The sequence below is a fragment of the Kitasatospora sp. NPDC004531 genome (assembly GCF_053602195.1).
In genome coordinates this window covers 1-48,305 of the sequence record NZ_JBSGDD010000058.1, presented here as the reverse complement: position 1 = coordinate 48,305, position 48,305 = coordinate 1, and the positions used below count along the sequence as shown (strand labels likewise).

Genomic DNA, 48,305 nt, shown 5'->3' with positions numbered 1-48,305 from the left:
CCCGCTCCACGCCGACTTCGGCTTCAACGAACTCAAGGGCTTCGCCCGCGCCCACCCCGAAGTCACCCGCCGCCACCACAGCACCCTCCTCCTCCGGGCCTGACCGCGGCACCGGGGTCATGGACCGGCGGGTGAGGCCGGTGTCACACTGCTGGTGTCACAGTGGTGCTGGTACGAGGGCTGGGGTGCGATGGGTGGCGGGGAGCTGCGGTTCACGGTGGACGAGCTGGCTGCCCGGGCCGGGGTGACAGTCAGGACGTTGCGGTTCTACGGGGCGAAGGGGTTGCTGCCGCCGCCGGAGTTGGGGCCCCGGCGGGTGGGGCTGTACGGGGCCGAGCACCTGGGGCGGCTGGAGTTGATCGAGGAGTTGCAGCGACAGGGGCTGACGCTGGCCGCGATCGAGCGCTACCTTGCGCAACTGCCTTCAGACATCGGCGAGTTGGACCTGGCGATCCACCGGGCGCTGGTCGCGTCGTGGACGCCGGAGTCGGCGGAGGAGGCCGGGCGGGCGCAGTTGGAGCGGCGGACGGGGCGGGCGCTGTCGGACGCGGACCTGGACCGGCTGGCGGCGATGGGGGCGCTGCACCGCACGGCGGACCCGGACGTGTTCAAGGTGGAGCCGGGCCTGCTGCCGCTGGGGGTGCGGGTGTTGGACGTGCCGATTCCGCTGGAGACGCTGGTGGCGGCGCGGGCGGTGGTGCGGCTGCACAGCCAGGCGACGGCGCACGACCTGCACCGGCTGTTCCGGGACACCGTCTGGCGGCCGTACCGGGAGAGCGGTCCGGGGCCCGAGGAGCTGGAGCGGATGCGGGAGTTGACCGACCGGATCCAGCCGATGGTGGTGCAGGCGCTGGTGACGGCGTTCCAGCGCTCGCTCGCGGAGGAGCTGGCCCGCCCGGCGGAGCGGACGGGCCAGCAGGAGGAGCCGGGTCAGTCGCGGTAGCGGCCGCCGCTCTCCGCGAGGGCGACCAGCGAGGCGGGCGGGGTGAAGCGCTCGCCGTACGCGGCGGCGAGTTCGCGGGCGCGGGCGGTGAAGCCGGCGGGGCCGCCCGGGTAGCCGTTGATGTACTGCAGGACGCCGCCGGTCCAGGCGGGGAAGCCGATGCCGAGGATGGAGCCGATGTTGGCGTCGGCGACCGAGGTGAGCACGTTCTCGTCCAGGCAGCGGACCGAGTCGATGGCCTCGGAGAAGAGCATCCGCTCCTTCATGTCCTCGAACGGGATCTCCGCGCCCGGGCGGGCGAAGTGCTCGCGCAGGCCGGGCCACAGCCGGGTGCGCTTGCCGTCGACGTACTCGTAGAAGCCGGCGCCGCCGCTGCGGCCGGGGCGGTCGAACTCGTCGAGCATCCGGTCCATGACGATCTCGCCGGGGTGCTCGGTCCAGCTGCCGCCGGCCTCCTCGACGGCGCGGCGGGACTCGTTGCGGATCTTGCGCGGCAGGGTGAGGGTGAGCTCGTCCAGCAGCGACAGCACCTTGGCGGGGTAGCCGGCCTGCGCGGCGGCCTGCTCGACGGAGGACGGGTCGAGGCCCTCGCCGATCATCGCGACGCCCTCGTTGAGGAACTGGCCGATGACGCGGGAGGTGAAGAAGCCGCGCGAGTCGTTGACCACGACCGGGGTCTTGCGGATCTGCCGGACCAGGTCGAAGGCGCGGCCGAGGGCCTCGTCGCCGGTCTGCGGCCCGCGGATGATCTCCACCAGCGGCATCTTGTCGACCGGGGAGAAGAAGTGCAGGCCGATGAAGTCGGCGCTCCGCTCGACGCCTTCGGCCAGCAGGCCGATCGGCAGGGTGGAGGTGTTGGAGCACAGCAGCGCGTCGGGGGCGACCACGTGCTGGATCTCCTGGAACACCTTGTGCTTGAGCTCGGGGTTCTCGAAGACCGCCTCGATGACGGTGTCGCAGCCGGCCAGGTCGGCGGCGTCGGCGGTGGGGGTGATCCGGGCCAGGAACTCCTCGCGCTCCTCGGCGGTCAGCCGCCCGCGCTGCACCTGCTTGTCCAGCAGGCCCGCCGAGTAGGCCTTTCCGCGCTCGGCGGCCTCCGGGGTGACGTCCTTGAGCAGCACCGTCAGCCCGGCCTGCGCGCAGGAGTACGCGATGCCCGCGCCCATCATGCCGGCGCCCAGCACGGCGACCTTCGAGGCCTTCCACGCGGGAACCGAACTCGGCCGGGAGGCACCGGAGTTGACGGCCTGCATGTCGAAGAAGAAGGCCTGGATCATGTTCTTGGAGGTGGCGCCGCAGGCCAGCTCGGTGAAGTACCGGGCCTCGATGACGAACGCGGTCTCCACGTCCACCTGGGTGGACTCCACGGCGGCCGCCAGGATGTTGCGCGGCGCGGGGTAGGGCGCGCCGTTGAGCTGCTTGCGCAGGTTGGCGGGGAAGGCCGGCAGGTTGGCGGCGAGCGCGGGGGTGGCGGGGGTGCCGCCGGGGATCTTGTAGCCCTTGGCGTCCCAGGGCTGCGCGCTGACCGGGTTGTCGGCGATGAAGGCGCGGGCCTGCCCGAGCATCTCCTCGGCGCTGGAGGCGAGTTCGTGCACCAGGCCGTGCTGGAGGGCCTGCGCGGGGCGGTACTGGCGGCCCTGCAGCAGGACCTTCAGCAGGGCGTCGGCGATGCCGAGCATCCGCACGGTGCGGACCACGCCGCCGCCGCCGGGCAGCAGGCCGAGGGTGACCTCGGGCAGGCCGATCCTGCTGCCGGGGGCGTCCAGCGCGATCCGGTGGTGGCAGGCGAGGGCGATCTCCAGGCCGCCGCCGAGCGCGGCGCCGTTGATCGCGGCGACCACCGGCTTGCCGAGGGTCTCCAGCCTGCGCAGCGCGCGCTTGATCCGCATCGAGTTGGCGAACACCTGCTCGGCGTCGTCGGGGCCGACCGCGGACAGCAGCTTGAGGTCGCCGCCGGCGAAGAAGGTCTTCTTCGCGGAGGTGACGATGACGCCGGTCAACTCCTCGGTGGCGGCGAGTCGTTCGACGGTGGCTTCGAGCGCGTCGGTGAACGCGGCGTTCATGGTGTTGGCGGACTGCGCGGGGTCGTCGAGGACGAGGGTGACCACGCCGTCCTGGTCCTGCTCCCAGCGGATGGGGCTCACGTCGGTCATTGTGTCGAAGTCCTTGTTCGGATACGTGAGTTGACGGGTGGTCAGATGCGCTCGATGACGGTGGCGATGCCCATGCCGCCGCCCACGCACAGGGTGGCCAGGCCGTAGCGCAGGTCGCGGCGCTCCAGCTCGTCGATCAGGGTGCCGATCAGCATCGCGCCGGTCGCGCCGAGCGGGTGGCCGAGCGCGATCGCGCCGCCGTTGACGTTCACCTGGTCGTGGCGGAAGCCGAGTTCGCGCATGAAGCGGAGCGCGACGGCGGCGAACGCCTCGTTGATCTCGACCAGGTCGATGTCGGCGGCGGTCAGCCCGGCCTTGGCGAGGGCCTTGTGGGTGGCGGGCGCGGGGCCGGTCAGCATGATGGTGGGCTCGGAGCCGGAGACGGCGGCGGAGACGATCCGGGCGCGCGGGGTGAGGCCGTAGCGCTCGCCGACCGCCTTCGAGCCGATCGCGACCAGCGCCGCGCCGTCCACGATGCCGGAGGAGTTGCCGGCGTGGTGGACGTGGTCGATGGACTCCACCCAGTGGTACTTCTGCAGCGCGACGGCGTCGAAACCGCCCAGGTCGCCGATGTCGGCGAAGGACGGCTTCAGTGAGGACAGCGTCTCCACGGTGGTGCCGGGGCGGATGAACTCGTCGCGGCCGAGCACCACCAGGCCGTTGCGGTCGCGCACCGGCACCACCGAGCGGTCGAACAGGCCGTCGGCCTGCGCCTTCGCGGCGCGGGCCTGCGACTCGGCGGCGAACGCGTCCACGTCGGTGCGGGACAGGCCCTCGATGGTGGCGATCAGGTCCGCACCGATGCCCTGCGGGATGAAGCCCGTCTCGTAGGCGGTCATCGGGTCGGCGAACCAGGCGCCGCCGTCGGAGCCCATCCGCACCCGGGACATCGACTCCACGCCGCCGGCCAGGATCAGGTCCTCCCAGCCCGAACGGACCTTCGCCGCGGCCAGGTTGACGGCTTCCAGGCCGGACGCGCAGAAGCGGTTCTCCTGCACGCCGGCCACCGTGTCGGGCAGGCCGGCGGCGATCGCCGCGACCCGGGCGATGTCGGAGCCCTGGTCGCCGATCGGGCTGACCACGCCCAGCACGATGTCGTCGATCGCGGCTGGGTCCAGGGTCGGGAAACGGCGCCGCAGCTCGTGGATCAGGCCGACCACCAGGTCGATCGGCTTGGTGCCGTGCAGGGAGCCGGTCTGCTTGCCGCGTCCGCGCGGGGTGCGGATCGCGTCGTAGACGTACGCTTCGGTGGTCACGGTGTCAGTGCCTTTCAGACGTGTCGGTCAGCCGAGCAGGGAGCGGCCGACGATCTCTTTCATGATCTCGGTGGTGCCGCCGTAGATGGTCTGGACGCGCCCGTCGGTGAACGCCCGGGCCACCGCGCTGTCGCTCATGTAGCCGGAGCCGCCGTGCAGTTGCAGGCAGCGGTCGGCGACCCGCTTCTGCAGTTCGGTCGTCCACCACTTGGCCATCGAGGCGTCGGCCGGCGTCAGGTTGTACGCGTTGTGCTCCCGCACGCAGCGGTCCACGAAGGTCCGGGTGACGGCGCACTCGGTGGCCATCTCGGCGATCTCGAACCGCACGTGCTGCAGCTTCGCCAGCGGACGCCCGAACGCGGTGCGCTGCTTCACGTACGCCGTGGTCTCCTCCAGCACGAACTCCGCGCCGGCGATCGCCGCGACCGCGATCGCCAGCCGCTCCTGGGCGAGGTTGCGCATCAGATACAGGAAGCCCTGGTTCTCCTCGCCGAGCAGGTTCGCCTTCGGCACCCGCACGTCCTGGAAGAACAACTCGGCGGTGTCCTGGGCCTTCTGGCCGATCTTGTCCAGGTTGCGGCCGCGCTCGAAGCCCGGCATGCCGCGCTCCACCACCAGCAGGCTCAGCCCGTGCGCGCCGCCCTCGGCGGTGGTCTTCGCCACCACCACGACCAGGTCCGCCAGGATGCCGTTGGAGATGAACGTCTTCGCGCCGTTCAGCACGTAGTGGTCGCCGGCGTCCACCGCCGTAGTGCGGATCGCCTGCAGGTCGGAGCCGGTGTCGGGCTCGGTCATCGCGATCGCGCTGATCAGCTCGCCCGAGCAGAACCCGGGCAGCCAGCGCTGCTTCTGCTCGTCGTTCGCCAGCCCCGTCAGGTACGGGCCGATGATGTCGTTGTGCAGGCCGATCGCCAGGCCGCTGGCCCCGACCCGGGTGAACTCCTCGGCCAGCACCGCGGCGAACCGGAAGTCCGCGCTGCCCCCGCCGCCGTACCGCTCGTCGACCGCGATGCCCAGCAGGCCCGCCCGGCCGGCCGCCAGCCAGGCGTCGCGGTCGACGATGCCCTGCTGCTCCCAGCGGGCGTGGTGCGGAGTGACCTCCTTGGCGAGGAACGCCCGGACGCTCTCCCGGAAGTCCTCGTGTTCCTCGGTGTAGAGCTCGCGCTGCACGGTGTCTCCTTCAGGAGGCTGTCGGGTCGAGGGACGGTACGGCCCAGTCGCGGGCGACCTCGGCGGTGTGCGCGCCCGGGCGGGCGGGCGCGGTGCGCAGCGCGGCCGGGGTAGCGGAGAACCGCGGGGCGACGCCGGGCTGCACGGCGCCGTGCTGCTCGGTGTACGTGCCGCGCTCCGCCAGATGCGGGTGAGCGACGGCTTGACGGAGCGTCAACACCGGTGCCACGCAGGCGTCGTGGCCCTCGAAGCGCTCCGTCCACGCGGCCCGGGTGCGGGTGGCGAAGCGCTGCGCGATCCGCTCCCGCAGCTCGGGCCAGCGGGCCAGGTCGTACTGGGCGGGGGCGTCGTCGCCGAGCTCCAGCAGGCGGGCGAACTCGGCGTAGAACTGCGGCTCCAGCGGGCCGACGGCCATCCACTCGCCGTCGGCGGTGGCGAAGGTCCCGTACCAGGGCGCGCCACCGTCCAGCAGGTTGACGCCCCGCCGGTCCTGCCACAGGCCCGCGCCGAGCAGGCCCCACAGCATGGTGGACAGGTGCGCCGCACCGTCCACGATCGCCGCGTCGACGACCTGTCCGGTGCCGGTCGCCCGGGCGTGGTGCAGGGCGGCCAGCAGGCCGACCACCAGGTACAGCGAGCCGCCCGCGTAGTCGCCCAGCAGGTTGGCGGGGATCGCCGGCGGGCCGTCCGCCGGCCCGATCAGGCCGAGGACGCCGGAGGTCGCCAGGTAGGTGATGTCGTGGCCGGCGCGGTCGGCCAGCGGGCCCGACTGGCCCCAGCCGGTCATCCGCCCGTACACCAGCGCCGGGTTGCGGGCCAGGCACGGCTCGGGGCCGACGCCCAGCCGCTCGGCGACGCCGGGACGGTAGCCCTCGATCAACAGGTCGGCGCGGGCGGCCAGTTCGAGCACCTGGGCGACGCCGGCCGGGTCCTTCAGGTCGACCACGACGGAGCGCTTGTTGCGGTTGGTGAGGTCCTGCTCCGGGGGCGGCCCGAGCACCTGCCCGCCCGGGCGGTCCACCCGCACCACGTCGGCCCCCAGGTCGGCGAGCAGCATCGCGGCGAACGGGCCGGGCCCGATGCCCGCCAGCTCCAGGACCCGGACGCCCGCGAGCGGCCCGGCGGCCGCGGCGGGGGGTGTTGCGGGGGTCATCGGCGACCGCCTCCCAGGTTTGACAGTAAAGCTGTCACAGTGGCGATGATAGGGATGCGACTCGTCAGTAACAAGAGTCCGCGGACCGGCGTGCGCCACCATGGAACGGCACCCCACCGACCGGAGGGAAACCACCATGCCCGACCGCGACACCGCCGCCCTCGACGACCCCGTCGCCGCGGCCCTGTCCGGCCCGCACGCCCACCTGGCCCGCCGCCACGGCCGTGCGGCCAGCTACCAGGCCGACGTCGCCGGCATCTCCACCTTCACCGCCCACCCCGACGCCGACGCCTGGGACGAACTCGGCCACCTCCTCGGCGCCGACGCGTTCGTCCTCCTCTTCGACTGCCCCGCCCTGCCGCCCTCCCACTGGGTGCCCGAATTCGCCATGGGCGGCTACCGGATGATCCACACCGGCCCCCGGCTCCCGCTCCCCCGCCAGGCCCCCGACATCGTCGAACTCGGCCCCGCGGACGTCCCCGAGATGCTCGCCCTCGTCGAACGCACCCGCCCCGGGCCGTTCCACACCCGCACCATCGAACTCGGCACCTACCTGGGCATCCGGGAGAACGGGGCGCTCGTCGCGATGGCCGGCGAGAGGCTCAAGCCGCCGGGCTGGACCGAGGTCAGCGCCGTCTGCACCGCCCCCGAGGCCCGCGGCCGGGGCCACGCCGCGACGCTCATCACCGCCCTGCTCCACCGGATCACCGACCGCGGCGAACGCCCCTTCCTCCACGTCACCGCCGAGAATCCCGCCCTCGCCCTCTACGAACGCCTCGGCTTCACCATCCGCACCGACGTCACCTTCCGCGGCCTCCGGGTGCGAAACCGGGGGCGCGGGGAACTGCGCGAAGGGGAACGCACCACGTCCTGAGGATCGCGACGCAGGACAATGACCTGCACTTGATCGCGACCTTGCGGACGTGAGCTCCCATCCCGCGCAGTTCCCCGCGCCCCCGGTTGTGCTCTCCCTGGCCTCGTCACCGTTGCCAGTGGCGGATCTCCAGCGCCGCCGCCACCTCCAGCGGATTCTCGGCGAGCGGCCTCGGCAGCAGCGCCTCCGCGTGGGCGAGCCGCCGTAGCAGCGTGTTGCGGTGGGTGAACAGTCGCGCCGCCGCCCGCGTCGCGTTGCACTGTTCGGCGAGGTAGGCGCGGACGGCCTCCGCCGCGGGGCCGTCGAGCGCGCCGAGGACCCGGCGGGCGAAGCGGTCCGCGCCGTCGAGGTCCTGGGTGAGCAGGGCGACGAGTTCGACGTCCTGGTGCGAGGCGAGGCGCTGCGCGGAGGCAAGGCGGGCGAGCATCCGCTGGGTGGTGAGCGCGTCGAGGTGGCTGCGGCGGAAGCCGTTGACGCCGGCCGCGGCGGGGCCGAGGGCGACCCGGACGGCGGGGAGCCGTTCCAGGCCGGCCCGCAGCGCGGCGGGGTCGGGTCGGGCCGAGGCCCAGAGCCAGCGCGTCGCGGCGCTCGCGGTGACGTCCAGCACCGGGGGCCGTCCCGCCGAGGACGCCAACAGGTCGGCGGCGCGGTCGAGTTGGGCGAAGTCCTGGTCGAGGTCGTCCACCCACAGGACGGCCGCCGTGTGCGTCGCGGTGAGCGGGTAGCCCAGCCGGGCCTCCGCGCGGGCCCGCGCGATGGGCGCGCCGTCCAGCAGCAGCGTGACGGCGTGCAGCCGCTCCGCGTGGTTGGAGCCGCTGAGCGCGGCGCGTTCGGCGCGCAGCAGGGCGGACATCTCGCCGACGCAGGCGTCCACGAAGGCGGAGATGGAGCGCAGCGAGACGTCCAGCAGGTCGCGCAGTTCGTCCGGGTCGGTGGTGAGCGTGCAGGCGATCCTGGTCCACAGGCGGACGGCGACGCTCTCGCCGGCCCGGTAGGAGTCGAGCGCGGATTCGTCCAGGCCGCGGCGGACGATGTCGCGGGCGACGATCCGCTGCTCCTCGTCCTCCGGGCCGGCGGCGGGGACGGGCGCGCCGGGGGCGGTGACGTTGGCGGCGGCCCAGCGCAGCAGGTTGGAGCGGTTGACGCGGCGCAGTCCGGCGGACAGTACGGGGTCGTCGGCGATGGGGCGCCGGGTCTCGCCGGCGAGGGTGGCGGCGTCGAGTTCGGCCAGCCACTCGGGCGGCGGGTTGAGGGCGGTCTCGGCGCCCTGGCGGATCAGCCGGCGGATCCGGGGCGGGGGCAGCGGCGGCATGCCCGTCACGCTAGTGGTGCACAGTGCACCGGGGAAGGGGCGGTACGGTGCAGGTTGAACCTGGGCAACTGCCGTGCACGCTGGGGACGATGACGGGGTTCCGCCCACCGTCCTGCCACCCTCGGGAGCCGCCCGTGTCCACCGCAGCCGCCGCGCACCACGACCGGACCGCCGCGCCGGTCGAGCACCTGGACGTGCTGATCGTCGGCGCCGGGATCTCCGGCATCGGCGCGGGCCGCTACCTGACGGCCGAGCTGCCGGGGAAGTCGTTCGCGATCCTGGAGGCCCGGGCCGACCTCGGCGGCACCTGGGACCTGTTCCGCTACCCGGGCATACGGTCCGACTCGGACCTGCACACCTTCGGCTACGCGTTCAAGCCGTGGCGGGAGAAGGAGTCGATCGCCGACGCCCCGCAGATCCTGTCCTACCTGCGCGAAACCGTCCGGGAGAACGGTCTGCAGGACCGCATCCGCTACCACCACCGGGTGCTGGAGGCGTCCTGGTCGACGCCGGAGGCCCGCTGGACGGTCCGGGTGGAGCGGGCCGACACCGGCGAGCAGCTCACCCTGACCTGCGACTGGCTGTTCTGCGCGATGGGCTACTACCGCTACGACCGGGGCTTCACGCCGGAGTTCGAGGGGCTGGAGCGCTACACCGGCACCGTCGTCCACCCGCAGCACTGGCCCGACGACCTCGACCACGGCGGCAAGCGGGTCCTGGTGATCGGCAGCGGCGCGACGGCCGTCACCCTGGTGCCGGCGATGGCCCGGCGGGCCCGGCGGGTGACCATGCTGCAGCGCACGCCGACGTACATCATGCCGGTGCCGCGCCGCGACCCGGTCGCGAACCTGCTGCGCCGCGTCCTGGGCGACGAACGGGGCTACGCGCTGGCCCGGCGCAAGAACATCGCGCAGCAGTACGCGATCTGGTCGTTCTGCCAGCGGCACCCGAAGGCCGCGCGGCGGATCATCCGCTGGGTCAACGCCCGGCAGCTGCCCAAGGGCTACCCGGTGGACGAGCACTTCAGCCCCCCGTACGACCCGTGGGACCAGCGGCTGTGCGCCGTCCCCGACGGCGACCTGTTCAAGGCGATCCGCGAGCGCCGGGCGGACGTGGTCACCGACCGGATCCGCACCTTCACCGAGCACGGGGTGCTGCTGGAGTCCGGGCGGGAGCTGGCGGCGGACATCGTGGTCACCGCGACCGGGCTGAACGTGCAGGCGTTCGGCGGCGTCCCGATGAGCGTGGACGGCGAGCCGGTGCGGCTGGCGGAGACCGTCGCGTTCAAGGGCATGATGCTCTCCGGCGTGCCCAACTTCGCGTACGCGGTCGGCTACACCAACTCCTCCTGGACGCTCAAGGTCGGCCTGCTGTGCGAGCACTTCTGCCGCCTGCTGGCGCACATGGACCGGCGCGGGCACCGGGTCTGCCGCCCCGAGCCCGCCGACCCCGCGATGCCCACCCGGCCGTTCCTGGACTTCGCGGCCGGCTACATCCGCCGCGCCGTGGACGGGCTGCCCCGGCAGGGCGACCGGGGGCCGTGGCGGACCTCCAGCAGCTACCGGGACGACGCCCGGACGCTCGGCCGGGGCAGCGTCACCGACCCCGAGCTGCACTTCTCCTGAACCGGCCCGCCGCCCCTTGCCCCCCGCCGGGCGGGGGCGGACGCTGGGAGGAAGGCGCACCGGCCGCCCGTCGCCGGTGCGCACGGGAAGGTGACACGCCATGCAGAACCACTGGATCGTCGACCTGACCTTCGACGAGGACGAGTCCCGCACCACCTGCACCGCCACGCTCAGCGGGTTCAGCGCGCCCGGCGCCCAGGGCCAGGGCATGGCCCGCCGAAATCCGATCGACGACGCGGACAGCGTCATCGGCGAGGAACTGGCGGCGGCCCGCGCCTGCCACGACCTCGCCCATCAGCTCAACGGGCGCGCCGCCCACGGGATCGAGAGCCACACCCACAACCCGGCGAACCTCCCGCTCTGACCCTCCCGGGGAGGGCCGAACTCCCGTACCGGGCGGGCCCGTCCAGCGACCGGTGATCTTTTCCGACTGTCGAACCGGCAGGTAGAGTGCGGCGATCAGTCGTGCCCACGGGGGGCACCCGCGAGACGAACACCGGTGACCGCATGACCGTCTGGACCCGGCCCGCCCTGTGGTGGCGCTGCGCCATCGCCCTGTCCGCGTTCCTGGGGATCTACCTCAGCAACAGCTCGCTGGTGTACTTCACGCTCCAGAGCAACGTGCTCGTCCTCGGGTACTTCCTCGGCGCGGCCTACTGGATGACGAAGCGGGGCACCGTCGACGCCCCGGCGCCCCGGCTGCGCGGCGCCGTCGTGCTGTACATCACCATCACCGGCATCGTCGCGCACGTGCTGCTCAACCACGGCGAGAACCCGCTGCCCGGCCTGTTCTCCGGCCCCGACCGCCTCCAGCACTGGTCGAGCTTCTTCCTGCACTACACCACCCCGCTGATGGTGCTCGCCGACTGGCTGCTGCTCGCCCCCCGCAACGCCTCCCGCTGGCGCGACCTCCCGCTCTGGCTCTCCTACCCCCTCGGCTACGCCTTCCTCACCGAGGCCCGCGCCATCGCCTTCCCGGACTTCCCGCTGCGCTACCCCTACTTCTTCCTCGACCCCACCGAGAAGGGCTACGGCTGGGTCGCCCTCCAAATGGTCCAGCTCACCGCCGAGTTCATCGTCCTCGCCGCCCTGGTCGTCGCCCTCGACCGCCTCGGCACCAAGCTCCGCCGCCCCACCCCCGAACCCCAACAGGCCTGACGGCCGTCACCGGGTGGAGCCCATCGTGCGGGAGACGCGGGAGGCGGTGGCGGCGACGACCGGGCCGAGTTCGCGGGCGCGGGCGGCGGTGATGCGGGAGGTGAGGGCGGAGGTGGAGATGGCGCCGATGACGGTGTTGTTGTGGTCGAAGACGGGGGCGGCGATGCAGCGGACCTCGGGTTCGTTCTCGCGGTCGTCGACGGCGTAGCCGCGGCTGCGGATGCGGGTGAGGTCGGCGGCCAGGGCGGCGGCCGAGGTGAGGGTGCGCGGGGTGATCGCGGGGAGGCCGTGGGCGACCACGGTGGCGAAGGCGTCCTCGGGCATCCAGGCGAGCATGGCCTTGCCGACGGCCGTGCAGTACATCGGGGCGCGGCTGCCGATCCGGGAGGCCATCCGGACGGCGGTCTCGTTCTCGACCTTGTCGACGTAGACCACGTACGGGGCGTCGGGGACGCACAGGTGGACGGTGCCGCCGACCTCGCGCATCAGGTGGTGGGCCTCCTCGGAGGCGGCGGTGCGCAGGTCGAGGGTGGCCAGGTAGGCCTGCCCCAGGCGCAGCGAGCCGGGGCCGAGGCGGTAGTGTCCGGTGTCGCGGTCGCGGGCGAGCAGTTGGGCGTCGACGAGCGGCGCGGCGAGCCGCAGCACCGTGGACTTGGACATGCCGAGGCCGTCGGCGAGTGCGGTGAGGCTGAGGTCGGGGCCGGCCGCGGCGTGGTCGCGGACGTGTTCGAGCACGGCCAGGGCTCGGCGCAGCGACGCGGACTGGTTGCGTTCCGGCCGGTCGGCGGGCCGGCTGTCGGCGGCGGTGCTGGTCATGGGGTGTGACGGTACGTCCCGTCCGGCCGGGTTGCCAGTTCCGCAGAACATCGTTTTGCAGTGCACAACTTTCGCGCTCCCCTCTTGTCGGCGCACCCGGTGACTTCCTAACGTCCCGCTCACACTGATCCCCCACCGCATGTCCCGGTTCCGTCCGGATCGTGCAGGTACGTCCCGCTTCGGCGAGGAGATGACGTTGAGCATGAAGAAGCTGGCCCGTGGTGCCGCCCTTGCCGTGCTGGCGGGCACCGTGGCGACTGCCTGCGCACCGGGCACCGCCAAGACCGCCTCGTCGGAGGACAAGCAGACCGGCACCGTGAAGGTGTGGCTGTACGACGAGGCGAACCGGGCCCCGAAGGAGCAGGTGGTGGCGCAGGCCATCGCCGACTTCAAGGCCAAGCACTCCGGTGTGGACGTGCAGGTCTCGTACATCCCGACGGACGCCGGTCCGCGCGCGGAGAAGATGAAGGGCGCGTTCAACGACCCGTCCTCCGCTCCGGACGTGGTGGAGTTCGGCAACACCGACCTGTTCGGCTACACGGCGTCGGGCGGCCTCGCCGACATCACCTCCGACCTGGCGAACTGGGAGGAGGGCAAGGACCTGCCGCAGGACCTGAAGGACACCGCGGTGGTGGACGGCAAGACCTACGGCCTGCCGTGGTGGCTGGGCGTGCGCGCGCTGTACTACCGCACCGACCTGTTCACCGAGCTGAACCTGCAGGCGCCGACCACCTACGCGGAGCTGAAGACGGCGGCGGAGAAGATCCGTTCGGCGCACGGCGACATGCTGGGCATCGCGGTCGGCGGCAAGTACACCTTCGGCGCGCTGCCGTTCGTCTGGGCGAACGGCGGCGACCTGGCGACGCAGAGCGGCACCGCGTACACCTCGGCGATCGACTCGGCGAAGTCGCAGGCCGGCGTGAAGGCGTACACCGACCTGTTCTCGGACGGGATCTGTCCGGCGCAGCAGTGCGCCGACCTGACCGGCGGCAAGACCGTGGAGTCGTTCGCGGCGGGCAAGGCCGGCATGGCGATCCTGCCGAACTCCTCGCGCGGCGCGGTCGAGGCGGGTGCGGCGAAGGGCAAGTACGGGATCGTGCCGCTGCCGGGCCCGGCAGCCGGGAAGATCGCCCCGGCGTTCTCCGGCGGCAACGACCTGGGTGTCATGAAGTCCACCAAGCACCGCAGCCTGGCGGTCGACTTCATCAAGGAACTGGCGTCCAAGAAGAACCAGCTGGCGCTGTTCGACGCGATGGGCAACCTGCCGACGCTGTCCTCGGCGCGCGCCGAGGTGGTGCAGAAGCAGCCGTGGCTGAAGCCGTTCACGGACACCATCGAGGCGGGCACCAAGTTCGTCCCGAAGGACGCCGCCTGGGCGAAGATCGACGCCCAGAACGTGGTGCCGACGATGCTGCAGAAGGTCATCACCGGCAAGGCCGACGTGGCTGCCGCGACCAAGGAGGCGGCGGCCGCGATGAACTCCTCGTTCAGCGGCAAGTGATCGGCGAGTAAGCGTCAACTCGTAGTAACAGAACGGAAGTTGTCGATGCCTGCCACGACCGTCACCGCCCGGGCGGACCACGGGGACACCCCGGTCCGCCCGGCGGGCGGGGCCCCCGCGAAGGGCCGCCGCCGATCCGGGCCGCTCGCCCGGATTCCCGTCCCGCTGTGGCTGCTGCTGCCGGCCGCGCTGGTGCTGATCCCGCTGTTCGGCTATCCGCTGTACCAGCTGGGCCTGCTGTCGGTGCTGAAGTTCGGCCAGCCGCAGGCCTCCGGCGGGGTGCCGACCGAGTTCGTCGGACTGTCCAACTACACGGACGTCCTGGGCGATTCGCAGTTCTGGTCGGTGCTCGGCCAGACCCTGGCGTTCGCGGCGTTCTGCGTGGTCGCCACCCTGGTGGTCGGCGCGGTCTGCGCGGTGCTGCTGACCCGGGTCGGCAAGTGGCCCCGGCTGCTGCTGATGTTCGGCGCGCTCGGCGCGTGGGCCGCGCCCGCGATGACCGGCTCCACGGTGTGGATGTTCCTGCTGGACACCAACTCCGGCCTGGTCAACGAGATCCTCGGCACCCAGGGCCACAACTGGATGTACGACAAGTGGTCGGCGTTCGCGATGGTCGCCGTGGTCGTGGTCTGGCACAGCTTCCCGTTCGTGATGATCACCCTGTACGCGGGCATCCAGGCGATCCCGGACTCCGTCCTGGAGGCCGCCCGCCTGGACGGCGCCGGCACCGCCACGATCTTCCGCCGGATCATACTGCCGATGCTGCGCCCGCTGCTGGTGATCGTGGTCATCCAGTCGATCATCTGGGACTTCAAGGTCTTCACCCAGATCTACGTGATGACGGGCGGCGGCGGCATCGCCGGCCAGAACCTGGTCCTGAACGTGTACGCCTACCAGAAGGCCTTCGTCGCGGAGAACTACAGCCTCGGCGCGGCCATCGGCGTCCTGATGACGCTGATCCTGCTGGCCGTCACCGCCGTGTACATCCGCAGCCTGCGCCGCTCCGGGGAGGAACTGTGAAGCGCGACAACCGCGTCCTGAGGCAGGGCGCGAACGTGACGGCGATCGTGCTCGCCCTGCTGACCGTCTTCCCGCTGTACTGGATGGTGCTCTCGGCGCTCAAGCCGAAGGGCGAGATCACCTCCGCGCACCCGCGGCCCTGGACGTTCGCCCCGACGCTGGAGAACTTCCGCAACGCGCTGGGGGTCTCGGGCTTCGGCCGGTACTTCCTGAACAGCCTGCTGGTGGCCGGCGTCGTGGTGGTGGTCTCCGCCCTGATCGCGTTCCTGGCGGCCGTCGCGCTGTCCCGGTTCAGGTTCCGGTTCCGGACCACCATTCTGATCATGTTCCTGGTCGCGCAGATGGTGCCCGTCGAGGCGCTCACCATCCCGCTGTTCTTCCTGGTCCGCGACATCGGCACGGTCGCCCCCGGCTTCGGCCTGTCCTCGCTGGGCGCGCTGATGCTGGTCAACCTGGCGTTCTCGCTGCCGTTCGCGGTCTGGATGCTGCGCGGCTTCGTCGCCGCCGTCCCCGAGTCGCTGGAGGAGGCCGCCCGGATCGACGGCGCGAGCCGCTTCACCATCCTGTGGCGCATCCTGTTCCCGCTGGTCGCCCCCGGCCTCGCGGCGACCAGCGTGTTCTCCTTCATCACCGCCTGGAACGACTTCGTCTTCGCCAAGACGCTGATCCTGGACACCGACCACCAGACGCTGCCGGCCGCGCTGATGGTGTTCTTCAAGCCGGACGAGAACGACTGGGGCGGCATCATGGCCGCCTCCACCCTGATGACCGTCCCGGTGCTGATCTTCTTCGTCCTGGTCCAGCGGCACATGGTGTCCGGGCTCGGCGGCGCCGTGAAGGACTGAGGGCTACTCCTCCCGGGCCCACGCGGCGAACGCCTCGTGGAAGCCCGGGAAGGTCTTGCGCACACACCCCGGGTCGTCGAACGCGATGCCCGGGGTTCGCAGTCCCGTGACGGCGAACGACATCACGATCCGGTGGTCGCCGTGGCTGGCGATCTCCGCGGGCCTCGGCGCCCCGGGCCGGATCTCGATCCAGTCCCGTCCGGTCCGCGCGTCGATGCCGAGCCGGCGCAGGTTCTCCGCGCAGGCGTCCAGCCGGTCGCACTCCTTGACCCGGGTGTTGTACACGTCCTCGATCCGCACCGGCCCCGAGGCGAACGGGGCGATCGCGGCGAGGGTCGGCATGGTGTCGGAGATGTCCCGCATGTTGACGGTGCCGCCGGTCAGCGTCCCGCCGGTGACGGTGGTGGCGTCCGCGCCGATCTCCACCTTCGCGCCCAGCTCCGCCAGCACCTCGACGAACCGCAGGTCGCCCTGGAGCGCGCCCCGCCCCAGGCCCGGCACCGTCACCCGGCGGCCCGTCACCGCGGCCGCCGCGAAGAAGTACGACGCCGTCGACGCGTCCGGCTCGATCGCGTACCTGGTCGCCGTGTAACCGCCCGGCGGCACGTGGAAGGTGTCGCCCGCGCGCTCCACCTCGACGCCGAAGCTCCGCATCATCGCGAGCGTGATCTCCACGTAGGGCGCGGAGACCAGGTCCGTCACCGTGATCCGCAGCCCCTCCCGGGTCAGCGGCCCGAGCAGCAGCAGCGCCGTCAGGTACTGCGAGGACAGCCCCGCGTCGAGCGTCACCTCCCCGCCCTTCACCCCGTCCGTCCGCACGCTCAGCGGGTGGTGGCCCTCCGCCCCGTGGCACTCCACCGCCACGCCCAGCGCCCTGAGCGCCTCCGTCAGCGGGCCGAGCGGGCGCCGCCGCATCTGCGCCGAGGCGTCGAAGTGGAACGTCCCCCGGCCCGCCGCGGCCAGCGCCGGCAGGAACCGCGCCGTGGTGGCCCCGTCCCGGCAGAACACCCGCGCCCCGTCCGCCGCCGGGCCCTGCGGCCGCCCGCCGACCCGCCAGCGCCCCTCGCCCCGCTCCACCTCGTACCCCAGCGCGAGGAGCCCCTGCGCGAAGCCCTCGGTGTCGTCCGACACCAGCGGCCGCACCAACTCCGTCGTCCCGTCCGCCGCCGCCGCCAGGAACAGCGCCCGCGCGGTGACCGACTTCGACCCGGGAACCTCGACCACACCCACAGCGCCACTCCGATCCGGCCGACAGCACAACCACCGCCGATCCTGCCCCGTCCCGGTTACGCGAGACGGATCGTCCCACCCCTCGGACATCGGGGCGGCGTCCCGGCGGGCCGTGCGTGGTCCGTACCCGCCCCTTCCGGTTGCGTCAATTCGCCTGACAGCGCGCCTGCGACGTGCGAAACTGTCATGCCTTCAAGCCAATTGACGCAATGTCAGGGGAATTCGGCGTGTCCAGTGACAGCTCGCTGCCCGTCCCGGGTTGGAACGGCGGGGACGGCAACAACGCCTATCTCGACAAAACACTCCGGCACATGCCGGTCGAAACGGTGCTCGACGACCGGGTCAGCGGTCGCGCCCTGCTGCAGATGGCGGCCAGGGCCCTGCTGGTGTCGTGGCTGGTCTGGCTGGTCGTGCTGGTGTTCGGCCTGCTGATCGGGCTGGCCGGCGGCAGCGGCGCCGGCAGCAGCGACCGGTACGGCTCCGACGACTCGGCCCTTCTCGTCGGCGCCCTCCTCGGCGTCCCGGTCTTCGCCGCACTGGCGGGCCTCGCCGCCTTCGTGCTGGTGCTGCTGGTCGGCAGGCTGACCGAGCCGATCGCGGAGTGGCGGGTCCTGCTGCACGCCCGCGCCGACGTCGACTCCGCCTACAACCAGATCTGCAACGTGGTGGCCGAACGCGGCTACCCGCTGTCCCCGTCCGTCGAGGCCGTCCCGCAGTACGGCGGCCTCTCCCGCCGGCTGGTGCTCGCCCAGCACGACTGCACCGCGCACATCTCGGTCTTCAACTACGGCAGCAGCCTCTACCTGGGCTGGCAGATGTGGCGCACCCGGAGCAAGTTCCGGCTCTTCGTCCAGTTCGTCACCGACAGCGTGAGCGGCGGCAACGACCTGCGCAGCGCGATGTCCCGCACCGGGCAGGTGCGGGCGATGCGCGAGGCGGTGCACGCCGCCTGCCGCGAGGGCCTGGTGGTGGCCGTCGAGCAGCGTCCGGTGCAGCTCCAGGTGCGGTTCCCGCAGGTGGCGGTGTCGACCGTCAAGCAGGTCGGACCGCAGCAGCGCCCGCCGGTGCCGCCCGCGCCGCCCGCCGCGCCGCCCGCTCCCCCGGCCCCGCCCGCACCGCCGGGCACCTGGTCCGGTGGCGCGCCCGGTCAGCAGTGACGGTCGCCCGGGGCGGCGTGCTGGTCGAGCCGCACGGTCCGGGCGGCGTCGGCCGGCTGGCCCGGGCGGCCTACCGGATCGCCCCCGTGCTCGGCCCGAGCTCGCCGCTCGGCGGGTCCGACGGCCGGCACTGGGCCGAGGCGGGCGCGGCCGAACGGGCCTGGCTGGGCGCGCTGCCGCACAACGGCGGGCACCTCGAACTCCGGTGCACCGGTGGGGAGTCGGGGCGCATCCGGGCCGCCCTGCTGGCCCGGGGCGCGGCCGCCGCGCCCGAGCAGGCGGTCGGCGTCGCCCTGGCGCTGGCCGGCGGCCCGCTCCCGCCGCACGTGGTGGCGGCGCCGGCCGACGTGGCCGGGGAGCTGCACCCGCTCGGCGCGGCGCCCGCCGTGCTCGACCTGTACGAGATCCGCAAACAGCTCCGGCAGTACCGGCTGGCCGGGCCCGGTGCGCAGCGCCTGATGGCGACCGTCGCGGTGCCGCTGCGGCCGGGCGGCTCCTGGGAGCCGTTCTGGGCCGAACTGGCCCGGCAGCCGGTGCCCACCTGCCTCGCCGTCGGCCTGGCGCCGTACGCGCTGCCCGCCGGGACGGACCGAATGCTCGGCCGGTTCGCCGACGCCTACAGCGCGTTGGCGCGCGCCTCGGCCGGCAGTCCGGTCTGGGAGCAGGCCCGTCGAGGTGATCCGGCGGCCGAGAGCGGGCAGCGCTTCTTCGAGGACGCGCTGCACCGCTACCAGGGCCGGATCTTCCGCCTCCGGGTGCTGCTGGCCGCCGCCGGGCCGATTCCGCCCGTCCTGCCCCAACTGCTCGCCGGCCTGGTCGGCGGGGAGGCGGTCCAGCTCCGCACCGAGGCCCAACGCGCCCGCGCCTGGCAGGACTTCAGTACCCTCGACCTCGACCCGCTGCCCGAGAGCCACCGCCCCGCCGGCGCCCCGGACGCCGAATGGACCGAACTGGAACAGGAGTTGGTCGGCCTGGTCGACCTGGACGAGGCCGCCGCCGCGCTCCGCCTCCCCTACGAGTTCCCCGGCCGGACCGGCCGCCTGTTCGCCCGACTCCCGGAGGCCCCGGCCTCCTCGACGCCCCCCGCCACCACCGGCGAGCTGCCCGATCTGCTCTGAAAGGCCGTCATGAACGGTTACACCATCGCCTTCCTCGGCGAGGACGACGAGGTCCGCGAGGCCGCCGAAGCCCTCCAGGAACACCTCAACCGCGACGCCGAACTGCGCGGCCTCACCGACAACCGCAAACGCCCGCCGCGCGACAACGAACAGGGCGGCTTCGCGGACGCGGTCCAGTACGCCGCCGAGCTGGGCCCGCTGGTGGTCACCCCGCTCTGCACCTGGCTGGAGGCCCGCCTGCGCAGGAAGGGCGTCTCGCTGGAACTGCGCCGCCCCGACGGCACCGAGCTCCGGATCTCCGCCGACTCCACCGAGGACAGCGCCGAACTCCTCGACCGGGTCGAGGAGTTCCTCTCCTCCGAATGAGCCACCGCCTGATCCGGCCCGATCCGGGCGGCTCGTGGGCCGTCCTGATCGCGGTCGGCCGCTACGCCCACCTGCGCGAGATGCCCGAGGCGGTCACCTCGATGGAGCTGCTCGCCGATCGACTCTCCGGCCCGGACGGCGGTTTCGACCCCGACCAGGTGCTCAGGGTGGTCGACCCGGAGAGCGCCCGCGAGGTGGCCGACCGGGTCGCCGCCGCCGCTGCCCGGGCCACCGACACCCTGCTGGTCCTCTACGCGGGCCACGGCGTCACCGGCAACGGCACCGGCAACGGGGGCCGCCTCCACCTCGCCCTGCCCGGCACCGTGGACGAGGTCGGCCACGTCGGGCGCACCGCCCTCCCGGCCGGCGCCCTGCTGGAGGCCGTCGGGGCGCGGGCCGCCCACCGGATCGCCGTCCTCGACTGCTGCTACGCGGGCCTCGCCCTCGACGAGCCGGCCGCCGCCGACCTCCATCTGCTCACCGCCGTGGACCGGGCCCGCAAGGCGCTGATCCACCGGGAGACCGGCCTCACCCACTTCGCCGAGCAGATCCTCCGGCTCTGCCGCGAGGGCGTCCCCGACGGGCCCGCCTTCCTCCCCCTCGACCTGGTCCACCACCACCTGGCCGTCGCGCTGGCCCGGGTGCCCGCCGACGCGCCCCGCCGCTCCCAGGCGCCCGTGCCGCAGCAGCGCACCGTCGGGTCCACCGGCCACCTGGCCCTGTTCCGCAACCCCGCCCACGGCACCGCGCGCACCGAGCCCGGGCTCCGCGCCCGGGCCGCCTTCGCCTACCGCCAGTTCGCCGTCCCCAACCGGCGCGAGCCCTGGCACCGCCCGCAGGCGGTGGCGCTGCTGGCGGGCATCGCCGCCGACGCCGCCGACGCCCTCGGCCCGGACCACCCGCTCACCCTGCAGCTCGCCAACGCCCACGGCCACGCCGTCGGCCTGCTGCACGGCCCGGAAGCCGCGCTCGCCCTGCTGGAGCCGATCGCCGCCCGCGCCGCCGGACAACTCCCGTCCGGCTCCCCCGAGTTGACGACCATCGAGGCCACCCTGCGGCGCTGGCGGGAGCCGCCCGGAGCGTGAAGGCCCCGTCGTCCCCGAGTGGTTCGGGGACGGCGGGGCCTCGCCGCGGTGCGGCCGGGGAGGTGCGCTACGCGGTGCGGGCGATCTCCTCGCGGGTGACCGGGTGGGCGAACGGCAGGCCCTGGGCGTAGCGGGCGAGCTCGTCGGTGGCGGCGGCGGCCATGCGGTGGAGTTCGCCGCCGAGGGAGCCGGCGATGTGGGGGGTGAGCAGGACGTTGGGGAGGTCGTAGAGCGGGGAGTCGGCGGGGAGCGTCTCGGGCACGGTGACGTCGAGGACGGCGTGCAGGCGGCCGGCGACCAGTTCGGCGGTGAGCGCGTCCTGGTCGACGAGGGAGCCGCGGGAGGTGTTGATCAGGGTCGCGCCGTCGGGCATCAGGGCGAGCCGGCGGGCGTCCACCAGCTGCCTGGTCTCCGGGAGTTCGGGCGCGTGCACGCTCAACACGTCCGAGCGGGCGCAGAGTTCGTCCATCGTCACCAGCTCGGCGCCGAGCGCGGACGCCTGCTCGGGCGTCACGTACGGGTCGTGCAGCAGCAGGTCGAACTCGTAGGGCGCGAGCAGTTCGAGGACGCGCCGGCCGATCCGGGAGGCGCCGACGATGCCGATGGTGCGCCGGTAGTTGCCGACCGTGCCGTACGCCGCCTGCCAGTCGTGCGGGGCGCGCCGGGAGCGGTAGTCGGCGGCCAGGCGCAGCACCGGCTTGTTGCTGAACAGCACGGCGGCGACGGTGAATTCGGCGACCGGCAGGGCGTTGGCCCAGGCGGCGGAGGTGATGCCGAGGCCGCGCTCCCAGCAGGCGTCGGTGACGTGGTGCTTGACCGAGCCGGCGGCGTGCAGGACGGCGCGCAGCTGCGGGGCGGCGTCCAGGACGGCGTCCGTGAGCGGGGGGCAGCCCCAGCTGCTGATGATCACCTCGGCCGAGGCGAGCGCGGCCGCGCCCTCCGGGGAGGTGAAGTCGTCGATGACCAACTCCGGGTCGAGGTCGGCGAGTTCGACCATCCGGGCCATGGTGTCGGGGGAGATCAGCCGGGCGGCGAGGTCGCGGTGCATGGCGAGCAGGGCGCGCGGGCGGCTCCGGACGGTGGCGGCGGAGGGCGGTGCCTCGGCGGGCGCGGAGTTGGGCATGGCGGGGCTCCCCAGAAGGCGCAGTGGAAAGGAGGAGGGGGGTTTACTTGACGCTGCCGGCGGTCATGCCGGCCTTCCAGTGGCGCTGGAGCAGCACGAAGGCGATGACCAGCGGCAGGATGGCGAGCAGCGAGCCGGTGACCACCAGCGGGTAGTACTCGGGGAAGGCGTGGGTCTGCGCGTTCCAGGAGAACAGGCCGAGGCTGACCGGGAAGAGCCGGTTGTCGGAGAGCATGACCAGCGGCAGGAAGAAGTTGTTCCAGATGGCGGTGAACTGGAACAGGAAGATGGTGACGAAGCCGGGCATGACCATCTTCAGGCCGATCGACCAGAAGATCCGCAGTTCGCTCGCGCCGTCCATCCGGGCGGCCTCCAGGGTCTCGCCGGGCAGGTAGCCGGCGCAGAACACCCGGGCCAGGTACACCCCGAACGGGTTGACCAGCGAGGGCAGCAGCACCGCCCAGTAGGTGTTGACGATGTGCAGCTGGGAGGCCAGCAGGTACATCGGCAGGGCGAGCGCGGTGGTGGGCACCAGCACGCCGAGCAGCACGACGCCGAACAGCTTCTCCTTGCCGGCGAAGCTGTAGACGTGGAACGCGTAGCCGGCGCCGACGCAGATCAGCGCGCACAGCAGGGCGCCGATCCCGGCGTACAGCAGGGAGTTGAGGTACCAGCGGAAGTAGATGCCGTCGCCGACGGTGGCCAGGTCGTGCAGGTTCTGGCCGAGGTGGAAGTTGCCGGCGCCGAGCGAGCGGCCGCCGATCAGGTCGGCGGTGTTCTTGGCGGAGGCGGTGATCAGCCAGCCGAGCGGCAGCAGGGTGTAGAGGGTGGCCAGCACCAGCGCCCCGTTGACGGCGGTCCTGGACATCGTCCAGGGGCGGCGGCGCGGCGCCCGGGCGGCCGGGCCGGCGTCGGGGCGGACGGGGGTGAGGGTGCTCATCGGGCGGTCTCCGTCCGCTTGTCGTCGCGCTTCGTCGCCCGCTTCTCGTCACGGCCGCGGGTGAAGCGGGTGACCACGAAGGACAGCACGGCGGCGGCCAGGGCGAGCAGCACCGAGGAGGCGGCGGCCAGGCCGTAGTCGTTGCGTTCGAACGCGGCGGAGTAGGCGTACATGTTGGGGGTCCAGGTGGAGACCACGCCGGGGGCGACGTCGTGCAGGATCATCGGTTCGGTGAACAGCTGGAGCGAGCCGATGACGGTGAACAGGCCGACCATCACCACGGAGGCGCGGATCAGCGGGATCTTCACGCTGAACGCGGTGCGCAGCGGTCCGGCGCCGTCGACCACGGCGGCTTCCAGCACCTCGCGCGGGATGGCCTGCAGCGCGGCGTAGAAGATCACCATGTTGTAGCCGGTCCACTCCCACACGGCGATGTTGACGATCGCGGGCAGCGGGTGGCCGAACACGTCGATCTGGGTGCCGGCCGAGTTGAGCGCGTCGATCACCGGGCTGATGCCGGGGGTGTACAGGTAGGTCCACACCAGGGCGGCGATGATGCCGGGGACGGCGTGCGGCAGGAACAGCGCGAGCTGGAAGAACCGCTTGGCGCGGGCCAGCGCGGAGTCCAGCAGCAGCGCGACGGCCAGCGACAGGCCGAGCATCAGTGGGATGTACAGCAGGCAGTACTGGGCGGTGTTCCAGAAGCCGTCGCGGAACGCGGCGTCGCCGAGCGCCCGGGTGTAGTTGCCGAGGCCGGTGAACACCTGGGTGGTGGTGCCGCCGAAGCCGAGGCCGGAGCGGCGCTCGCTGAACAGGCTGAGGTAGACGGCGTAGCCGATCGGGATCAGCGTGCAGGCGGTGAACAGCACCAGGAACGGGGCGAGCAGCGCGATCGGGGCGCCGATCGGGGCCCGGCGCCTGCGGTTGCCCCGGGCCCCGGCGGCGCCGCCCCGGGCGGCGGCGGAGGTGCCGCCGCCCGGGACGGAGGTGGTGCCGGACATCAGCCGGCCACCTTCAGACCGCGGTTCTTCAGCTCGGCGAGGGTGGCCTGCTGGGCGCCGTCGACGGCGGACTGCACGGTGCCGCCCTGGCCGATCTTGCCGAAGGCGTCCTTCATCGAGCTGTTGGTGGCGCTCATGGTCGGACCCCAGGCCCAGTTCGGCTTGATGGCCTTCGCGGCGTCCTGGTAGACGGCGTAGATGTCCTGGCCGCCGTAGAAGTCGGTCTTGAACGCGGCCTTGGCGACCGGGACCAGCTCGGGGTCGGCCGGGTACGCGGAGGACGAGCCGGAGGCGATGCGGGCCTGGATGCCCTCGGGGGTGGTGGTCGCCCAGGTGGCGAACTCGACCGCGGCCTTGGCCTTCTTGCTGTCCTTGGAGACGGCGAAGGTGGTGCCGCCGAGCATGCCGGAGGCGGGCTGTCCGTCCCAGCTCGGCATCGGGGCGACGGCCCACTTGCCGTTCTCCGCCGGGTCGGTGCCCAGGCTGGACTTCAGCACGCCGCCGCCCCACGCGGCGCCCAGGTACGCGGCGGTCTCGCCCTTCTGCAGCGAGGCGGTCCACTGCTGGCTGAACGAGGGCTGGACGCGGACCAGGTCGTCGCCGATCAGGCCCTGCCAGTAGTCGACGACCTTCTTGGTCTCGGCGCCGCCCATGTCGACCTTCCAGCTGTCGCCGCTGGTGCCGAACCACTTGGCGCCGGCCTGCCAGGCCATCGCCTCCAGGGTGCTCGGGTCGTCCGGGAAGAACGTGGCGATGCGGGTGTTGGCGTCGGCGGCCTTCAGCTTGGCCGCGGCGTCCTTGAACTCGTCCCAGGTCTTCGGGACGGCGACCCCGGCCTTCTCGAACAGGTCCTTGCGGTAGTACAGGGCCTGCGGGGAGGCGTCCAGCGGCAGCGCCCAGGTGGAGCCGCCCAGCGTGGTCAGCTCCACCGACTGCGGCAGGTACTTGCCCTTGAGGTCGGCGGAGACCAGCTTGCTGATGTCCTGCACCGCGCCCTGGCTGACGAAGTCCGGCAGCTGCGGGTACTCGACGTTGAACACGTCGGGGGCGTTGCCGGCCTTCACCGCGTTGGAGATCTTGGCGTAGCCGCCGGCCACGCCGGAGGGGATCTCCTCGAAGGTGACCTGGATGTTCGGGTGGGAGGCGTTGAACGCCTGCACCACGTCCTTGGTGCCCTTGGCCCAGCCCCAGAAGGTGATCGACACCGGCTTGCCGTCGCTGCCCGCGTCGGAGGCCGACGCCGAGGTGTCGCCGTCGCTGCCGCAGGCGGCGAGCAGCGTCACGCCCAGCACGGTGGCGGTGGCGGCGGCGGCGAGACGGAGGGCTCTGCGGCGGTGGAGAGCGGGAGAGGGCATGGCACGGCTCCTGTGGGGTCCTTGAAACGCCGGGTAGGTACCCGATCACCCGATTTGAGCAGGTCGGGCCGGGTTGATCGCTATCTTGGGACGGGCCCGATCAGACGTCAAGGGATCCGGATCAAATGATCCGCAATGATCAGTCGCATTTCCCCTGACAGACGCCGTTCACCTTGAGTTTTCGGGGTTTCTGCCGAGGTCACAATCCGATCAAGGAGATCATTCGATCAGACGTTCTTGACGGCGCGATCGCCTCTTCCTAGGGTCGGCCGGGTAGCCCCCGCCAGGTCGTCCCCGCGCCCACCCCGCGCACCCCACAGGAACCGAGGCCGCCATGCCGCACCCGCTCCCCCTCCCCCCGGAGGACCGCGCGCTCAGCCCGCACACCGGCTGGACCCGGGCCCACTGGGAGGCCGCCGCGGACCGGCTGCTGGCCGCCGTCCGCCCCTACGCCGGCCCGGCCAACGCCCTGATCAACCTCCCCGGCACCCGCCCCAGCTGGTCCGGCCCCCGCTCGGACGGCCTGGAGGGCTACGCCCGGACCTTCCTGCTCGCCGCGATCCGGGTGGCCGGCGCCGACGGCGACGACCCCACCGGCCTGCTGGAGCGCTACGCCGAGGGCCTCGCCGCCGGCACCCGCACCCCCACCGACGAACGCGCGCTCACCGACGGCGACCTCACCTCCTGGCTCGCCGTCACCGACCGCGGCCAGGCCATGGTGGAGGCCGCCTCGGTCGCCATCGGCCTGCGCCTGACCCGCCGCTGGCTCTGGGACCGCCTCGACTCCTCCGTCCGGGAACGCGCCGGCGCCTGGCTCGCCCAGGCCCTGCACCGGCAGCCCGTCGACAACAACTGGTGGCTGTTCCCGTTCACCGTCGGCGGCTTCCTCGCCGAGGTCGGCATCGACACCGGGGCCGCGAACGCCGCCGTCGACCGCGGCCTCGAACGCATCGACCGCTGGTACCTCGGCGACGGCTGGTACACCGACGGCCGCCCCCGCGCCATCGACCACTACAACGGCTGGGCCCTGCACCTCTACCCCGCGCTGCACGCCCACCTCGCCGCCGACCCCGCCCTGACCGCCCGCTACGGGAGCCGGCTGCACGCCTACCTCGCCGACTACTCCCGGCTGTTCGACCGCAACGGCGCACCCGTCCACCAGGGACGCTCGCTCAGCTACCGGTTCGCCGCCGCCGGCCCGCTGTGGGCCGGCGCGCTGCTCGGCACCACCCCGCTCGACCCCGGCGCCACCCGTCGCATCGCCTCCGGCGCGCTGCGCTACTTCCTCGACCGCGGCGCCCTCGACGAGCACGGCCTGCTCACCCTCGGCTGGCACGGCCCCTACCCGCCGATCGTCCAGCCCTACTCCGGGCCCGCCTCCCCCTACTGGGCGTCCGGCGGCTTCCTCGGCCTGCTGCTGCCGCCCGACCACCCCGTGTGGACCGCCCCCGAGGCCCCCTCCCCCGCCGAGAGCGCCGACGCCGTCACCCCGCTGCCCGCCCCCGGCTGGCTCGTCCAGTCCACCGCCGCCGACGGCCTGGTGCGCCTGCACAACCACGGCAGCGACGACCAGCCCGCCGACGCCCCCGTCGCCGACAACCCGCTCTACTCCCGGCTCGCCCACTCCACCCGCACCGGCCCCGACACCACCGCCGGCGACAACCACTTCGCGCTCGTGTTCGACGGCGCGCCCACCGAGCGCGGCCCGATCACCCCGCTCGGCGCGGGCCGCCTCGGCGCCGCCGGCTGGGCCGCGTCCGCGCACCGGCCCCGCCTGGACGGGGCCGCCCTGCCCGGGGTCACCGTCACCTCCCTCACCCTCGCCCACGGCCCCGACGAAGTCCGGATCCACCTGGTGCACGGCGCGATCCGCGGCACCACCGTCCGCGAGGGCGGCTGGGCCGTCACCGGCGCCGACCCCGCCGCCGGCGTCCGCGCCTCCGTCGCCGCCTCCGGCGCGCACGCGACGGTCACCGGCGACGACCGCCTGCGCACCGAACTGCGCGGCCTGCGCGGCTGGAGCACCGCCACCGCCACCACCACCGACGGCACCGCGTTCGGCCCCACCGCGACCACCCCCCACCTGCACGGCACCCTCACCACGCCCACCGCGCTGCTCGCCAGCGCCGCCCGCCTCACCGCCGACCCGGGTGCGCTGCCCCCGCTCGCGTCCCTCGCCTTCGCCCTCGCCGACGGGGCCGGCACCGTCACCTGGCCGGACGGCACCCGCACCGACTTCGCCTTCCCGCCCGCCGCCTGACTCACCCGCCCCTCGCCCCCTCCGCCCGCTCCGCAGGGGCGCGGGGGCACCGCAAAGGACCCTTCGTGCCGCTCGCCTTCTCCACCCTCGGCCTCCCCGGGCACCCCCTGGACGCCGTCCTCGCCCTCGCCGCCGAGCACGGCTGGCAGGGCCTCGAACTGCGCGCCTCCCCCGGCGAACCCGTCCACACCGGGCTGACCTCCGCCGAACGCCGCGCCACCGCCCGCCGGTTCGGCGCGGCCGCCGTCACCCCGCTCACCGTCGCGTCCTACGTCGGCGTCGCCGGACCCGGACCGGACGCCCCCGTCCTCGCCGACCTGCTGGCCCACCTGCACCTCGCCGCCGACCTCGGCGCCCCCTACGTCCGGGTCTTCCCGCGCGGCGGCGCCGACACCACCGAGGGCACCCGCGTCGCCGCCCGACGCCTGCTGCAACTCGCCGACACCGCAAGCGACTTGGGCGTCACGATGCTGGTCGAGACGCACGACTCGCACCGCTCCGGCGCGGCCCTCGCCGCCCTCCTCGCCGCCGCCCCGCACCCCTGCGTCGGCGCCCTCTGGGACGTCATGCACACCTGGCTGGCCGACGAGACCCCCGCCGACACCCACCGCCTGCTCGCTCCGCGCCTCGGCTACGTCCAGGTCAAGGACGTCGCCTCCCGCGACGACCTCACCCCCCTCCCGCTCGGCGCGGGCGTCCTCCCCCTCGCCGCCTGCCTCGCCCCGCTCGCCCCCGACACCTGGATCTCCTGGGAGTACGAGGCCCCCTGGCACCCCGCCGCCGCCCCCTTCGCCCCCCTGCTCCCCACCGGCCGCACCTACCTGTCCGGCCTGCTCACGCCCTGAACGCCCGCTGCGACAATGAGCCGGTGCTGCTGACCTTCATCGCCGAACTGGCCGACGAACCCCTGGTGCTGGACCCGGACGACCCGCCGCTGGAGTGGGAGACCAACACCTGGTGGCTGAGCACCGACGTCGAGGACAGGACGTCGCTGTCCACCGCCGAGGTGGTGGCCGCCTTCGAACGGACCGCCTCGGCCCTCCGCGACCGCGTCCGCGACCTGGCCTTCCCTGGCGTCGCGACCTTCTACGTCTGGCACGACGAGGTGGCCGGCCAACTCCGCTGCTCGACCGGCTCCGTACCGCCCGAGGAACTGCCCTTCGGCGGCGCCTACCTGCCCACCGACCGGCTCGACCCGATCGTCGAGGAGTTCCTCGCCGACGACCGGCCCGGCATCGTCACCCTCTCCGACTCCCCAGACCCGACGGACACCGAACAGCCCGACCCCGGGATCCCGCCCTTCCTCGTCTGGGTCAGCAACGTCGGCGCCGTCGCCCCGGCCCCCCGCTGACCCGGCCCCGCCCGCCTACCCGGAGCTCGGCGATCCCGGGCAGCGCCTCGGCGACCCGCTCAACAGTCATGCCGACATCCCAGCAGGTCACGCCGACAGTCGGACCCACCCGCCGGGCCCGAAAACCACCTGCCCGAAGCCGCCGGCAGGCAGCACAATGACGCATGCTGATCGATCACTGGCCCGTGCTGGGCCTGCGCCTGAGGACGCCCCGGCTGGAGCTCCGGCTGCCCGGGGACGAGGAGTTGGCCGCGCTGGCGGCACTCGCGGCGGACGGCGTCCACGAGCCGGACCGCATGCCGTTCGTGGTCCCGTGGACGGACCTGCCGCCCGCCGAGCGGGCCCGCTCGGTGGTGCAGCACCACTGGCGGCGGCTCGGCGCGTGGTCGCCGGACGACTGGGCGCTCAACCTCACCGTGCTCGCGGACGGCCAGGTGGTGGGCCTGCAGACCGTCGCCGCCCGGAACTTCGGCGTGCTGCGGCAGGTGAGCACCGGGTCGTGGCTCGGCGCGGCGCATCAGGGGCGGGGCATCGGCACGGAGATGCGCGCGGCCGTCCTGCACCTGGCCTTCGCGGGGCTGGGCGCCGACGAGGCGGTCTCGGCCGCGTTCGCGGACAACCCCGCCTCATCCGCCGTCTCCCGCAAGCACGGCTACCGGCCGGACGGCATCGAGCACGTGGTGGTGCGCGGCCGCCGGGTGACGTCGCTCCGGTACCGGCTGAGCCGCGCGGACTGGGAGGCCCGCCGCGCCACCGCCGTCACGATCGACGGCCTCGCGCCCTGCCTCCCGCTCTTCGGCCTGGCCGACCCGCCGCGCTAGGCCACGCCGTCGCCTCCGCAGGAGGTGCGGACCTTGAGGGTGGGGAGCAGTTCGACGTGGGAGGCGGGGAGGCCGCTCTCGCCGTCGAGGCGGCGCAGCAGGAGTTCGAGGGCGGCGGCGCCGACGGACTTCTTGGGCGGGGCGACGGCGGTGAGCGGCGGTGCGGCGAGGGCGGCGAAGACGTCGTCGTAGGAGATCAGGGCGACGTCCTCGGGGACGCGCAGGCCGCGGGTGCGCAGCAGCGGCGGGATCTGGATGGCGTCCTGGTCGTTGTGGACCAGGACGGCGCGGACGCCGTCGGCGGTGGCTTCGGCGATCTGCTGGGCGACCCACTCGGCGTCGGGGACGCCGGCCGGGGAGCCGGGGCGGTGCATGTCGATGACGGGGCGGGTGCGCAGGCCGAGCAGGGGGGCGGCTTCGGCGTAGCCGGTGCGGACCTGGTGGGCCGTCCAGGTGTCGGCGCGGGCGGCGAGCAGCACGGTGTCGTGGCCGAGGGCGGCGAGGTGGCGCAGGGCGAGCAGGACGCCGTGGCGGTGGTCGGATCCGACGGCGTCGAGTTCGGCGGCGGCGCTGCCCGGGTCGGCCTTGCGTTCCACCAGGACGGCGGGGACGGGGAGTTCGGCCAGCCAGTGGTGGTGGCCGGGCTGGTGCGGCGGGTCGCCGGGCTGCCAGTTGGGGGTGAGCAGCAGGCCGTCGACGCCGGATTCGAGCAGCCGCTCGACCTGGGCGCGGTCGTCGCGGGCCTCGTAGGCGGCGATGCCGAGGACCAGGCGGGCGCCGGCGGTGGCGGCGGCGGCGCGGGCGCCGGCGATCACTTCGTCGAAGTAGGAGCCGACGGTGGGGACGAGCATGCCGATGACCCGGTCGTGGCGGCCGGGGCGGGCGTTCGGGCCGCTGTCGGGGAGGGCGACGGAGCCGTGCGAGCGGGCGAGTTCGCCGGCGTCGGCGAGGGCGGCGACGTCCCGACGGACGGTGACCGCGGGGATGCCGAGGCGGGTGGCCAGGTCGACCACGCGGACGGTGCCGAGGTCGCGCACGACCTGCAGGATCCGTGCCCGGCGTTCGTCTGCCGTGACGGTCATGGCGTCCTCTCCTGGTGCGGGCCGCGGTCCCGGTCGGGCCGCGGTGGCTGGCGGGACGGCGGTCGACGCCACCCCTGTCGATCAATTTTTATCATTCGATCGGCATTCGATCGAAAGGTCTGAAGTTATTGACTCGATCACATGGTCAACCTACGGTGCGGGATCGGGCGCCCCATCCGACCCTCCATTCTCGGGAGTCCCCTCGATGCTCCTGCACCGTTCCCTTCGGCGTGCCCTGCCTCTGGCGTTGGCCGCCGCCACCCTGCTGACCCCCGCGCTTCCGGCGGCGGCGAGCGGCACGGCCACCGGCACCGCGTGGTACCTGGACTGCTCGGCCGCCTCCGACGGCTCCGGCAGCCAGGCCGCCCCGTGGAACAGCCTCGCCTCCGCCAACGCGCACCTCTTCCAGCCCGGCGACCAGTTGTTGCTCAAGCGCGGCGCGACCTGCACCGGCACCCTGCAACCGCAGGGCTCCGGCACGGCGGGCGCGCCGATCACTCTGGCGGGCTACGGTACCGGCACCGCCCGCCCGGTGGTGGCCGGCGATCCGGCGAGCAGTCAGAACGCGGCCGTCCACCTGTTCAACGTGGAGCAGTGGGAGATCCGCGACCTGGAGATCACCTACCGGGACACCGCCGCCACCAAGCGGGAGCGCAACGGCCTGCTGGTGGAGATCGCCGACCTGCCGAGCGGCGTCGGCACCCACTACCTGGTGGACGACGTGTACGTGCACGACGTCAACGGCGACGCCACCAAGTGGTCCAACGGCATCCAGTTCCGGGTGTCGGGCACCGCCAGGCCGACCAACTTCGACGACGTGGTGGTGCAGAACTCGCAGATCGCGCACGTCGACCGGGAGGGGCTGACCAACCGCTCGACCTGGATGTGCCGGCCCAGCTACGGCACCGGCGACGGCTGCGGCACCACCAGCAACTGGCGGGCCAGCACCCGCCTGGTGTTCCGCGGCAACACGATCCAGGACACCGGCGGCGACGGCATCGTGGTGCGGGCCGCCGACCACGCGCTGGTCGAGCACAACACCGCCTTCGACCTGGCGATGCGCCCGATGGGCTCGAACGCCGGCATCTGGACCATCAATTCGGACTTCACGACCGTCCAGTACAACGAGGTGCACCACGTGCGCCGGCTCGCCGACAACAACGACGGCATGGCCTTCGACTCGGACTACGGCAACACCGGGGCGCTGTTCCAGTACAACTACAGCCACGACAACCAGGGCGGCTTCATGCTGTTCTGCGGTGCCTGCGGCTCCGGCTCGTCCTCGACCGGCACCGTGGTGCGCGACAACCTGAGCCGGGCCGACCAGAGCCGCTGGCTGTTCGCCGTCGGCGAGAAGAACGCCCGGATGTACAACAACACCGTGTACCTGCCGGCCGGTTCGACCACCGCGATCGTCCAGCAGGGCTCGGGCACCTCGACCACCGCGCTGAGCGGCAACCTGTTCTACAACCTGGGCAGCGGCGGCTACACCGGCTTCGGCGGCAACGCCTACAAGCCAGGCGACTTCAGCTGGGACGCCAACGCCTTCTGGGGCGGCCACCCCGCCAACGAGCCGGCCGACGCCCGCAAGCTGACGGCCGACCCGCAGCTCGCCGCGCCGGGCGGCGCCGACCCGGCCGACTACAAGCTGGGCCCGGCCTCCCCGGCCCGGGGCGCCGGCGCCGTCGTCCCCGCCAATGGCGGGCAGGACTTCTTCGGCGCCCCGGTGCCGCAGCTGTGCCGCCCCGACATCGGCTTCCAGCAGGCCGGCGCCTTCGACGACACCGCCTGCACCGCGCCCGACCCCGTCCGCAACGGCGGCTTCGAGGCCGGGACGCTCGCCCCGTGGACGTACTACGGCGGCGTGCAGCTGGACACCGCGGGTGCGCACAGCGGCGCCGCCGCCGTCCGGGTCGGCCCGGCGCAGGCCGCCGCCGAGCAGGTCATCGCCGTGCAGCCGGGCACCACCTACCGGCTGACCGGCTGGGGCCGGGTGTCGGCCGCCGGCACCGAACTGTCCCTCGGCGCCAAGGAGTACGACAGCGCGGGCTCCAGCAACCGGGCGGCGTTCACCACCACCGCCTGGAGCCAGGGCTCGGCCGTCTTCACCACCGGCCCGACCACCACCACCGCGCGCATCTACTGCTATGCGCGCAGCGGCAGCGGCTACGGCTGGTGCGACGACCTGACCGTCACCAAGGCCTGACGCCCCGGGCGGCGGCTCAGCGCGGATCCACCGCGTGGAGCTCACCCCCGTCCCACTCCAGCCAGCGGGTGATGCCGATCTCCCGCAGGAACGGGTAGTCGTGGCTGGCGACGACCAGCGCGCCCCGGTAGCCCGCGAGGGCCTGGGTGAGCTGGCGGACGCTGGCCAGATCCAGATTGTTGGTCGGCTCGTCGAGCAGCAGCAGCTGCGGCGGCGGGTCGGCCAGCAGCAGCGCCGCCAGCGTCGCCCGGAAGCGCTCGCCGCCGGACAGCGTGCCGGCCATCTGATCGGCCCGCGCCCCGCGGAACAGGAACCGGGCCAGCCGCGCCCGGACGTCGTTGTCCGTGGCGGCCGGGGCGTGCGCCTTGACGTTCCGGAAGACGGTGGCTCCGTCGTCCAGCACGTCGAGGCGCTGCGGCAGGTACCGCATGGGCACCGGCGTGGTGATCATGCCCTCGGCGGGGGCGAGTTCGCCCGCGACGGTGCGCAGCAGCGTGGTCTTGCCGGAGCCGTTGGGGCCGATCAGCGCGATCCGCTCGGGGCCGCGCAGATCCAGGTCGACCACGCCGCCGTAGGCCAACCGGACGCGTTCGAGCAGCAGCACCTCGCGCCCGGCGGGGACGGCGGTACGGGGCAGGTCGATGCGGATCTCCGCGTCGTCCCGGACCGCCTCCTCGGCGACGGCGAGGCGCTCCTTGGCCTCGTTGAGGCGTTCGGTGTGCATGCCGCGCAGCCGGCCGGCGGTCTCCTCGCCCTTGCCCTGGAGCTTGTCGGCGAGGGCCTTGGGGTCGTTGCGCCGCACCGAGCGGGCCTTGCCGTAGGCCGCGGACTTGGCAAGCCGCTGGGTGGCCTCGACCAGATCCCGCTTCTGCCGCTTCACGTCGGCCTCGGCGTTGCGGACCGTCCGCTCCGCGGCCTCCTGCTCGGCCGCCAGGGACTCCTGGTAGGCGCTGAAGTTGCCGCCGTACCAGGTGACTTCGCCGTCCCGAAGGTCGGCGATCTGGTCGACCCGCTCCAGCAGCTCCCGGTCGTGGCTGACCAGCAGCAGCACGCCCGGGAAGGCCGCCACCGCGTCGTACAGCCGGGCCCTGGCCCGGGCGTCCAGGTTGTTGGTCGGCTCGTCGAGCAGCAGCACGTCGGGGCGGCGCAGCAGCAGCGCGGCGAGGTGCAGCAGGACGGCCTGGCCGCCGGAGAGTTCGCCGGTGGTGCGGTCGAGGTGCAGCCCCGTCAGGCCGAGGCGGTCGAGGGTGGCGCGGGCGCGCTCCTCGACGTCCCAGTCGTCGCCGATGACGGCGAAGTGCCGCTCGTCGACGTCTCCCGACTCGATGGCGTGCAGGGCCTCGCGCTGCGCGCGGATGCCGAGCGTCTCGTCCACCCGCTGGTCGGCGGCGACCGTCAGGTCCTGTGGCAGGTAGGCGAGTTCGCCCGCGATCCGGACGGTGCCGGAGGCCGGGGTGAGCTCGCCGGCGATCAGCCGCAGCAGCGTGGACTTGCCGGCGCCGTTCAGGCCGACCAGCCCGGTGCGGCCGGGACCGACCGCGAGGTGGAAACCGCTCAGCACGCTGCGGCCGTCGGGCCATTCGAAGCCGAGGTCGGTGCAGAGGATCGAGGTGGTGGGTTGCGCCATAGAGGGCCTCCGTCAGTTGCCGTGGAAAAGGGGACAACACGGGGAGACACCGAGGACGCGGGAGCGGGAAGGGCCGTCACGGGAACACGAATTCCCGCACGGGAGCCATGGATCGCTGCCCAGCCGAGGCCGCACGCGCGCCCGCACGCCGAGGAACCCGGGAACAACACGGGTGTGGCGTGGCGCGGTGTCTCATGACCTCAGACAAGCAACGGCCTTCTCCAGACATGCGGGAATGTGACGCCTCCGAGCGTACGCACCGCCTCCGCGCCCGCGCAACGGAATTAAGTCCCGCCCCGGGAACGGGGACGGGCCGAGGCACGGACCGGCGTGTGCCGCCCGCCCGCCGCCGCGGCGAGCGCGGGGAGCCAACCGCCACCGGGAACGCGCCGTGGTGCGAACGGCACCGGCGTCCCTAGCGTGGTGCGCACTCGACCGGACGGTCGCCAACACGGAGGTGGCAATGCGCACTCGGATCACCGCGACGACTCTCGCCGCAGGCGTCCTGGCCGCCGCGGGCCTGATCGGCTTCTCCTCGGCCGACGCCGGCGCGGCCTCGCTGTCCTGCGGCAACCGGCAGTACTTCACCGGCAGCGGCGGCCACGCCGGCGCCTCCCTCCGGTGCACCGGAGGGGCCTTCGTCGCCGTCGCCACCTGCTACAAGCCCGGCTACGGCAACTACACCCACTACGGGAACCGGGTGGAGACCGGCGGCACCTCCACCGTCTGGTGCGACCTCGGCGCCACCATCACCGACCTGAACGGCCGCGCGTCCTAGCCGCACCGACCGCCCGCCGGACCGACGGAGCCGCTGCGCCCGCGGGTCCGGCAGCCGGCTCAGTAGCCGACAGTGAACCGCCGCTGGACGAAGCGCGGCAGCTCCGCCTCGTCCACCAGCGCGACCGCGGCGTCCTCCGCCGAGATCCGGCTGCGGCCGTCCGCGTCCAGCACGGGCTGGTCGCCGCCGGTGCGGAAGCGGCCGGTCCGCTCGCCGGGGGCGATCTGCTCGGCGGGGCTGAAGTAGGTCCAGAGCCGGTTCGAGGTGCGCAGCACGTTCAGTGCGTCGCGGTGGCCGCGCACGGCGGCGGCGTACTCGCGGGGCAGGCCGAGTTCGTCGAGCGACGCGTGGATCAGCTCGTCGTGGTCGGCGCGGACGACGCCCGGCTCGATCTCCAGGCTGCCCGCGCCGCCGATGACGATCAGCCGGGTGCGGGGCTGCCGTTCCAGGGCGGTGAGCAGGGCCCGGGCGGCGCTCGCGTAGACGCCCGGGTCCGCGATCGAGCGCCGGACGGTGTCGGTGAAGTCCTTCGCCGCGTTGCCGGGCTGGAAGGCGCTGATCAGGACGTCCACGCCGGGCAGCACGGCGGCGATGCTCGCGGCGTCCAGGACGTCGACGCTCGCCCAGTGCAGGTTCTCCCGCCGGTCGGTGACGGCGGAGGCGTCCCGGCTGGACGCCGTCACGCGGTGTCCGCGCCCGAGGGCCTCGGTGACGACCCGGCTGCCGATGGTGCCGGTGGCTCCGATGACGCCGATGTGCATGGTTCTCCCCTTGGTCATGCGTGGTCATGGCGGATGGACGGCGCGGGCCGATCGACTTCACGCCGTGCGAAAACTGTACGCCGTGAAGTTTCCGCACGGCAATCAGAGCGGTGACGCTGTAGCGTGAGCCCGTGGCAGCCACTCGAAGCACCGGACGACGCGAGCGACTGCGCGTCGAGACGACCGCCGAAATCAAGCGCACCGCACTGGAGTTGATGGGATCGGGCGGCCCCGACGCGATCACCCTGCGGGCGATCGCCCGCGAGATGGGCATGACCGCCAACGCCATCTACGGCTACTTCGCCACCCGCGACGACCTGGTCAGCGCCCTCGTCGCGGACGTCTACACCGAGCTCGCCGACGCCGTCGACGCCGCCTGGGCCGGCTCCGCGCAGGACGCCCCGGCGGAGCGGATCAAGGCCTGGGCGCACGCCTTCCGCGGCTGGGCGCTGGCCCACCCCGAGGGCTTCCGGCTGATCTACGGCGACCCCGTCCCCGGCTACCGGGCCCCGGTCGGCGGCGCCGCGCCGGACGCCGCCCGCCGGGTCTGCGTCGGCATCGCCGCGCTCGCGGACGCCGCCTGGAGCAGCGCCGAACCCGCCCACGGGGACGGCGGGTTCGACTGGGACGACTTCGACCCCGGCCTGCTCGACAAGGTCCGCCCGGCGTTCCCCGCCCTGCCGCCCGCCGGGGTGGCCCTGGCGCTGCGGATCTGGGGCCACCTGCACGGCCCGGTCTCGCTGGAGATCTACGGCCACCTGCGCGCCCAGACGCTCTCGCCCGACAAGCTCTTCCGGGCCGAACTCGACCACCTGGTGCGCGCGTTGGGCCTGCCCCCGGCCGCCCGGGGCTGATGCCGGCGGCAGGGCGGGCCGGACCGACGAAAAGACGCCTCGCCCGCCGTCTAAAATCGACTCATCATGACTGCCACTCTCGTCGTCAAGGACCTCGCCGCCGGCCACGGCGAGCGCACGCTGTTCGCCGGGCTCGACCTGGTCGTCGCCCCCGGGGACGTGATCGGCCTGGTCGGGGTGAACGGCGCGGGCAAGTCCACGCTGCTGCGGCTGCTGGCCGGGCTGGACGCCCCGGAGGGCGGCAGCCTGAAGCTGAGCCCGCCCACCGCGAACGTCGGGCACCTGCCGCAGGAGCCGGAGCGCCGCGAGGGCGAGTCGGTGCGCGACTTCCTGGCCCGCCGCACCGGCGTCGCGGCGGCCCAGGCCGCGCTGGACGAGGCCACCGAGGGCCTGGTGGAGGGCCGCCCGGGCGCGGACGACGCCTACGCCGCGAGCCTGGACCGCTGGCTGGACCTGGGCGGCGCGGACCTGGAGGAGCGCGCCGAGGAGGTCGCCGACCAGCTGGGCCTGAAGGTGTCGCTGGACCTGCCGATGACGGCGCTGTCCGGCGGCCAGGCGGCCCGCGCGGGCCTGGCCTCGCTGCTGCTGTCCCGCTACGACGTGTTCCTGCTGGACGAGCCCACCAACGATCTCGACCTGGACGGCCTGGAGCGCCTGGAGGCGTTCGTCAAGGGCCTGCGCGCGGGCACCGTGCTGATCAGCCACGACCGCGAGTTCCTGGCCCGCACGGTGACCAGGGTGCTCGAACTCGACCTGCACCAGCACCAGGTGAACGTGTACGGCGGCGGCTACGAGTCGTACCTGGAGGAGCGGGCGATCTCCCGCCGGCACGCCCGCGAGCAGTACGAGGAGTACGCGGACACCAAGGCCGGGCTGGAGGCGCGCGCCCAGATGCAGCGCAACTGGCTGGAGCACGGCGTGCGCAACGCCCGCCGCAAGGGCGGCGACAACGACAAGAAGGCCCGCGCGCAGCGTGCCGAGTCCACCGAGAAGCAGGCCGCGAAGGCCCGCCAGACGCAGCGGATGATCGAGCGGCTGGACGTGGTGGAGGAGCCCCGCAAGGAGTGGGAGCTGCGGATGGAGATCGCCGCCGCACCACGCTCGGGCTCGGTGGTGGCGACGCTCCGCCAGGCGGCCGTCACGCGCGGCGAGTTCGCGTTCGGCCCGGTGGACCTGCAGATCGACTGGGCGGACCGGGTGGCGATCACCGGCGCGAACGGCGCGGGCAAGTCGACGCTGCTGGCGGCGCTGCTGGGCCGGCTGGAGCTGGACTCGGGCAGTGCGGCGCTGGGTTCGGGCGTGCAGATCGGCGAGGTGGAGCAGGCCCGCGGCCACCTGTTCGGCGGGGACGCCGAGCGTCCGCTGCTGGAGGCGTTCTCGGCGGCGGTGCCGGATCTCAACCCGGAGGACGTGCGCACCCTGCTGGCCAAGTTCGGCCTGAAGGCGGTGCACGTGCTGCGCCCGGCCGCGACGCTGTCGCCGGGCGAGCGGACCAGGGCGGCGCTGGCGCTGCTGCAGGCCCGCGGGGTGAACCTGCTGGTGCTGGACGAGCCGACCAACCACCTGGACCTGCCGGCGATCGAGCAGTTGGAGTCGGCGCTGGCCTCCTACACCGGGACGCTGCTGCTGGTCACCCACGACCGGCGGATGCTGGACACGGTGCAGGTGAACCGGCGGCTGGTGGTCGCGGACGGCCGGGTCACCGAGGCCTGATCGGCAAGTCCTGGCAAGGCCGGGTCTTCCACTCGGCGTGCGCCGTGTGCTGTGCTGTCGCCCATGGTTGACAGTGCATCCACCACCGAGGCGCCGTCCTTCCCGACGGTGCCGCTGCGTCCGATGAGCGTGCCCGCCGAGCAGGCGGCCGATCGCTGCCGCGGCTTCCACGAGGTGATGGCCCAGCGCCGCACCGTCCGCGACTACTCGACCCGTCCGCTGCCCGAGGGCGTGCTGGAGTGGGCGGTCCGTACGGCGGCGACCGCGCCCAGCGGCGCGCACGTGCAGCCGTGGCGGTTCGTGGTGGTGACCGATCCGGAGCGCAAGCGGCGGCTGCGGGAGGCCGCCGAGGCGGAGGAGCGGGAGTTCTACTCGCACCGGGCGTCCGAGGAGTGGCTGCGGGCGCTGGCCCCGATCGGCACGGACTGGCGCAAGCCGTTCCTGGAGGACGCGCCGGCGGTGATCGTGGTGTTCGAGGTGCACAAGGGCCCGAACTCGCCGCGCCCGTACTACACCAAGGAGAGCGTCGGCATCGCCGTCGGCCTGCTGCTGGCCTCGCTGCACCAGGCGGGCCTGGCCACGCTGACGCACACGCCGAGCCCGATGCGCTTCCTGAACGAGATCTGCGAGCGCCCGCAGGAGGAGCGCGCCGCGTACGTGATCCCGGTGGGCTACCCGGCGGACGACGCCCGGGTGCCGGCTCTGGAGCGCAAGCCGCTGGACGAGGTGCTGGTGCGGCTCTGACGGCCGCGCGGCGGGGTGGCGCGCTCCGGCGTGCGCGACCCCGCCCCGGCCCCAGTGGTGAACGACCCGTGAGGGTACGGAATATCCGCTGGTGGGCCCGGTCGGGGATGGCCCATACTCCGGATCATGAGTCACTCCCCCGACGCTCCTGACACCACCGTGCGCCCGCTGACCGCGGGCCGTCCGCCGGAGCTGCTGCCGCTCGACGGCGGCGCGCACCTGCGCCGCCGCCGCCTGGCGGACGCCGCCGGGCTGAACGCCGCGGTGCTCGCCAACCTCGACCACCTGCGTCCGTGGATGCCCTGGGCGGCCAACGCGCCGACGCTGCCGGAGAGCGAGCAGCTCTCGGTGCGCGGCGAGCAGGTCTGGGACGAGGGCACCGACTTCATGTACCTGCTCGGCCTGGACGCCGATCCGTCCGCCGTAATCGGCGGCTTCGGCCTGCACGGCCGGATCGGCGAGGGCGCGCTGGAGATCGGCTACTGGGTGCACCGCGAGCACACCGGCCGCGGCCTGGCCACCGCCGCCGCCCGCGCGCTCACCGGGGCCGCGCTGGCGCTGCCGGGCATCACCCGGGCGGAGATCCACTGCGACGAGGCGAACGCCGCGAGCGCCGCCGTGCCGCGCAAGCTCGGCTACGCGCTGGACCGGATCGAGGCGGCGACGCCCACCGCGCCCGCGGAGACCGGCCGCAAGATGATCTGGGTGACGGGGGCCTGACCGGGGTTTCGCGGAGCGGGGGCGGCCGACGGCCGCCCCCGCTTTTTTCGCGCGCGGACCGGCTCAGCGGCGGGCGAGCCGTTCGACCAGGTTCTGCCAGCTGTCGGCGAGCGCCTGGCACAGCGCCTCGCCGCCGCACTGCGCCCCGGTGGGCGGCGCCTCCATCGCCAGCAGGAGCAGCGGGGGGCCTTCGAGGGCGGAGGTGAGCTGGAAGGCGAGGGTGTCGAGGTCGGGCAGGCCGAGCGAGGCCTGGCCGAGCAGCATCCGGATGTGCGGCTGGCTGAACGTCGGCCCGCCGCCGGGCGGCACCGGCCCCTTGCGTTCGATCGCGGCGCGCGCGATGTCGTGCCGCTCCAGCAGGAACCTGGTCCGGGCGCGGCCGTACGCGATCAGCCGGTCGACCGGGTCGGCGCCGGGGCCGAGCGGCGGGGCGCCGCCCATCACCTCCCGCTGGAAGCGGTACTCCTCGGCGTCCAGCAGGGCGCGGAAGATGCCCGCCCGGGTGCCGAAGCGCCGGAAGACGGTGCCCTTGCCCAGGCCGGCGCGCTCGGCGAGGCAGTCCATGGTGACTCTTTCGGCACCGACCTCGTCGATCATCGCGCGGGCCGTGCAGAGCAGGACCTCGCGGTTGCGGGCCGCGTCCGCGCGCTCGACCGGGGGCTTGCCGAAGGGGACGTCCATGTCCGCCAATTTACCTTCCGAGCGAAACGGGGTAAAGTCCGTTTGGTCGAAGCGGGGTAAAGTCCGGTTCGGCCGGATGCGGCACCGCCCTGCCCGCACCCGCCCCCGCCCCGCCACCCCACGTCCGCCGCTCTCACGGCCGGCCGGAATCCGAGGAGACCCGTCATGAACCTGTTCCGCCTGGACGCCAGCATCATGGGCCCCAACTCGACCAGCTCCGAGCTGGCCGACGTCGCCCACGCCGAGTGGACCGCCGCCCACCCCGAGGGCACCGTCACCCGCCGCCACCTGGGCGCCGACCCGCTGCCCGGCGACGTGTGGACGCACGCCACCCTCGCCTCCTTCACCCCCGCCGAGCAGCAGAGCGACGAGCAGCGCGCCGCCGCCGCGCTCGGCGTCGAGCTGGCCGAGGAGCTGCGCGCCGCCGACGCCGCGATCATCGCCGTGCCGCTGTACAACTGGGGCGTCTCGCAGCACTTCAAGACCTGGGTCGACGTGGTCATCGCCGGCGCCGGCCCGACCGCCCAGCTGCTGGAGAACAAGCCGGTCCTGCTGGTCACCTCGCTCGGCGGCGGCTTCGCCCCCGGCACCCCGCGCGAGGGCTGGGACCACTCCACCCCGTACCTGGAGCGCGTGCTGCGCGACGTCTGGGGCGCCGACCTGACCGTGGTCCGCCGCGAGCTCACCCTGGCCGCCGTCAACCCGGCGATGGAGAGCCTGCGCGAGCTGGCCGCCGAGTACCACACCCAGGCCCTGGACGCCGCCCGCAACGCCGGCAAGAACCTGGTCCGCGCCTGAGCACAGCCACTGCCGAACGGGCGCCGGAGGGTCATCGACCCTCCGGCGCCCGGGCGCGTTCGCGGGGGCGGTCGGCGTCGTGCTGCTGTACCGCGGCCCGCTGGTGTGGTCGGCCGCGAACTGACGGGCCGTCCGGGCGACCGGGAGGCCACTGACGAGTGACCTTCCGGTGCGGTGAATTGACGTCAGGCCACCGGAGGGTGACGTTCCGTCCGATTCGTTGACCCTCCGGGTCCGGTTCCGCCCGGTCCGGACTACGATCGATCGATGACGGACACGACACGCAGAGCAGACGACACAGCCGCGGTCGCGGCCAGGTTCCCGGCCCTCCACGCGCCGCAGCGCTGGGAGTGGGGCGGCATCGACGCGCAGTTCACCACCGAACTGCCGGCGGACGAACTGGTCACCAACATCCATCTGGTGGGTTTCAGCGAGGGCCGCGTCGCCCTCTGCCGCGACGTGCGCGGCCACTGGTTCCTGCCCGGCGGCACCCGCGAGGCCGCCGAGAGCATCGAGACCTGCCTGGCCCGCGAGCTCCGCGAGGAGGCCGGCGCCCGCCTGATCGGCCCCCCGACCTGGATCGGCCACCACCTCGCCGTCTCCGACGGCCCCGCCCCCTACCGCCCCTGGCAGCCCCACCCGGTCAAGGCCTGGCTCTGGGGCTGGGCCGAGATCCTCGTCGACTCCACCCCCACCAACCCCGCCGACGGCGAACAGGTCCTCGAAGTCCGCCTCACCACCCCCGAAGAGGCCCAACGCCTCCTCGCCCACCACCGCGAACCCTGGTGGCCCGAACTCATCGCCCTCGCCACCGAATCCCGCGCGGGCGGCTGAGTCAGAACGGACTTCCGTCCCGGAAGTCGGTGTGCCACCACTGAACCGCGGTGAGCAGCACATGGCGATGGGGGCCGGGGACGATCTCGTACTCGACGAGGGCGGCGTGGCCGTCGAGCGGAATGTCCCGGGTGCGGGGATCGTCGCCGATCGGCGCACTGGCGTCGTCCCACGGATCCCGCATGAGGCGCAACTGCACGGCCACCACGGCGTGGTAGAGCGAGTCCGGCGCGGCGACCAGTAGCTCCTCGACCTCCAACGAGGGCTCGACGGGCCACAGGTCGGCGGCGTCGAACTCCTCGTCCACCCCTATCCCCTCCGGTTCCCCCTCCGACTCCGGAGGGAATCCCAGGAGCCCAGCGGGAGTGCACCGGTGCGAGCGGCGGCGGTTCGGGCCTCGCGCCCGCCGCGCCGGTCCAGGGTGGCTCGGCACCACCACACGTCCAGCAGGCGTTCGAACGCCTCACCGGCGGCCGTACGCCCCAGTTCGACGCGGAACTGCGTGCGCCTGCTCGCCGACAGCGCGGCCGCGATGCCGTCCGGGGTGCGGGGGATCTCGGGGCTCGCACCGGCATGGCCGTGCGGTTGAGCGCTCACCGTTGCCTCCTCGATCGGACCACGTCGCCGTCTGTCCCACTTGCACACCCCCGTGCATGGGTAACCCCACACCGCGCACCGCACACGACGGCCGGCCCCCGGCACGGACCGGCCGTCGTGCGAAGGCCCGCTACTTGCCCAGGCCGGCGCGGCGGAGGGCGTCGGCCATGGCGGAGTTGGCGGGCGGGGGCGGGGTGGTGGGGCGGCGGTCCTGGCGCGGGGGGCGGGAGTCGCGGCGGGGGCCGCTCTCGCGGGGGGCGGGGCGGGTCTCGTCGTCGAGGCGCAGGGTGAGGCCGATGCGCTTGCGCTGCACGTCGACGGTGGTGACCTTGGCGCGGACGATGTCGCCGGGCTTGACGACCTCGCGCGGGTCCTTGACGAAGTTCTTCGACAGCGCGGAGACGTGCACCAGGCCGTCCTGGTGGACGCCGATGTCGACGAAGGCGCCGAACGCGGCAACGTTGGTGACCACGCCCTCCAGGATCATGCCGACCTCCAGGTCGGAGATCTTCTCGACGCCGTCCTTGAAGGTGGCGGTCTGGAACGCGGGTCGCGGGTCGCGGCCGGGCTTGTCGAGTTCGCCGAGGATGTCGGTGACGGTCGGCACGCCGAAGGTGTCGTCCGCGAAGTCACCGGGTCGCAGCGAGCGCAGCACGGCGCCGTTGCCGATCAGCGAGCCGAGCTCGCCGCCGGTCGCCGCGAGGATCCGCCGCACCACGGGGTAGGCCTCGGGGTGCACCGCGGAGCCGTCCAGCGGGTCGTCGCCGTCGGGGATGCGCAGGAAGCCCGCGCACTGTTCGAACGCCTTGGGGCCGAGCCGCGAGACGTCCTTGAGCGCGCGCCGGGTCCGGAAGGGCCCGTTCGCGTCGCGGTGGGCGACGATGTTGTCGGCGAGCGTGCCGGTGATGCCGGAGACCCGGGTGAGCAGCGGCGCGGAGGCGGTGTTGACGTCGACGCCCACCGCGTTGACGCAGTCCTCGACGACGGCGTCCAGCGAGCGGGAGAGCTTGAGTTCGCTCAGGTCGTGCTGGTACTGGCCGACGCCGATCGACTTGGGGTCGATCTTGACGAGTTCGGCGAGCGGGTCCTGGAGGCGGCGGGCGATGGAGACCGCGCCGCGGATGGAGACGTCCAGGCCGGGCAGTTCCTGGGCGGCGAACGCGGAGGCGGAGTAGACGGACGCGCCGGCCTCGCTGACCATCACCTTGGTGAGGCCGAGCTCGGGGTGGCGCTTGATCAGGTCGGCGGCGAGCCGGTCGGTCTCCCGGGAGGCGGTGCCGTTGCCGATCGCGACCAGGTCCACCCGGTGCTCGGCGGCGAGCCGGGCGAGCACGGCCAGCGCCGCGTCCCACTTGTTGGCGGGCTGGTGCGGGTAGATCGTCTCGTGGGCGACGACCTTGCCGGTGGCGTCGACGACGGCGACCTTGACGCCGGTGCGGAAGCCCGGGTCGAGGCCCATGGTGGCGCGGGTGCCGGCGGGGGCGGCGAGCAGCAGGTCGCGCAGGTTGGCGGCGAAGACGCGCACCGCCTCGTCCTCGGCCTCGGCGCGCAGCCGGGTGCGCAGGTCGATGCCGAGGCGGACCAGGATGCGGGTGCGCCAGGCCCAGCGGACGGTGTCGGTGAGCCACTTGTCGGCGGGGCGGCCGCGGTCGGCGATGCCGAAGCGGGCGGAGATCCGCTGCTCGTAGTCGCTCGCGCCGGGCAGGTCGGCCTCCTGCTCGCCGTCGTACGGGGAGAGTTCGAGGTCGAGGGCCTCTTCCTTCTCGCCGCGCAGCATCGCCAGGATCCGGTGCGAGGGAAGCTTGGTGAAGGGCTCGGCGAAGTCGAAGTAGTCGGCGAACTTGGCGCCGTCCTGCTCCTTGCCGTCGCGGACCTTGGCGACCAGTCGGCCGCGGGTCCACATCCGTTCGCGCAGCGAGCCGACCAGGTCGGCGTCCTCGCCGAAGCGTTCGACCAGGATGGCGCGGGCGCCGTCGAGCGCGGCGGCGGTGTCGGCGACCTGCTCGCCCGTGTAGCGGGCGGCGAGCGCGGCCGGGTCCTGGGTCGGGTCGGCGAGCAGGGTGTCGGCGAGCGGTTCGAGGCCGGCCTCGCGGGCGATCTGGGCCTTGGTGCGCCGCTTGGGCTTGTACGGGAGGTAGATGTCCTCCAGCCGGGCCTTGGAGTCGGCGGCGAGGATCTTGGCGCGCAGCGTGTCGTCCAGCTTGCCCTGGGACTCGACGGACTCCAGGACGGCGGCGCGGCGCTCCTCCAGTTCGCGCAGGTAGCGCAGGCGCTCCTCCAGGGTGCGCAGCTGGGTGTCGTCGAGGGCGCCGGTGGCTTCCTTGCGGTACCGGGCGATGAAGGGGACGGTCGCCCCGCCGTCGAGCAGGCCCACGGTCGCCTGTACCTGGTTCTCGCGGACGCCAAGTTCTTCGGCGATCTTGCGTTCGACGGGCATGGTCACGATGCCGGTCACCCTTTCTGGTGGTTTCGCTTGCTCGCCCGTGCATTCTGGCAGGTCCGGCGGACGTTCATCGGGCGGGCCGGGTGGCGGGCCGGGGCGTGGCGCGTTCCGGGGACGCGGGCGGACACGCGTCGCAGCGGGCCGATCGCCGTCCGATTTGTCTGATATGAGAGAGGTCGCACGGCGGCGCGGCCCCGGCCGGCTCCCCCGATCCGCGGCGACTCGACCCCGTAGCACGACCGCACTGGAGGACACGGTGGCGCAGGCCCCCGCCCGGCCGATCCGCTGGACCCGCCCCGCCACCTGGCCCCGTGAGGTGCTCGCGCTGGCCGCGTACTGGCTCGGCAGCCGCATGCTGATGGTGGCCCTGGTCCGCTCCGGGAAGACCGAGTCGGCGGTCGAGGTGGACTGGCTGTACCGGGGCTGGTCCGAGGTGCTGCGCACCGGCAGCTTCCCGGTGAACGACGTCACCTGGCAGTACCCGCCGGGCGCGGCGCTGCCGATGCTCGCGCCGCACCTGCTGCCGTTCCTGACGTACCTGCAGGCGTTCTGGCTGATCATGGTGGTGATCGACGCGCTGACGGCGGGCGCGCTGCTGCGGGCCTCGCTGGGGCGGCCGGGGCGTTCCACCGCCGGGGCCTGGTTCTGGGTGCTGATGCTGCCGCTGCTGCTCGGACTGCCGTACGGGCGCTACGACTTGGCGGTGACGGGGCTGGCGGTGCTGTCGCTGTTGCTGCTGCCGGCCCGGCCGCGGCTGGCCGGGGTGCTGGCCGGGATCGGCGCGATGGTCAAGGTGTGGCCGGCGCTGACGGTGCTGGGCACGCCGCGCGGCCGGGCCACCCGGCGGGCGTGGACCGCGACGGCGGGGGCCGCGCTGGCGCTGCTGCTGGTGCTGGCCGCGCTGTTCGACCACGCCCTCGACTTCCTGCCCGCGCAGCGCGCCCGCGGCGTCGAGATCGAGTCGCTGGGCGGCACGTTCTTCCAGGTGGCCCGGCTGTTCGACTGGCCGGGGCGGGTGGAGCAGCACTACGGCTCGATGGAGTTCCTCGGCCCGTACGTCCAGCGGGTGTCCCAGGTGTCGCTGCTGCTGACGGCCGCCGCGTTCGGCTGGCTGCTGCTGTGGCGGCTGCGGGCCCGCCGCTGGTCGGCCGCGACGCCGTACGACGCGGCGCTCAGCGCGGTGCTGCTGTTCACGCTGACCAGCCGGGTGATCTCCCCGCAGTACCTGATCTGGCTGATCGGGCTGGCCGCGGTCTGCCTGTCGGTGCGGGGCACCAGCCAGCGGCCGGTGGCGCTGCTGCTGATCCCGGCGATCGGCCTCACCAGCGTCGAGTACCCGCTGTTCTTCAACGCGGTGATGATCGGCGGCTGGCGGCCCGCGGCGGTGATCGTGGCCCGCAACGCGACCCTGCTGGCCGCCGGCCTCTGGTCCGCCGCCCGGCTGTGGCACGCCACCGTCCCCGCCCGCCGCACCGCCGAGGCCCCCACCGACCCGCGGCCGGACGCCGACCCGGTCCGCACCGCCTGACGCGCCGCGCGGCCCGCCCCGGCCGTACACTCGCGGCCATGGCCGACACCGCGCTGGACCGGCTCGCCGCCGGCAGCTACCTGCTGATCACCAGTTACCGCAAGGACGGCAGCCCCGTGCCGACCCCGGTGTGGGTGGTGCGCGACGGCGACACGCTCGGGGTGTGGACCGCCGCCGACTCCTGGAAGGTCAAGCGGATCCGGCGGTGCGCGGAGGTCCTGGTCGGGCCGTGCGACGTGCGCGGCAACCCGACCGGCGAGAGCCTGCCGGCCACCGCGACCGTCGCCGACGCCGCCACCGCCGAGCGCTACCGGCGGCTGCTGGCCCGCAAGTACGGGCTGCTCGGGCGGATCCTGCTGCTCGGCAGCCGCCTGCGCCGCGGCCGGTCGGGCACCGTCGGCCTCACCGTCCGGCTGTCCTGACCGCCCGCCCCCGACCGCCCGTCACACCTGGTAGGGCAGCAGCTCCGGCCGCTTCGCCGGGCGGCCGTCGCCGGAGGAGCGGCCGCGCAGGCGGCGGCCGATCCAGGGACCGACGTGGGTGCGCAGCCAGCGGGCGTCCGCGCGGAGCTTCTCGGCGCGGGTGCGGGGGTCGGGGTCGGCCAGCGGGGCCCGCCAGTCCTCGTCCACGGGGCGGCCGAGGGCCTCCAGGACGGCCAGCGCGACCCGGCGGTGGCCCTCGGGCGACAGGTGCAGCCGGTCCTCGGCCCACAGCCGGCGGTCGTCGAACGCGGGCGCGGAGAACAGGTCGACCAGCACCACCCGGCCCGGGTTGTCCCGCACCGTGCGCTCCACGAAGGCCTTCATCCGCAGGATCGCGGGCAGCAGCCGGGCGCTGCCGGCCATCCGCCGGGTCGGGTCGGTGGAGGTGAACAGCACCACGGTGCGGCCCTCGGCGACGAGTTCGGCCGTGCACTCGCCGAGCCGCCGCTCCACCTCGGCGACGTCGCACCCGGGGCGCAGCACGTCGTTCAGGCCGCCCGCGAGCGTCACCAGGTCGGCGTCCGTGGCGGCGGCGAGGCCCACCTGCTCGTCGCGGATCTGCCCGATCAGCTTCCCGCGCACGGCCAGGTTCGCGTACCGGAAGCCGTCCTGCTCCGCCGCCAGCACCTCGGCGACCCGGTCCGCCCAGCCGCGGAACTCGCCGCCGGGCAGCACCTCGTCGCACATCCCCTCGGTGAACGAGTCGCCCACCGCCACCATCGCCCGGTACGTGTCCATCCTTCAACCCTACCCAGGCGTAACCGGCGGGTTCAGCCGGTCCCGGTCCGTGGACGGGGCACCACGTGGACGTACTCCGGGCCGTT

Annotated in this window: 44 protein-coding genes and 1 pseudogene; 27 read left to right on the top strand and 18 right to left on the bottom strand. The window is 73.5% G+C overall.

The genetic code is table 11. The features are described 5' to 3' along the window. Positions 1 to 103, top strand: a pseudogene (locus ACWEMJ_RS22370) (isopenicillin N synthase family oxygenase); the annotation flags it as partial. A gap of 87 nt (positions 104 to 190) precedes the next feature. Continuing rightward, positions 191 to 943: a MerR family transcriptional regulator gene (locus ACWEMJ_RS22365; RefSeq protein ID WP_452138858.1), complete on the top strand. Its 753-nt coding sequence runs from the start codon at positions 191 to 193 to the stop codon at positions 941 to 943. Here ACWEMJ_RS22365 and ACWEMJ_RS22360 read toward each other — a convergent pair. The 4 genes from ACWEMJ_RS22360 to ACWEMJ_RS22345 are packed head-to-tail and all read right to left on the bottom strand — an operon-like array spanning position 931 to position 6,675. Next, positions 931 to 3,096 (bottom strand): 3-hydroxyacyl-CoA dehydrogenase NAD-binding domain-containing protein, encoded by a 2,166-nt coding sequence (locus tag ACWEMJ_RS22360; protein WP_452138855.1) that lies wholly within the window; start codon positions 3,094 to 3,096, stop codon positions 931 to 933. The two genes, ACWEMJ_RS22365 and ACWEMJ_RS22360, sit on opposite strands and share 13 nt — an antisense overlap. Positions 3,097 to 3,137: 41 nt before the next feature. Next, the gene (locus ACWEMJ_RS22355) at positions 3,138 to 4,352 is read right to left on the bottom strand and encodes an acetyl-CoA C-acetyltransferase (protein WP_452138854.1); all 1,215 of its coding nucleotides are present in this window, start codon (positions 4,350 to 4,352) and stop codon (positions 3,138 to 3,140) included. A 27-nt stretch (positions 4,353 to 4,379) separates the two neighbouring features. Beyond that, positions 4,380 to 5,522 carry an acyl-CoA dehydrogenase family protein gene (locus ACWEMJ_RS22350; protein ID WP_452138853.1) on the bottom strand — a complete coding sequence of 381 codons (1,143 nt, stop codon included), beginning with the start codon at positions 5,520 to 5,522 and terminating at the stop codon, positions 4,380 to 4,382. A gap of 10 nt (positions 5,523 to 5,532) precedes the next feature. Next, positions 5,533 to 6,675 carry a CaiB/BaiF CoA transferase family protein gene (locus tag ACWEMJ_RS22345; protein ID WP_452138852.1) on the bottom strand — a complete coding sequence of 381 codons (1,143 nt, stop codon included), beginning with the start codon at positions 6,673 to 6,675 and terminating at the stop codon, positions 5,533 to 5,535. 136 nt (positions 6,676 to 6,811) lie between these two features. Here ACWEMJ_RS22345 and ACWEMJ_RS22340 point away from each other — a divergent pair, with 136 nt between their 5' ends. After that, a complete protein-coding gene (locus ACWEMJ_RS22340) occupies positions 6,812 to 7,549 on the top strand; it encodes a GNAT family N-acetyltransferase (RefSeq protein WP_452138851.1) in 738 nt (245 codons plus the stop codon). A 106-nt stretch (positions 7,550 to 7,655) separates the two neighbouring features. On the opposite strand, the gene ACWEMJ_RS22335 is transcribed toward ACWEMJ_RS22340, so the two are convergent. After that, positions 7,656 to 8,861 carry a PucR family transcriptional regulator gene (locus ACWEMJ_RS22335; protein WP_452138850.1) on the bottom strand — a complete coding sequence of 402 codons (1,206 nt, stop codon included), beginning with the start codon at positions 8,859 to 8,861 and terminating at the stop codon, positions 7,656 to 7,658. Between the two features lie 134 nt (positions 8,862 to 8,995). On the opposite strand from ACWEMJ_RS22335, the gene ACWEMJ_RS22330 reads away from it, so the two are divergent. From ACWEMJ_RS22330 to ACWEMJ_RS22320, 3 genes are all read left to right on the top strand, one after another. Beyond that, positions 8,996 to 10,486, top strand: coding sequence for a flavin-containing monooxygenase (locus ACWEMJ_RS22330; protein WP_452138849.1), 1,491 nt, complete (start codon positions 8,996 to 8,998; stop codon positions 10,484 to 10,486). 100 nt (positions 10,487 to 10,586) lie between these two features. Further along, a complete protein-coding gene (locus ACWEMJ_RS22325) occupies positions 10,587 to 10,850 on the top strand; it encodes a DUF1876 domain-containing protein (protein ID WP_452138848.1) in 264 nt (87 codons plus the stop codon). A 143-nt stretch (positions 10,851 to 10,993) separates the two neighbouring features. After that, positions 10,994 to 11,644 (top strand): Pr6Pr family membrane protein, encoded by a 651-nt coding sequence (locus ACWEMJ_RS22320; RefSeq protein ID WP_452138847.1) that lies wholly within the window; start codon positions 10,994 to 10,996, stop codon positions 11,642 to 11,644. 6 nt (positions 11,645 to 11,650) lie between these two features. Here ACWEMJ_RS22320 and ACWEMJ_RS22315 read toward each other — a convergent pair whose 3' ends face one another. Then, the gene (locus ACWEMJ_RS22315; RefSeq protein ID WP_452138846.1) at positions 11,651 to 12,460 is read right to left on the bottom strand and encodes an IclR family transcriptional regulator; all 810 of its coding nucleotides are present in this window, start codon (positions 12,458 to 12,460) and stop codon (positions 11,651 to 11,653) included. Between the two features lie 202 nt (positions 12,461 to 12,662). Between ACWEMJ_RS22315 and ACWEMJ_RS22310 the strand changes: the two genes are divergently transcribed. From ACWEMJ_RS22310 to ACWEMJ_RS22300, 3 genes are read left to right on the top strand one after another with little or no spacing between them, the layout of a single operon-like run. Continuing rightward, complete coding sequence (locus tag ACWEMJ_RS22310) at positions 12,663 to 13,961, top strand: sugar ABC transporter substrate-binding protein (protein WP_452138857.1); 1,299 nt, start codon at positions 12,663 to 12,665, stop codon at positions 13,959 to 13,961. Between the two features lie 45 nt (positions 13,962 to 14,006). After that, entirely contained in the window at positions 14,007 to 14,981 is a 975-nt protein-coding gene (locus tag ACWEMJ_RS22305) for a carbohydrate ABC transporter permease (protein WP_452138845.1), read from the top strand. Then, on the top strand, positions 14,978 to 15,826 hold the full coding sequence (locus ACWEMJ_RS22300) for a carbohydrate ABC transporter permease (protein WP_452138844.1): 849 nt from the start codon (positions 14,978 to 14,980) through the stop codon (positions 15,824 to 15,826). The genes ACWEMJ_RS22305 and ACWEMJ_RS22300 overlap by 4 nt, the downstream gene beginning before the upstream one ends. A 3-nt stretch (positions 15,827 to 15,829) precedes the next feature. On the opposite strand, the gene aroA is transcribed toward ACWEMJ_RS22300, so the two are convergent. Continuing rightward, positions 15,830 to 17,056 (bottom strand): 3-phosphoshikimate 1-carboxyvinyltransferase, encoded by a 1,227-nt coding sequence (aroA, locus tag ACWEMJ_RS22295; protein WP_452138843.1) that lies wholly within the window; start codon positions 17,054 to 17,056, stop codon positions 15,830 to 15,832. A gap of 227 nt (positions 17,057 to 17,283) precedes the next feature. Between aroA and ACWEMJ_RS22290 the strand changes: the two genes are divergently transcribed. From ACWEMJ_RS22290 to ACWEMJ_RS22275, 4 genes are read left to right on the top strand one after another with little or no spacing between them, the layout of a single operon-like run. Further along, positions 17,284 to 18,213 carry a hypothetical protein gene (locus tag ACWEMJ_RS22290; RefSeq protein ID WP_452138842.1) on the top strand — a complete coding sequence of 310 codons (930 nt, stop codon included), beginning with the start codon at positions 17,284 to 17,286 and terminating at the stop codon, positions 18,211 to 18,213. Beyond that, complete coding sequence (locus ACWEMJ_RS22285) at positions 18,210 to 19,331, top strand: hypothetical protein (RefSeq protein WP_452138841.1); 1,122 nt, start codon at positions 18,210 to 18,212, stop codon at positions 19,329 to 19,331. Before ACWEMJ_RS22290 ends, ACWEMJ_RS22285 begins: the two co-directional genes overlap by 4 nt. Positions 19,332 to 19,340: 9 nt before the next feature. Then, the gene (locus tag ACWEMJ_RS22280; RefSeq protein WP_452138840.1) at positions 19,341 to 19,697 is read left to right on the top strand and encodes an effector-associated constant component EACC1; all 357 of its coding nucleotides are present in this window, start codon (positions 19,341 to 19,343) and stop codon (positions 19,695 to 19,697) included. Next, entirely contained in the window at positions 19,694 to 20,782 is a 1,089-nt protein-coding gene (locus ACWEMJ_RS22275; protein WP_452138839.1) for a caspase, EACC1-associated type, read from the top strand. Before ACWEMJ_RS22280 ends, ACWEMJ_RS22275 begins: the two co-directional genes overlap by 4 nt. Positions 20,783 to 20,849: 67 nt before the next feature. Here the strand turns inward: ACWEMJ_RS22275 and ACWEMJ_RS22270 are convergent, their stop codons facing one another. From ACWEMJ_RS22270 to ACWEMJ_RS22255, 4 genes are read right to left on the bottom strand one after another with little or no spacing between them, the layout of a single operon-like run. Next, positions 20,850 to 21,905, bottom strand: a complete 1,056-nt coding sequence (locus tag ACWEMJ_RS22270; protein WP_452138838.1) for a hydroxyacid dehydrogenase — start codon at positions 21,903 to 21,905, stop codon at positions 20,850 to 20,852. 43 nt (positions 21,906 to 21,948) lie between these two features. After that, positions 21,949 to 22,845: a carbohydrate ABC transporter permease gene (locus ACWEMJ_RS22265; RefSeq protein WP_452138837.1), complete on the bottom strand. Its 897-nt coding sequence runs from the start codon at positions 22,843 to 22,845 to the stop codon at positions 21,949 to 21,951. Further along, a complete protein-coding gene (locus ACWEMJ_RS22260; RefSeq protein WP_452138836.1) occupies positions 22,842 to 23,846 on the bottom strand; it encodes a carbohydrate ABC transporter permease in 1,005 nt (334 codons plus the stop codon). Before ACWEMJ_RS22260 ends, ACWEMJ_RS22265 begins: the two co-directional genes overlap by 4 nt. After that, the gene (locus ACWEMJ_RS22255; protein WP_452138835.1) at positions 23,846 to 25,201 is read right to left on the bottom strand and encodes an ABC transporter substrate-binding protein; all 1,356 of its coding nucleotides are present in this window, start codon (positions 25,199 to 25,201) and stop codon (positions 23,846 to 23,848) included. The genes ACWEMJ_RS22260 and ACWEMJ_RS22255 overlap by 1 nt, the downstream gene beginning before the upstream one ends. Positions 25,202 to 25,535: 334 nt before the next feature. Between ACWEMJ_RS22255 and ACWEMJ_RS22250 the strand changes: the two genes are divergently transcribed. The 4 genes from ACWEMJ_RS22250 (at position 25,536) to ACWEMJ_RS22235 (ending at position 29,633) form a co-directional block, all read left to right on the top strand. After that, positions 25,536 to 27,461, top strand: a complete 1,926-nt coding sequence (locus tag ACWEMJ_RS22250; RefSeq protein WP_452138834.1) for a DUF2264 domain-containing protein — start codon at positions 25,536 to 25,538, stop codon at positions 27,459 to 27,461. Positions 27,462 to 27,526: 65 nt separating this feature from the next. Further along, on the top strand, positions 27,527 to 28,306 hold the full coding sequence (locus ACWEMJ_RS22245) for a sugar phosphate isomerase/epimerase family protein (protein WP_452138833.1): 780 nt from the start codon (positions 27,527 to 27,529) through the stop codon (positions 28,304 to 28,306). 23 nt (positions 28,307 to 28,329) lie between these two features. Continuing rightward, complete coding sequence (locus tag ACWEMJ_RS22240; RefSeq protein WP_452138832.1) at positions 28,330 to 28,812, top strand: hypothetical protein; 483 nt, start codon at positions 28,330 to 28,332, stop codon at positions 28,810 to 28,812. A gap of 164 nt (positions 28,813 to 28,976) precedes the next feature. After that, on the top strand, positions 28,977 to 29,633 hold the full coding sequence (locus tag ACWEMJ_RS22235; RefSeq protein ID WP_452138831.1) for a GNAT family N-acetyltransferase: 657 nt from the start codon (positions 28,977 to 28,979) through the stop codon (positions 29,631 to 29,633). On the opposite strand, the gene ACWEMJ_RS22230 is transcribed toward ACWEMJ_RS22235, so the two are convergent. Then, positions 29,630 to 30,715: a substrate-binding domain-containing protein gene (locus ACWEMJ_RS22230; protein WP_452138830.1), complete on the bottom strand. Its 1,086-nt coding sequence runs from the start codon at positions 30,713 to 30,715 to the stop codon at positions 29,630 to 29,632. The two genes, ACWEMJ_RS22235 and ACWEMJ_RS22230, sit on opposite strands and share 4 nt — an antisense overlap. A 205-nt stretch (positions 30,716 to 30,920) precedes the next feature. Between ACWEMJ_RS22230 and ACWEMJ_RS22225 the strand changes: the two genes are divergently transcribed. Further along, positions 30,921 to 32,921, top strand: a complete 2,001-nt coding sequence (locus ACWEMJ_RS22225) for a carbohydrate binding domain-containing protein (protein ID WP_452138829.1) — start codon at positions 30,921 to 30,923, stop codon at positions 32,919 to 32,921. 16 nt (positions 32,922 to 32,937) lie between these two features. Here ACWEMJ_RS22225 and ACWEMJ_RS22220 read toward each other — a convergent pair whose 3' ends face one another. Then, the gene (locus ACWEMJ_RS22220; protein WP_452138828.1) at positions 32,938 to 34,548 is read right to left on the bottom strand and encodes an ABC-F family ATP-binding cassette domain-containing protein; all 1,611 of its coding nucleotides are present in this window, start codon (positions 34,546 to 34,548) and stop codon (positions 32,938 to 32,940) included. Positions 34,549 to 35,011: 463 nt separating this feature from the next. On the opposite strand from ACWEMJ_RS22220, the gene ACWEMJ_RS22215 reads away from it, so the two are divergent. Continuing rightward, entirely contained in the window at positions 35,012 to 35,326 is a 315-nt protein-coding gene (locus ACWEMJ_RS22215) for a hypothetical protein (protein ID WP_452138827.1), read from the top strand. Positions 35,327 to 35,385: 59 nt separating this feature from the next. Here ACWEMJ_RS22215 and ACWEMJ_RS22210 read toward each other — a convergent pair whose 3' ends face one another. Continuing rightward, a complete protein-coding gene (locus tag ACWEMJ_RS22210) occupies positions 35,386 to 36,105 on the bottom strand; it encodes an NAD(P)-dependent oxidoreductase (protein ID WP_452138826.1) in 720 nt (239 codons plus the stop codon). Positions 36,106 to 36,218: 113 nt separating this feature from the next. Between ACWEMJ_RS22210 and ACWEMJ_RS22205 the strand changes: the two genes are divergently transcribed. The 4 genes from ACWEMJ_RS22205 (at position 36,219) to ACWEMJ_RS22190 (ending at position 40,118) form a co-directional block, all read left to right on the top strand. Beyond that, positions 36,219 to 36,941 carry a TetR/AcrR family transcriptional regulator gene (locus ACWEMJ_RS22205; protein WP_452138825.1) on the top strand — a complete coding sequence of 241 codons (723 nt, stop codon included), beginning with the start codon at positions 36,219 to 36,221 and terminating at the stop codon, positions 36,939 to 36,941. A gap of 66 nt (positions 36,942 to 37,007) precedes the next feature. Next, positions 37,008 to 38,654, top strand: a complete 1,647-nt coding sequence (locus tag ACWEMJ_RS22200; protein ID WP_452138824.1) for an ABC-F family ATP-binding cassette domain-containing protein — start codon at positions 37,008 to 37,010, stop codon at positions 38,652 to 38,654. Between the two features lie 63 nt (positions 38,655 to 38,717). Next, the gene (locus ACWEMJ_RS22195) at positions 38,718 to 39,398 is read left to right on the top strand and encodes a nitroreductase family protein (RefSeq protein ID WP_452138823.1); all 681 of its coding nucleotides are present in this window, start codon (positions 38,718 to 38,720) and stop codon (positions 39,396 to 39,398) included. A 126-nt stretch (positions 39,399 to 39,524) separates the two neighbouring features. Continuing rightward, a complete protein-coding gene (locus tag ACWEMJ_RS22190) occupies positions 39,525 to 40,118 on the top strand; it encodes a GNAT family N-acetyltransferase (protein ID WP_452138822.1) in 594 nt (197 codons plus the stop codon). 63 nt (positions 40,119 to 40,181) lie between these two features. Here ACWEMJ_RS22190 and ACWEMJ_RS22185 read toward each other — a convergent pair whose 3' ends face one another. Then, positions 40,182 to 40,799, bottom strand: a complete 618-nt coding sequence (locus tag ACWEMJ_RS22185) for a TetR/AcrR family transcriptional regulator (RefSeq protein ID WP_452138821.1) — start codon at positions 40,797 to 40,799, stop codon at positions 40,182 to 40,184. Positions 40,800 to 40,964: 165 nt separating this feature from the next. Here ACWEMJ_RS22185 and ACWEMJ_RS22180 point away from each other — a divergent pair, with 165 nt between their 5' ends. After that, positions 40,965 to 41,597, top strand: a complete 633-nt coding sequence (locus ACWEMJ_RS22180) for an FMN-dependent NADH-azoreductase (protein ID WP_452138820.1) — start codon at positions 40,965 to 40,967, stop codon at positions 41,595 to 41,597. A gap of 267 nt (positions 41,598 to 41,864) precedes the next feature. Then, on the top strand, positions 41,865 to 42,431 hold the full coding sequence (locus ACWEMJ_RS22175; protein WP_452138819.1) for an NUDIX domain-containing protein: 567 nt from the start codon (positions 41,865 to 41,867) through the stop codon (positions 42,429 to 42,431). A 1-nt stretch (position 42,432) separates the two neighbouring features. On the opposite strand, the gene ACWEMJ_RS22170 is transcribed toward ACWEMJ_RS22175, so the two are convergent. Both ACWEMJ_RS22170 and ACWEMJ_RS22165 read right to left on the bottom strand, forming a co-directional pair. Then, a complete protein-coding gene (locus ACWEMJ_RS22170) occupies positions 42,433 to 42,738 on the bottom strand; it encodes a hypothetical protein (RefSeq protein ID WP_452138818.1) in 306 nt (101 codons plus the stop codon). Between the two features lie 420 nt (positions 42,739 to 43,158). Continuing rightward, positions 43,159 to 45,465, bottom strand: coding sequence for a Tex family protein (locus tag ACWEMJ_RS22165; protein WP_452138856.1), 2,307 nt, complete (start codon positions 45,463 to 45,465; stop codon positions 43,159 to 43,161). A 262-nt stretch (positions 45,466 to 45,727) separates the two neighbouring features. Between ACWEMJ_RS22165 and ACWEMJ_RS22160 the strand changes: the two genes are divergently transcribed. After that, positions 45,728 to 46,999, top strand: coding sequence for a glycosyltransferase 87 family protein (locus tag ACWEMJ_RS22160; RefSeq protein WP_452138817.1), 1,272 nt, complete (start codon positions 45,728 to 45,730; stop codon positions 46,997 to 46,999). Positions 47,000 to 47,037: 38 nt separating this feature from the next. Beyond that, a complete protein-coding gene (locus ACWEMJ_RS22155) occupies positions 47,038 to 47,421 on the top strand; it encodes a PPOX class F420-dependent oxidoreductase (RefSeq protein WP_452138816.1) in 384 nt (127 codons plus the stop codon). A gap of 21 nt (positions 47,422 to 47,442) precedes the next feature. On the opposite strand, the gene ACWEMJ_RS22150 is transcribed toward ACWEMJ_RS22155, so the two are convergent. Then, positions 47,443 to 48,219 (bottom strand): SGNH/GDSL hydrolase family protein, encoded by a 777-nt coding sequence (locus ACWEMJ_RS22150; protein ID WP_452138815.1) that lies wholly within the window; start codon positions 48,217 to 48,219, stop codon positions 47,443 to 47,445. Positions 48,220 to 48,305: the final 86 nt, after the last annotated feature.

Excerpts from the sequence above, each read along its gene's own strand:
- ACWEMJ_RS22180 (WP_452138820.1), top strand. The coding sequence starts at position 40,965 with ATGAACCTGTTCCGCCTGGACGCCAGCATCATGGGCCCCAACTCGACC.
- ACWEMJ_RS22200 (WP_452138824.1), top strand. The coding sequence starts at position 37,008 with ATGACTGCCACTCTCGTCGTCAAGGACCTCGCCGCCGGCCACGGCGAG.
- ACWEMJ_RS22335 (WP_452138850.1), bottom strand. The coding sequence starts at position 8,861 with ATGCCGCCGCTGCCCCCGCCCCGGATCCGCCGGCTGATCCGCCAGGGC.
- ACWEMJ_RS22310 (WP_452138857.1), top strand. The coding sequence starts at position 12,663 with ATGAAGAAGCTGGCCCGTGGTGCCGCCCTTGCCGTGCTGGCGGGCACC.
- ACWEMJ_RS22365 (WP_452138858.1), top strand. The coding sequence starts at position 191 with ATGGGTGGCGGGGAGCTGCGGTTCACGGTGGACGAGCTGGCTGCCCGG.
- ACWEMJ_RS22270 (WP_452138838.1), bottom strand. The coding sequence starts at position 21,905 with ATGCCCAACTCCGCGCCCGCCGAGGCACCGCCCTCCGCCGCCACCGTC.
- ACWEMJ_RS22225 (WP_452138829.1), top strand. The coding sequence starts at position 30,921 with ATGCTCCTGCACCGTTCCCTTCGGCGTGCCCTGCCTCTGGCGTTGGCC.
- ACWEMJ_RS22190 (WP_452138822.1), top strand. The coding sequence starts at position 39,525 with ATGAGTCACTCCCCCGACGCTCCTGACACCACCGTGCGCCCGCTGACC.
- ACWEMJ_RS22150 (WP_452138815.1), bottom strand. The coding sequence starts at position 48,219 with ATGGACACGTACCGGGCGATGGTGGCGGTGGGCGACTCGTTCACCGAG.
- ACWEMJ_RS22315 (WP_452138846.1), bottom strand. The coding sequence starts at position 12,460 with ATGACCAGCACCGCCGCCGACAGCCGGCCCGCCGACCGGCCGGAACGC.
- ACWEMJ_RS22275 (WP_452138839.1), top strand. The coding sequence starts at position 19,694 with ATGAGCCACCGCCTGATCCGGCCCGATCCGGGCGGCTCGTGGGCCGTC.
- ACWEMJ_RS22185 (WP_452138821.1), bottom strand. The coding sequence starts at position 40,799 with ATGGACGTCCCCTTCGGCAAGCCCCCGGTCGAGCGCGCGGACGCGGCC.
- ACWEMJ_RS22340 (WP_452138851.1), top strand. The coding sequence starts at position 6,812 with ATGCCCGACCGCGACACCGCCGCCCTCGACGACCCCGTCGCCGCGGCC.
- ACWEMJ_RS22260 (WP_452138836.1), bottom strand. The coding sequence starts at position 23,846 with ATGTCCGGCACCACCTCCGTCCCGGGCGGCGGCACCTCCGCCGCCGCC.
- ACWEMJ_RS22280 (WP_452138840.1), top strand. The coding sequence starts at position 19,341 with ATGAACGGTTACACCATCGCCTTCCTCGGCGAGGACGACGAGGTCCGC.
- ACWEMJ_RS22175 (WP_452138819.1), top strand. The coding sequence starts at position 41,865 with ATGACGGACACGACACGCAGAGCAGACGACACAGCCGCGGTCGCGGCC.
- ACWEMJ_RS22345 (WP_452138852.1), bottom strand. The coding sequence starts at position 6,675 with ATGACCCCCGCAACACCCCCCGCCGCGGCCGCCGGGCCGCTCGCGGGC.
- ACWEMJ_RS22250 (WP_452138834.1), top strand. The coding sequence starts at position 25,536 with ATGCCGCACCCGCTCCCCCTCCCCCCGGAGGACCGCGCGCTCAGCCCG.
- ACWEMJ_RS22305 (WP_452138845.1), top strand. The coding sequence starts at position 14,007 with ATGCCTGCCACGACCGTCACCGCCCGGGCGGACCACGGGGACACCCCG.
- ACWEMJ_RS22255 (WP_452138835.1), bottom strand. The coding sequence starts at position 25,201 with ATGCCCTCTCCCGCTCTCCACCGCCGCAGAGCCCTCCGTCTCGCCGCC.
- ACWEMJ_RS22325 (WP_452138848.1), top strand. The coding sequence starts at position 10,587 with ATGCAGAACCACTGGATCGTCGACCTGACCTTCGACGAGGACGAGTCC.
- ACWEMJ_RS22155 (WP_452138816.1), top strand. The coding sequence starts at position 47,038 with ATGGCCGACACCGCGCTGGACCGGCTCGCCGCCGGCAGCTACCTGCTG.
- ACWEMJ_RS22230 (WP_452138830.1), bottom strand. The coding sequence starts at position 30,715 with ATGACCGTCACGGCAGACGAACGCCGGGCACGGATCCTGCAGGTCGTG.
- ACWEMJ_RS22235 (WP_452138831.1), top strand. The coding sequence starts at position 28,977 with ATGCTGATCGATCACTGGCCCGTGCTGGGCCTGCGCCTGAGGACGCCC.
- ACWEMJ_RS22320 (WP_452138847.1), top strand. The coding sequence starts at position 10,994 with ATGACCGTCTGGACCCGGCCCGCCCTGTGGTGGCGCTGCGCCATCGCC.
- ACWEMJ_RS22215 (WP_452138827.1), top strand. The coding sequence starts at position 35,012 with ATGCGCACTCGGATCACCGCGACGACTCTCGCCGCAGGCGTCCTGGCC.
- ACWEMJ_RS22165 (WP_452138856.1), bottom strand. The coding sequence starts at position 45,465 with ATGCCCGTCGAACGCAAGATCGCCGAAGAACTTGGCGTCCGCGAGAAC.
- ACWEMJ_RS22210 (WP_452138826.1), bottom strand. The coding sequence starts at position 36,105 with ATGACCAAGGGGAGAACCATGCACATCGGCGTCATCGGAGCCACCGGC.
- ACWEMJ_RS22220 (WP_452138828.1), bottom strand. The coding sequence starts at position 34,548 with ATGGCGCAACCCACCACCTCGATCCTCTGCACCGACCTCGGCTTCGAA.
- ACWEMJ_RS22195 (WP_452138823.1), top strand. The coding sequence starts at position 38,718 with ATGGTTGACAGTGCATCCACCACCGAGGCGCCGTCCTTCCCGACGGTG.
- ACWEMJ_RS22360 (WP_452138855.1), bottom strand. The coding sequence starts at position 3,096 with ATGACCGACGTGAGCCCCATCCGCTGGGAGCAGGACCAGGACGGCGTG.
- ACWEMJ_RS22265 (WP_452138837.1), bottom strand. The coding sequence starts at position 22,845 with ATGAGCACCCTCACCCCCGTCCGCCCCGACGCCGGCCCGGCCGCCCGG.